This is a genomic window from Streptomyces sp. NPDC048664 (assembly GCF_040650555.1).
Classification (GTDB): domain Bacteria; phylum Actinomycetota; class Actinomycetes; order Streptomycetales; family Streptomycetaceae; genus Streptomyces.
In genome coordinates this window covers 1-57,671 of the sequence record NZ_JBEZHK010000038.1, presented here as the reverse complement: position 1 = coordinate 57,671, position 57,671 = coordinate 1, and the positions used below count along the sequence as shown (strand labels likewise).

General features: G+C 71.5%; 46 protein-coding genes, 10 tRNA genes, 1 other RNA gene and 1 riboswitch (1 of these 58 running past the window's edge). Of the genes, 25 read left to right on the top strand and 32 right to left on the bottom strand.

Features of this window, described 5'->3' with window-relative positions:
- From AB0C59_RS30765 to AB0C59_RS30750, 4 genes are all read left to right on the top strand, one after another.
- On the top strand, nucleotides 1-819 hold the 3' portion of the coding sequence (locus AB0C59_RS30765; RefSeq protein ID WP_363010390.1) for an MFS transporter. It extends 606 nt beyond the left edge of the window; only the last 819 of its 1,425 coding nucleotides appear in the window; its start codon lies beyond the left edge, outside the window; the stop codon is at nucleotides 817-819.
- Between the two features lie 134 nt (nucleotides 820-953).
- A complete protein-coding gene (gene lhgO / locus AB0C59_RS30760) occupies nucleotides 954-2,171 on the top strand; it encodes an L-2-hydroxyglutarate oxidase (protein WP_363010411.1) in 1,218 nt (405 codons plus the stop codon).
- A 113-nt stretch (nucleotides 2,172-2,284) separates the two neighbouring features.
- Nucleotides 2,285-3,103, top strand: a complete 819-nt coding sequence (trmB, locus tag AB0C59_RS30755; protein WP_363010409.1) for a tRNA (guanosine(46)-N7)-methyltransferase TrmB — start codon at nucleotides 2,285-2,287, stop codon at nucleotides 3,101-3,103.
- Nucleotides 3,104-3,311: 208 nt separating this feature from the next.
- Nucleotides 3,312-4,733, top strand: coding sequence for a PrsW family glutamic-type intramembrane protease (locus tag AB0C59_RS30750; protein ID WP_363010407.1), 1,422 nt, complete (start codon nucleotides 3,312-3,314; stop codon nucleotides 4,731-4,733).
- Nucleotides 4,734-4,816: 83 nt separating this feature from the next.
- Here AB0C59_RS30750 and AB0C59_RS30745 read toward each other — a convergent pair whose 3' ends face one another.
- The 5 genes from AB0C59_RS30745 to AB0C59_RS30725 form a co-directional block, all read right to left on the bottom strand.
- Nucleotides 4,817-5,761, bottom strand: a complete 945-nt coding sequence (locus tag AB0C59_RS30745; RefSeq protein ID WP_363010388.1) for an aldo/keto reductase — start codon at nucleotides 5,759-5,761, stop codon at nucleotides 4,817-4,819.
- Between the two features lie 132 nt (nucleotides 5,762-5,893).
- Nucleotides 5,894-6,907 (bottom strand): M23 family metallopeptidase, encoded by a 1,014-nt coding sequence (locus AB0C59_RS30740; RefSeq protein ID WP_363010386.1) that lies wholly within the window; start codon nucleotides 6,905-6,907, stop codon nucleotides 5,894-5,896.
- Nucleotides 6,908-6,918: 11 nt separating this feature from the next.
- Nucleotides 6,919-7,078, bottom strand: a riboswitch (cyclic di-AMP (ydaO/yuaA leader).
- A gap of 233 nt (nucleotides 7,079-7,311) precedes the next feature.
- On the bottom strand, nucleotides 7,312-8,703 hold the full coding sequence (locus tag AB0C59_RS30735; protein WP_363010384.1) for a PP2C family protein-serine/threonine phosphatase: 1,392 nt from the start codon (nucleotides 8,701-8,703) through the stop codon (nucleotides 7,312-7,314).
- 149 nt (nucleotides 8,704-8,852) lie between these two features.
- Nucleotides 8,853-8,926, bottom strand: a tRNA-Met gene (locus AB0C59_RS30730).
- A 119-nt stretch (nucleotides 8,927-9,045) separates the two neighbouring features.
- The gene (locus AB0C59_RS30725) at nucleotides 9,046-10,194 is read right to left on the bottom strand and encodes a dihydrofolate reductase family protein (protein WP_363010382.1); all 1,149 of its coding nucleotides are present in this window, start codon (nucleotides 10,192-10,194) and stop codon (nucleotides 9,046-9,048) included.
- Between the two features lie 58 nt (nucleotides 10,195-10,252).
- Here AB0C59_RS30725 and AB0C59_RS30720 point away from each other — a divergent pair, with 58 nt between their 5' ends.
- Nucleotides 10,253-10,765 carry a MarR family transcriptional regulator gene (locus AB0C59_RS30720; protein ID WP_363010380.1) on the top strand — a complete coding sequence of 171 codons (513 nt, stop codon included), beginning with the start codon at nucleotides 10,253-10,255 and terminating at the stop codon, nucleotides 10,763-10,765.
- 104 nt (nucleotides 10,766-10,869) lie between these two features.
- On the top strand, nucleotides 10,870-11,565 hold the full coding sequence (ribA, locus tag AB0C59_RS30715; protein ID WP_363010378.1) for a GTP cyclohydrolase II: 696 nt from the start codon (nucleotides 10,870-10,872) through the stop codon (nucleotides 11,563-11,565).
- A gap of 70 nt (nucleotides 11,566-11,635) precedes the next feature.
- Here ribA and AB0C59_RS30710 read toward each other — a convergent pair whose 3' ends face one another.
- Together AB0C59_RS30710 and AB0C59_RS30705 are read right to left on the bottom strand one after the other, a co-directional pair.
- Nucleotides 11,636-13,153 carry an FAD-binding oxidoreductase gene (locus tag AB0C59_RS30710; RefSeq protein WP_363010376.1) on the bottom strand — a complete coding sequence of 506 codons (1,518 nt, stop codon included), beginning with the start codon at nucleotides 13,151-13,153 and terminating at the stop codon, nucleotides 11,636-11,638.
- 204 nt (nucleotides 13,154-13,357) lie between these two features.
- Complete coding sequence (locus tag AB0C59_RS30705; RefSeq protein WP_363010374.1) at nucleotides 13,358-13,501, bottom strand: hypothetical protein; 144 nt, start codon at nucleotides 13,499-13,501, stop codon at nucleotides 13,358-13,360.
- A 241-nt stretch (nucleotides 13,502-13,742) separates the two neighbouring features.
- Between AB0C59_RS30705 and AB0C59_RS30700 the strand changes: the two genes are divergently transcribed.
- Nucleotides 13,743-14,183, top strand: coding sequence for a hypothetical protein (locus tag AB0C59_RS30700; RefSeq protein WP_363010372.1), 441 nt, complete (start codon nucleotides 13,743-13,745; stop codon nucleotides 14,181-14,183).
- Between the two features lie 62 nt (nucleotides 14,184-14,245).
- On the opposite strand, the gene AB0C59_RS30695 is transcribed toward AB0C59_RS30700, so the two are convergent.
- The 3 genes from AB0C59_RS30695 to AB0C59_RS30685 all read right to left on the bottom strand — a co-directional run bounded on the left by AB0C59_RS30695 (nucleotide 14,246) and on the right by AB0C59_RS30685 (nucleotide 15,849).
- The gene (locus AB0C59_RS30695; RefSeq protein WP_363010370.1) at nucleotides 14,246-14,899 is read right to left on the bottom strand and encodes a class I SAM-dependent methyltransferase; all 654 of its coding nucleotides are present in this window, start codon (nucleotides 14,897-14,899) and stop codon (nucleotides 14,246-14,248) included.
- 81 nt (nucleotides 14,900-14,980) lie between these two features.
- Nucleotides 14,981-15,481 (bottom strand): hypothetical protein, encoded by a 501-nt coding sequence (locus tag AB0C59_RS30690; protein ID WP_363010368.1) that lies wholly within the window; start codon nucleotides 15,479-15,481, stop codon nucleotides 14,981-14,983.
- Nucleotides 15,478-15,849, bottom strand: a complete 372-nt coding sequence (locus AB0C59_RS30685) for a hypothetical protein (protein ID WP_363010366.1) — start codon at nucleotides 15,847-15,849, stop codon at nucleotides 15,478-15,480. Before AB0C59_RS30685 ends, AB0C59_RS30690 begins: the two co-directional genes overlap by 4 nt.
- A 198-nt stretch (nucleotides 15,850-16,047) precedes the next feature.
- Between AB0C59_RS30685 and AB0C59_RS30680 the strand changes: the two genes are divergently transcribed.
- The gene (locus AB0C59_RS30680; protein WP_363010364.1) at nucleotides 16,048-16,554 is read left to right on the top strand and encodes a hypothetical protein; all 507 of its coding nucleotides are present in this window, start codon (nucleotides 16,048-16,050) and stop codon (nucleotides 16,552-16,554) included.
- Nucleotides 16,555-16,750: 196 nt separating this feature from the next.
- On the opposite strand, the gene AB0C59_RS30675 is transcribed toward AB0C59_RS30680, so the two are convergent.
- From AB0C59_RS30675 to AB0C59_RS30645, 7 genes are all read right to left on the bottom strand, one after another.
- Nucleotides 16,751-18,979 carry an NACHT domain-containing protein gene (locus AB0C59_RS30675; protein WP_363010362.1) on the bottom strand — a complete coding sequence of 743 codons (2,229 nt, stop codon included), beginning with the start codon at nucleotides 18,977-18,979 and terminating at the stop codon, nucleotides 16,751-16,753.
- An 8-nt stretch (nucleotides 18,980-18,987) separates the two neighbouring features.
- Nucleotides 18,988-19,635 (bottom strand): hypothetical protein, encoded by a 648-nt coding sequence (locus AB0C59_RS30670; RefSeq protein WP_363010360.1) that lies wholly within the window; start codon nucleotides 19,633-19,635, stop codon nucleotides 18,988-18,990.
- Nucleotides 19,636-19,966: 331 nt separating this feature from the next.
- Nucleotides 19,967-20,039: transfer RNA gene (locus AB0C59_RS30665), tRNA-Lys, on the bottom strand.
- Between the two features lie 109 nt (nucleotides 20,040-20,148).
- Complete coding sequence (locus tag AB0C59_RS30660) at nucleotides 20,149-21,684, bottom strand: amino acid permease (RefSeq protein ID WP_363010358.1); 1,536 nt, start codon at nucleotides 21,682-21,684, stop codon at nucleotides 20,149-20,151.
- A 155-nt stretch (nucleotides 21,685-21,839) separates the two neighbouring features.
- Nucleotides 21,840-24,056 carry a DEAD/DEAH box helicase gene (locus AB0C59_RS30655; RefSeq protein ID WP_363010356.1) on the bottom strand — a complete coding sequence of 739 codons (2,217 nt, stop codon included), beginning with the start codon at nucleotides 24,054-24,056 and terminating at the stop codon, nucleotides 21,840-21,842.
- 229 nt (nucleotides 24,057-24,285) lie between these two features.
- Nucleotides 24,286-24,822, bottom strand: a complete 537-nt coding sequence (locus tag AB0C59_RS30650; RefSeq protein WP_363010354.1) for a hypothetical protein — start codon at nucleotides 24,820-24,822, stop codon at nucleotides 24,286-24,288.
- A gap of 290 nt (nucleotides 24,823-25,112) precedes the next feature.
- Nucleotides 25,113-25,463: a metallopeptidase family protein gene (locus tag AB0C59_RS30645; RefSeq protein WP_363010352.1), complete on the bottom strand. Its 351-nt coding sequence runs from the start codon at nucleotides 25,461-25,463 to the stop codon at nucleotides 25,113-25,115.
- Nucleotides 25,464-25,590: 127 nt separating this feature from the next.
- On the opposite strand from AB0C59_RS30645, the gene AB0C59_RS30640 reads away from it, so the two are divergent.
- The 8 genes from AB0C59_RS30640 to AB0C59_RS30605 all read left to right on the top strand — a co-directional run bounded on the left by AB0C59_RS30640 (nucleotide 25,591) and on the right by AB0C59_RS30605 (nucleotide 32,775).
- Entirely contained in the window at nucleotides 25,591-27,231 is a 1,641-nt protein-coding gene (locus tag AB0C59_RS30640) for a metallophosphoesterase (RefSeq protein WP_363010350.1), read from the top strand.
- An 80-nt stretch (nucleotides 27,232-27,311) separates the two neighbouring features.
- Nucleotides 27,312-27,384, top strand: a tRNA-Glu gene (locus AB0C59_RS30635).
- 36 nt (nucleotides 27,385-27,420) lie between these two features.
- Nucleotides 27,421-27,498, top strand: a tRNA-Asp gene (locus tag AB0C59_RS30630).
- Nucleotides 27,499-27,520: 22 nt separating this feature from the next.
- Nucleotides 27,521-27,594 (top strand) — tRNA-Phe (locus AB0C59_RS30625).
- A 187-nt stretch (nucleotides 27,595-27,781) separates the two neighbouring features.
- Entirely contained in the window at nucleotides 27,782-28,087 is a 306-nt protein-coding gene (locus tag AB0C59_RS30620; protein ID WP_363010348.1) for a hypothetical protein, read from the top strand.
- Between the two features lie 174 nt (nucleotides 28,088-28,261).
- Nucleotides 28,262-32,206 carry an ATP-dependent RNA helicase HrpA gene (hrpA, locus tag AB0C59_RS30615; RefSeq protein WP_363010346.1) on the top strand — a complete coding sequence of 1,315 codons (3,945 nt, stop codon included), beginning with the start codon at nucleotides 28,262-28,264 and terminating at the stop codon, nucleotides 32,204-32,206.
- A gap of 120 nt (nucleotides 32,207-32,326) precedes the next feature.
- A tRNA-Asp gene (locus AB0C59_RS30610) sits at nucleotides 32,327-32,401 on the top strand.
- A 176-nt stretch (nucleotides 32,402-32,577) separates the two neighbouring features.
- Nucleotides 32,578-32,775, top strand: coding sequence for a DUF6274 family protein (locus AB0C59_RS30605; protein WP_363010344.1), 198 nt, complete (start codon nucleotides 32,578-32,580; stop codon nucleotides 32,773-32,775).
- Between the two features lie 519 nt (nucleotides 32,776-33,294).
- Here the strand turns inward: AB0C59_RS30605 and bldC are convergent.
- Both bldC and AB0C59_RS30595 read right to left on the bottom strand, forming a co-directional pair.
- The gene (gene bldC / locus AB0C59_RS30600; protein ID WP_003949541.1) at nucleotides 33,295-33,501 is read right to left on the bottom strand and encodes a developmental transcriptional regulator BldC; all 207 of its coding nucleotides are present in this window, start codon (nucleotides 33,499-33,501) and stop codon (nucleotides 33,295-33,297) included.
- A gap of 631 nt (nucleotides 33,502-34,132) precedes the next feature.
- Nucleotides 34,133-34,975, bottom strand: coding sequence for a hypothetical protein (locus AB0C59_RS30595; RefSeq protein WP_363010342.1), 843 nt, complete (start codon nucleotides 34,973-34,975; stop codon nucleotides 34,133-34,135).
- Between the two features lie 283 nt (nucleotides 34,976-35,258).
- Between AB0C59_RS30595 and AB0C59_RS30590 the strand changes: the two genes are divergently transcribed.
- A complete protein-coding gene (locus AB0C59_RS30590; protein WP_363010340.1) occupies nucleotides 35,259-36,368 on the top strand; it encodes a Glu/Leu/Phe/Val dehydrogenase dimerization domain-containing protein in 1,110 nt (369 codons plus the stop codon).
- A 404-nt stretch (nucleotides 36,369-36,772) separates the two neighbouring features.
- Entirely contained in the window at nucleotides 36,773-37,027 is a 255-nt protein-coding gene (locus AB0C59_RS30585) for a DUF3073 domain-containing protein (RefSeq protein ID WP_363010338.1), read from the top strand.
- Between the two features lie 108 nt (nucleotides 37,028-37,135).
- On the opposite strand, the gene purM is transcribed toward AB0C59_RS30585, so the two are convergent.
- From purM to purS, 6 genes are all read right to left on the bottom strand, one after another.
- The gene (purM, locus tag AB0C59_RS30580; protein ID WP_363010336.1) at nucleotides 37,136-38,227 is read right to left on the bottom strand and encodes a phosphoribosylformylglycinamidine cyclo-ligase; all 1,092 of its coding nucleotides are present in this window, start codon (nucleotides 38,225-38,227) and stop codon (nucleotides 37,136-37,138) included.
- A 31-nt stretch (nucleotides 38,228-38,258) separates the two neighbouring features.
- Nucleotides 38,259-39,785, bottom strand: a complete 1,527-nt coding sequence (purF, locus tag AB0C59_RS30575) for an amidophosphoribosyltransferase (RefSeq protein ID WP_363010334.1) — start codon at nucleotides 39,783-39,785, stop codon at nucleotides 38,259-38,261.
- A gap of 289 nt (nucleotides 39,786-40,074) precedes the next feature.
- Nucleotides 40,075-40,872 (bottom strand): sterol carrier family protein, encoded by a 798-nt coding sequence (locus tag AB0C59_RS30570; RefSeq protein WP_363010332.1) that lies wholly within the window; start codon nucleotides 40,870-40,872, stop codon nucleotides 40,075-40,077.
- A gap of 370 nt (nucleotides 40,873-41,242) precedes the next feature.
- Complete coding sequence (purL, locus tag AB0C59_RS30565) at nucleotides 41,243-43,501, bottom strand: phosphoribosylformylglycinamidine synthase subunit PurL (protein WP_363010330.1); 2,259 nt, start codon at nucleotides 43,499-43,501, stop codon at nucleotides 41,243-41,245.
- A complete protein-coding gene (gene purQ / locus AB0C59_RS30560; protein WP_363010328.1) occupies nucleotides 43,498-44,199 on the bottom strand; it encodes a phosphoribosylformylglycinamidine synthase subunit PurQ in 702 nt (233 codons plus the stop codon). Before purQ ends, purL begins: the two co-directional genes overlap by 4 nt.
- Entirely contained in the window at nucleotides 44,196-44,459 is a 264-nt protein-coding gene (gene purS / locus AB0C59_RS30555) for a phosphoribosylformylglycinamidine synthase subunit PurS (protein WP_363010326.1), read from the bottom strand. Before purS ends, purQ begins: the two co-directional genes overlap by 4 nt.
- Before the next feature lie 361 nt (nucleotides 44,460-44,820).
- On the opposite strand from purS, the gene AB0C59_RS30550 reads away from it, so the two are divergent.
- From AB0C59_RS30550 to AB0C59_RS30535, 4 genes are all read left to right on the top strand, one after another.
- Complete coding sequence (locus AB0C59_RS30550) at nucleotides 44,821-45,138, top strand: Lsr2 family protein (RefSeq protein ID WP_363010324.1); 318 nt, start codon at nucleotides 44,821-44,823, stop codon at nucleotides 45,136-45,138.
- Between the two features lie 157 nt (nucleotides 45,139-45,295).
- Nucleotides 45,296-45,367: transfer RNA gene (locus AB0C59_RS30545), tRNA-Gly, on the top strand.
- Between the two features lie 79 nt (nucleotides 45,368-45,446).
- Nucleotides 45,447-45,522 (top strand) — tRNA-Gly (locus tag AB0C59_RS30540).
- Between the two features lie 196 nt (nucleotides 45,523-45,718).
- Nucleotides 45,719-45,794 (top strand) — tRNA-Gly (locus tag AB0C59_RS30535).
- 69 nt (nucleotides 45,795-45,863) lie between these two features.
- Here the strand turns inward: AB0C59_RS30535 and AB0C59_RS30530 are convergent.
- The 6 genes from AB0C59_RS30530 to ffs all read right to left on the bottom strand — a co-directional run bounded on the left by AB0C59_RS30530 (nucleotide 45,864) and on the right by ffs (nucleotide 55,052).
- Nucleotides 45,864-46,763, bottom strand: a complete 900-nt coding sequence (locus tag AB0C59_RS30530; protein ID WP_363010322.1) for a phosphoribosylaminoimidazolesuccinocarboxamide synthase — start codon at nucleotides 46,761-46,763, stop codon at nucleotides 45,864-45,866.
- Between the two features lie 160 nt (nucleotides 46,764-46,923).
- Complete coding sequence (locus AB0C59_RS30525; RefSeq protein ID WP_363010405.1) at nucleotides 46,924-48,426, bottom strand: N,N-dimethylformamidase beta subunit family domain-containing protein; 1,503 nt, start codon at nucleotides 48,424-48,426, stop codon at nucleotides 46,924-46,926.
- Between the two features lie 305 nt (nucleotides 48,427-48,731).
- Nucleotides 48,732-50,672, bottom strand: a complete 1,941-nt coding sequence (locus AB0C59_RS30520; protein ID WP_363010403.1) for a hypothetical protein — start codon at nucleotides 50,670-50,672, stop codon at nucleotides 48,732-48,734.
- Between the two features lie 426 nt (nucleotides 50,673-51,098).
- Entirely contained in the window at nucleotides 51,099-52,367 is a 1,269-nt protein-coding gene (purD, locus tag AB0C59_RS30515) for a phosphoribosylamine--glycine ligase (protein WP_363010320.1), read from the bottom strand.
- Nucleotides 52,368-52,535: 168 nt separating this feature from the next.
- Entirely contained in the window at nucleotides 52,536-54,863 is a 2,328-nt protein-coding gene (locus AB0C59_RS30510) for a DNA polymerase III subunit gamma and tau (RefSeq protein WP_363010318.1), read from the bottom strand.
- A 92-nt stretch (nucleotides 54,864-54,955) separates the two neighbouring features.
- Nucleotides 54,956-55,052, bottom strand: an RNA gene (gene ffs, locus AB0C59_RS30505) — signal recognition particle sRNA small type.
- Between the two features lie 73 nt (nucleotides 55,053-55,125).
- Between ffs and AB0C59_RS30500 the strand changes: the two genes are divergently transcribed.
- Nucleotides 55,126-55,213: transfer RNA gene (locus AB0C59_RS30500), tRNA-Ser, on the top strand.
- Between the two features lie 224 nt (nucleotides 55,214-55,437).
- A complete protein-coding gene (locus AB0C59_RS30495; RefSeq protein ID WP_363010317.1) occupies nucleotides 55,438-55,722 on the top strand; it encodes a hypothetical protein in 285 nt (94 codons plus the stop codon).
- Between the two features lie 82 nt (nucleotides 55,723-55,804).
- Here AB0C59_RS30495 and AB0C59_RS30490 read toward each other — a convergent pair whose 3' ends face one another.
- Nucleotides 55,805-55,993 (bottom strand): hypothetical protein, encoded by a 189-nt coding sequence (locus AB0C59_RS30490; RefSeq protein ID WP_363010315.1) that lies wholly within the window; start codon nucleotides 55,991-55,993, stop codon nucleotides 55,805-55,807.
- 282 nt (nucleotides 55,994-56,275) lie between these two features.
- On the opposite strand from AB0C59_RS30490, the gene AB0C59_RS30485 reads away from it, so the two are divergent.
- Nucleotides 56,276-57,289, top strand: coding sequence for a L,D-transpeptidase (locus tag AB0C59_RS30485; RefSeq protein ID WP_363010313.1), 1,014 nt, complete (start codon nucleotides 56,276-56,278; stop codon nucleotides 57,287-57,289).
- Nucleotides 57,290-57,671 lie beyond the last annotated feature (382 nt).

The window sequence follows — 57,671 nt, the reverse complement described above, 5'->3', positions numbered from 1 at the left end:
ATGGTGCCCGAATGCCTGCGGGTGGAGGCGGCCCCGCTGCTGCTCGGCTCGTACTCGGACGAGGTGGGCCGGGCGCTGTTCGGGGCGAGCGCCGAACTGACGCGCCTCGCCGGCTGGATGGCCTTCGACACGGGCCAGCAGGAGGCCGCCCAGCGCTACTACATCCAGGCGCTGCGCCTGGCGCGCGCCGCCGCAGACGTCCCCCTCGGCGGCTACGTCCTGGCGTCCATGTCGCTCCAGGCCACCTACCGCGGCTTCGGCGACGAGGGCGTCGACCTCGCCCAGGCCGCCCTGGAGCGCAACCGCGGCCTGGCGACCGCCCGCACCATGAGCTTCTTCCGGCTGGTCGAGGCGCGCGCGCACGCGCGCGCCGGCGACGCCCAGGCGGCGGGCACGGCCCTGAAGTCCGCGGAGGGCTGGCTGGAGCGCGCCCGCGACGGCGACCAGGACCCCAGCTGGCTGGGCTTCTACTCGTACGACCGCTTCGCGGCCGACGCCGCCGAGTGCTACCGCGACCTCAAGGCCCCGCGCCAGGTCCGCCGGTTCACCGAGCAGGCCCTGTCCCGGCCCACGGAGGAGTTCGTGCGCTCGCACGGGCTGCGCCTGGTCGTGTCGGCGGTCGCCGAGCTGGAGTCGGGCAACCTGGACGCGGCGTGCGAGCAGGGGGTGCGGGCGGTGGAGGTCGCGGGCCGCATATCGTCGGCGCGCACCACCGAGTACGTCCGTGACCTGCTGCACCGGCTGGAGCCCTACGGCGACGAGCCGCGCGTGGTGGAGCTGCGGGAGCGGGCCCGCCCGCTGCTGATGACGCCCGCCTGAGCGCGTCGTCCGCGGGAGCCTTCGGCGCCCACCGGGCCGGCGGACCCGACGGGGCCGTGCGACCTGCGCGATCTTCCGCGCGTCCCGGGTTTGAGGGCATTGTCGGTGGCGCAGTGCACTATCGGAACCGGGAGGTGGAACAGGTGCGGGAGATCGGCCACGACTGTGACGTGCTGGTGATCGGCGGCGGGATCGTCGGCCTGTCGACGGCGTACGCCCTCACGCGCGCCGCGCCCGGTACGAGGGTGATCGTCCTGGAGAAGGAGCCGGGCCCGGCCCGGCATCAGACGGGGCGCAACAGCGGGGTCATCCACAGCGGGATCTACTACCGCCCCGGCTCCCTCAAGGCGCGGTACGCGGTGCGCGGCGCCGCCGAGATGGTCAAGTTCTGCGCGGAGTACGGCATCGCCCACGCCGTCACGGGCAAGCTGATCGTCGCCACGGAGCGGGAGGAGCTGCCGCGCCTGCACGCCCTGGTCCAGCGCGGCCGGGAGAACGGCATCGCGGTGCGGGAGCTGGGTCAGACCCAGATCGCGGAGTACGAGCCCGAGGTCCGGGGCCTGGCCGCCATCCATGTGGGCACCACCGGGATCTGCGACTACGGGGCGGTGGCCCGGCAGCTGGGCGAGGCCTCCGGCGCCGAGATCCGGTACGGCGCGCGGGTGGTCCGGATCGACCGGCGCCCCGCGCTGGGCGTCGCCGTGCGCACGGCGGACGGGACGGTCCTGCGCGCCCGGGCGCTGGTGAACTGCGCGGGCCTGCAGTGCGACGAGGTGGCCCGGCTGACCGGCGACGACCCGGGGATGCGGATCGTGCCGTTCCGGGGGGAGTACTACGAGCTGGCGCGGCCGGAGCTGGTGCACGGGCTGGTGTACCCGGTGCCCGACCCGGCGTTCCCGTTCCTCGGGGTGCATCTGACCCGGGGCATCGACGGCGGGGTCCACGTGGGCCCGAACGCGGTGCCGGCCCTGGCCCGCGAGGGGTACGACTGGACGGTCGTACGCCCCCGGGAGCTGGGCGGGACGGTGGCCTGGCCCGGCTCGTGGCGGATAGCGCGGCGGCACTGGCGGTACGGGGCCGGCGAGCTGCGCCGGTCGGTGTCGAAGACGGCGTTCACCGAGGCGGTGCGCCGGCTGCTGCCGGGCATCGAGGCGGACGACCTGGTGCCGGCGCCCGCGGGGGTGCGGGCACAGGCGGTACTGCGGGACGGGACGCTGGTGGACGACTTCCTGATCCGGGAGGCCCCGCGGACGGTGCACGTGCTGAACGCCCCGTCCCCCGCGGCCACCGCCTCCCTCCCCATCGGCAGGGAGATCGCCCGCAAGGCCCTGGCCGCGCTGAACCGGGCCTGAACCCCGTGCCGGGTCGGCGAGGACGCGCACCCCGGGGGCACCGCGCGGCGCCCCTTACCATGGAGGGCACTGTGTCTGAGTCCCTCGCATCCGTTCCCCAAGACCACGCGACCGTGCCCGGTGGCGCCCCCGGCGCGCGCGACCTCGACGCGGCCGTCCGGCACCCCCGTGCCAAGGGCGAGCCGCGCTTTCCCGACGGCCCCCAGGCCGACCCGGCGGGATCGCACTTCGAGCGCCGTATCCGCAGCTTCCAGCCGCGCCGCAGCCGGGTCACCGCCGGACAGGCGGAGGCGATCCAGCGGCTGTGGCCCCTGTGGGGTCTCGACATCGACGGGCAGCGGCGGGTCGACCTCGCGGAGCTGTTCGGGAACACCCGTCCCGTCGTGCTGGAGATCGGCTTCGGCATGGGCGAGGCGACCGCCCGCATGGCCGCGCAGGACCCGGACACCAACATCCTCGCCGTCGACGTCCACACCCCCGGGCAGGGCCATCTGCTCAACCTCGCCGACCGGAGCGCGCTGGCCAACGTCCGCGTCGCGAACGGCGACGCGATCATCCTGCTCCGCGAGATGCTCACCCCGGACTCCCTCGCCGGCCTGCGCGTGTACTTCCCCGACCCCTGGCCCAAGAAGCGCCACCACAAGCGGCGCCTGATCCAGCCCGAGTTCCTCAGCCTCGCCGCCACCCGCCTGGCTCCGGGCGCCCTGGTGCACTGCGCGACGGACTGGGAGCCGTACGCCGAGCAGATGCTCGACGTGCTCACGGCGCACCCGGACTTCGAGAACACCGAGCCGGGCGGCGCCTTCACGCCGCGCCCCGACTTCCGGCCACTGACCCGTTTCGAGGGACAGGGACTGGAAAAGGGACATGTCGTGAACGATCTGCTGTTCCAGCGCGTACCGCACCAGGACCGCTCCTTGGCCGGCGACTGAGCGCCACGGGCCCACCACCAGGCACCGTCGCGGACGGCGCCCCTGTCTCGTTAGGGTCGATGCCGTGGCCACCGTTCCCCCGTATCCGACGCGCCCCGCCGGTGCACCCGGTGGGCCGCCGCCCGGAGACCCGTACACAGCCCCGTACACCACGGCCCCGTATCCGACGGCCCCGTACGGACCCCCGTCCGGGCAGGCGTACGGCCCGGTGGACGGCCCCGTGCACTGGTGGCAGAAGCGCAGGGTGGGCTACGCCGCGCTGATCACCCTGCTCGCGCTGTGCGGTCTCGTCATCCTCGCCCTCGTACGGCAGCAGACCGGCACCGAGGGCTTTCTGGTGGGGCTCGGACTCGCGGTCCTGCCCGTGCCGCTGCTGGTGGCCGCGTTCCGCTGGCTGGACCGGGTCGAACCGGGCCCCTGGCGCGACCTCGTCTTCACCTTCGCCTGGGGGGCGTGCGCGGCGGCGCTCATCGCGATCGTCGCGAACAGCTTCGCGACGAGGTGGATAGCGACCGCCACGGCCGACCCGGCAGGCGCGAACACGCTGGGGGCGACCCTCGTCGCCCCCGTGGTCGAGGAGTCCGCGAAGGCGGCGGCCGTGCTGCTGGTCTTCCTCTTCCGCAGACGCGACTTCACCGGGATCGTGGACGGGGTCGTGATAGCCGGGGTCACCGCGACCGGCTTCGCCTTCACCGAGAACATCCTGTACCTGGGCATGGCGTTCGGCACGGACCGGATGACCGGCGGCGGGGGGATCACCTCCGCGACGGCCGGGACCTTCTTCGTCCGGGTGGTGATGTCCCCCTTCGCGCACCCCCTGTTCACCGTGTTCACCGGGATCGGCTTCGGTGCCGCGGCGCTGTCCGCGCGGCGCCGGCGGGTACGCCGGGTGCTGCTGCCGGCGGTCGGGCTGCTGCTCGCGATGGGCATGCACGCCCTGTGGAACGGGTCCTCGTCGTTCGGGGACTACGGCTTCCTCGCGGTCTACCTCTCGTTCATGGCCCCCGCGTTCGGACTGCTGACCTGGCTGGCCGTCTGGACCAGGCAGCGGGAGCTGAGGACCGTGCGCGAGGAGCTTCCGGCGTACGCGGCGGCCGGGTGGCTGGGGCCGGTGGAGCCCTTCACCCTGGGCTCGATGCGGGCCCGGCGGCTCGCCCGCCAGTGGGCCGGACGGCACGGCGGCAGGGCGGCGGCCCGCGCGGTCGCGCAGTACGAGGCCTGCGCGACGTCGCTGGCGTTCCTGCGCGGGCGCGGCCGCCGGGGCAGGGCGGACGCCGACTTCGTCACGCGGGAGCGGGAGCTGCTCACCGAACTGTGGGCGCGACGGGAGGTGGCCCGGCCGGCGCTCGCACAGGCCGCGCGGGCCATGACACCGGTGGCGCCCCTGGTCGTGCCGCCACCGGCCGGGGCGATGTACGGCTACGCGCCCGCCCACTGGGCACCGCCGCACGGCCCGGTGGCGGTGCCCCACCAGCCGCCGTACCCCGCGCACACCGTCCCCACGGCGCAGCCCGGCCACATCCCGTACCTCGGCTACATCCCGCAGCCCGGCCACGCCTGGCGCCCCGGCCAGAGCCCGGGAACCGACCCGGTCCCGCAGCCGGTCCAGAACAACCCGTATCGCGGCTGAGCGCGGCGAGGACGCCGCGTCACGGCCGGGCGGCAAGGTGGAGCGGGGCGTCGGGGCGGGTGGGGTGCGTCAGGCGAGGCGGGTCAGGCGGAGGCCGCCGTCAGTTTCTCCGTCTCCTCCTCCGTCAGGGCGAGATCGGCCAGCGCCAGCAGGGCCGGCAGTTGCTCCGGCGTCCGCGCGGAGGCGATCGGGGCCGCCACCGTCGGCCGGCCGGCCAGCCACGCCAGGGCCACCGTCGCGACCTCCACCTCCCGCTCCGTCGCGATCTGGTCGAGAACCGCCAGGACCCGCTGGCCGCGTTCGGTCTCCAGGTGCTTGCCCGCGCCCTGCGCCCGCTGGGAGTCCACCGTGACGCCCGGCCGGTACTTGCCCGTGAGGAAGCCGGACGCCAGCGCGTAGTACGGCATCGCCGCGAGGCCCGCCCGGGAGGCGACGTCCTGGAGCGCGCCCTCGTACGTGTCGCGGGAGACCAGGTTGTAGTGCGGCTGGAGTGCCACGTACCGCGCCAGGTTCTCGCGGTCGGAGAGGTCGAGGGACTCCCGCAGCCGCTCGGCGGAGATGTTGGAGGCGCCGATGGCGCGCACCTTGCCCGCCCTCACCAGCTGGTCGAGCGCGCCGATGATCTCCTCGACGGGGACCTCGGGCTCGTCGAAGTGCGTGTAGTAGAGGTCGATGTAGTCGGTGCCCAGCCGACTGAGCGAGGCGTCGGCCGCGGCCCTGATGTTGGCGGCGGACAGACCCATGTGCTCGGGGTGCCGGGCGACCTTCGTGGCGACGACGACGTCCGCGCGGTTGCCCCGCGCCTTGAGCCAGTTGCCGATGACGGTCTCGGACTCGCCGCCCCGGTGGCCGGGGACCCACGCCGAGTACGCGTCGGCCGTGTCCACGAAGTTGCCGCCGGCGGCGGTGTAGGCGTCGAGGACGGCGAAGGACCGCGTCTCGTCGGCGGTCCAGCCGAAGACGTTGCCGCCGAGCGAGAGCGGGAAGACCTCGAGGTCGGAGGAGCCCAGTTTGCGGAGAGAAGTCATGCTCTACGACAACGCGCGAACCGGTGAGAAGTTGTGCGGGGCGGCAGCAAAGATCACGCAAACAAACGGATCGTCACGTTCCGCCCCCGTGGGCGCCCGCCGGGGCGAGGGCACGGGGGCGGAAGGAGCGTGTCAGGGGTTGAGGCCCCGGCCCTGCAGCCAGGCCAGCGGGTCGATCGCGGCGCCGCCGTTCGGGTGCACCTCCAGGTGCAGGTGTGGACCCGTCACGTTGCCGGTCGCACCCACCCGCCCGATGACGTCGCCCGTGGTCACCTTCTGCCCGACGCTGACGTTGATCGAGGACTGGTGGCAGAACCACAGCTCCGTGCCGTCGTCCAGGGTCAGGATCGTCCGGTAGCCGTACGAACCGGCCCAGCCCGCCTCGGTGATGGTGCCGCCGTGGATCGCCTTGATGAGCGTCCCGGTGGGCGCGGCGAAGTCGAGGCCGGTGTGGTAGCCGGAGGACCACATGGAGCCCGCGTCGCCGAAGTGCGAGGTCAGGGTGTAGGAGGAGGTCGGCAGCGTGTACTGCTTGGCGAGATCGGCCAACTTCTTGGCCTCGGCCGCCTTCTTGGCCTCCGCCTCCTTCTTGGCCGCGTCGGCCTTGGCCACGGCCGTGTCCTGCGCCTTGGCCGCCTCGGCGGCGGCCTGCTTCACGGCGGCGTCCTGCGCCACCCGCGCGGCGACGGCGGCGGCCTGGTTCTGCCGGGCCTCGGCCTGCTGCATGATGCGGGCGCGCAGCGCCTCGGCCGCGCCACCGGAGGAGTCCGAGGCTGCGTCGTCGGCCGTCGCGGTCGCGGAGTGCCCGGCGGTGCCGGCGTCCTCGCTGATGAGTTCCTTGGCCGAGTGCGTGAGCGAGGACAGGTCCGGCATGGAGAGGGAGACCGGCGCCTTGCCGGTCTGGGCGCTGGCCATGCCGCCCGCGCCGACGGCCGCTATGACGCCGACGCCGAGGACGGTGGAGCTGCGCGCGAGCCCGCCGCCACGCTGCTTGCTGACGCGGTGCCGGCCGCGCACGGGACGGAGGGAGTCCTCGGTGGGGTTCCACTCCTCCCAGGGGCCCTCGTCCGCGCCGGGCGCGAAGCCGAACGTCTGGGGGTCGTTCGGAGCGAACGAGGTGCTCTGGGCAGGCCGGTTGGACGCCACGTGGGCGCACTCCTTTCCTTCCGTCTCGCCTACCGGGTTAGCTGACGGGTTCGGAGAGGAAGGTCTCCTACGCGCGTATACCGGCCGTGTTGCGCACACGGCGATACCCGCTCGATTCACCCCAAGGTGGTGGTTCCCCGGTTCCCTCGCGGGATTCGGCACACGCGCACGGAGCCGTCTCTTGTGACGGCTGGGACAACCGCGCTGCGTTATCGAACGTTAATAGACTCGGGGCCCTGATTCCAAGCGGTTCCGAGAGATCCTTAACGCCGTTGGCCAGGACTTTCAGGCCACGACCTACCCAAAAAGGGCGAGTTACCCCCGCCCGGTAAACCTCCGGCGGGATGACGGTTCGTCAATCGTTACGCGGAGAGCCTCCGGGTCCGCGCCCGTCGTGATAACGATCAAGAACGCGCGGACGCCCCCGAAGCGACCTCGGAGGTCCCGGAGGCTTCCGCCGTCCCGGAGGCCTCGGACGCCTCGGGGCGGCGTACGGCGAGCAGGGCCATGTCGTCCGTCGCGCGGCCCTTGGTGTGCCGGGCGACGTCCTCCACCACGGCGGACAGGAGGGCGCCGGGTCCGGCGGTGGCCCGGCCGGCCAGCCGGACCGCGGGGTCGTAGAACTCGCCGCGCGCGTCCCGCGCCTCGGAGACGCCGTCCGTGTGCAGGAGCAGCGTCGCCCCGGGCGGGAACTCCCGCTCCTCGGCCCGGTCGGGCCAGACCCCGAGGTCCCCCATGCCGAGCGGCAGCGCGCTCTCCCCCGCCTCCAGCACGCGCAGGGTGCCGTCCGGCGACAGGAGCAGGGGGGAGGGGTGGCCGCGGTTGACGATGCGGACGGCCCCGCCGCCGTGCGGGATCTCCACGAGCACCGCGGTGGTGAAGCCCTCGAACGCGTCGAGCCCCTCCCGCCGGGCGCCCTCGCGCGACAGCGCCCGCTCCAGGCGCTGGGCGACGGCCTCCAGCGTCGTCTCCTGCTCGGCCGCCTCCCGGAAGGCGCCGAGCAGCACGGCGACCGCGGCCACGGCCCCCATCCCCTTGCCCCGCACGTCCCCGACGATCAGCCGCACACCGTGCGGGGAGTCCTGCACGGCGTACAGGTCGCCGCCGATGAAGGCACCCGCGTGCGCCGCCTCGTAGCGGGCGGCGATGTCCAGTCCGCCGATCCGGGCGGCCGGCTCGGGCAGCACGGCGCGCTGGACGGCGCCGGCGATCTCGCGGGCGGAGGCGAGCCGCTCGTTCTTGCGGCGTACGAGCACGTTGAGCAGGACGGCCAGGACGGCGACGGTGACGATGGTGACCGTCTCGGTGACCGACCCGGCGTGCCCGGCGGAACCGACCCCGAGGCGGGCCCCGAGACGTGTCCCGAGCACGGCGAGGATCGCGGCCACCCCGATCAGGACGGTGCCGCGCAACGTGTACAGGGGCGCGGCGACCAGCGGTGCGGCCGTGAAGAGGGGGCCCGCCGTGACGTCGGAGGGCGTCAGGCAGTCGTAGCCGGCGCCCACGGCGATCAGCAGCGCGGGCAGGGCGGACAGGAACGCCCGCGCGCACCGGACGCGACGCGCCTCGCCGCCGCCGGCACCCGCGCCACCCGCACGGCCTGGAGTGTCGCGGCCGTCCCGCCTGTCGGCGCCCGGGGAGCCGTCGGGCCCGGGGGAACCGTCCGGCCCGGGATCGCCGGACGGCCGGCCGCCGTCCGCCGGCCGGTCCGGTCGATCTCGTCGGTCTTCTCGGCCCTGTCGGCCCTGTCGGTCGTGGAACGTCTCGACGTACCGCGCACCTGCTTGCTGCACCACCCGTACAGGTTTTCCGGAAGGTGGGCGGAAGGCGACCGCTGTGGGCCGGCCGGAGTACGGGCGGCCGGAGCGGGGACGACGGCCCCCGGAAACGGTCCCCGGAAACACGAAGGGCCGGAGCCCTTTCGGACTCCGGCCTTCGCGTTCAGTAGCGGGGACAGGATTTGAACCTGCGACCTCTGGGTTATGAGCCCAGCGAGCTACCGAGCTGCTCCACCCCGCGTCGGTGAAACCAGTGTACGTCATCCGCGGGGGCCGACGCACACTCGTTTCCCACGCACCGTCCCCGACCAGCGGATCGCGGCGCCCGAGGGGGCCGCGGCCCGGGTGGGGGCGGGGTGGTCAGGGGTGGGCAGGCGGGGCGAGCAGATGGGCGTTCGGGGCCTGGGCGAGCGCCTCGTACTCCGGCAGCAGCACCACGTCGGCGCCCCGCGCCGCCAGGACGGCGTTCCCGTCGGCCGCCGCAACGAACGTGTCCGGTTCGCACCAGGCCGTGACCACGCGCCGTACTCCCGCGTCCAGGATCAGCCGGGAGCACGGCGCCGGGCGGGAGGCGCGGCGGGCGCAGGGTTCCAGGCTGCTGTACACCGTGGCGCCGGCCAGCCGGGGATCGCCGGCGGCCAGCTTCGCGAGGGCCGCCTCCTCGGCGTGGACGACGGGGTCGCCGCCCTCGCGGGAGTGCGCCCGCGCCAGTTCCGTGCCGTCGGCGGCGACGATCACGGCGCCCACGCTGAAGGCCGTCCGGGAGGGCGGGCACTGCGCCGCGAGCGCGCAGGCCTCCTCCAGCCACCGCCGGTCGGCCGCGGTGGCGAGCGGTCCGGTGCCGGGGGCCGTGGGGACGTAGCGCATCAGGACGACGTCCCCGACCTGCCGGGTCTCCACGAGCCGCATCCGCCCCGGCGGGTACGCCCCCGGCCCGAACATGCGCGGCGCGGCCGTGTCCCCGACGAACAGGGGCGCGAGGGCGAGCTGAAGCTCGTCCGCGAGGCCCTGGCGCAGCAACTGGGTGTGGACCAGGCCGCCGCCCTCGACCATCAGCCGCCGTACGCCCCGCCGCTCCCCCAGGTGGGCGAGGACCGCCCGCCATTCCACCTCGGGGCCGAGCGCGACCACCTCGATGTCGGCGGGCAGCCGGCCGCGCAGCCGCCGCGCGCCCTCGTCGGTCGTGCAGACGGCCTTCTCCCCGCCGGTGTGCCAGAAGGCGGCGGCGGGATCGAGGTCGCCGGAGGCGCTGACGGTGACCTTGAGGGGGTACTCCGGCAGGCCGGCGGCGACACGGGCCGCGCGTCGCTCAGCCGAGTTGACCAGCAACCGCGGGTTGTCGGTGCGCAGTGTGCCCGCGCCGACGAGGATCGCGTCGCTGCCCGCCCGCACCTCGTCGACCCGGTCGAAGTCCTCCGGCCCGGACAGCAGGAGCCGCTCGGGTCCGGTGTCGTCCAGGTAGCCGTCGAGGGAGACGGCGGCGGACAACAGGACGTAGGGCTGGGTCATGGGGCGCTCTCCAAGGACAACTATGGTTCAACTTTTAAACAATAACTACACTGGCGGCATGACGACGACCCGCTGGCTCACCCCCGAGGAACAGCGCGCCTGGCGCTCGTACCTGGCGGCATCGTGGCTCCTGGAGGACACGGTCGACCGGCAGCTCCAGCAGGAGGCCGGCATGCCGCACCTGTACTACTCGGTCCTGGCCAACCTCTCGGACGCACCCGGACACCGGATGAGGATGACCGACCTCGCCGAGACACTCAAGATCACGCGCAGCCGGCTCACCTACGCCGTCACGCGCCTGGAGAGGGACGGCGCGGTGCGCAGGGAGGGCTGCGCGAGCGACGGGCGCGGCAGCGAGGCGGTGCTGACGGACGAGGGCATGGCCCTGCTGGAGCGTACGGCGCCCGGCCATGTCGAGACGGTCCGCGCGTCGGTCTTCGACCACCTCACCACGGAGCAGGTGGCGCAACTGGAGGCGATCTGCGGGCAGATCACGCGGGCCCTGCAGCAGGACGAGGAGCGCTCGGCGTGCGGCGGGGTGCCGTGGCGCCGGCGCTCCACCGCGACGTGACCGCCCGGAAAAGCATTGCTTGAAACTTAAAGCATGAGTTAGAGTCTCCGACGGACGGTGTGCTTCAAATCTGAAGCATGTGGATCGGGAGAAGAGACGGGCGCATGCGCGACGAACGTGGGGCCAACACGACCAGCGACAGCGGTATTCCGACCGGCACCGGTGGGCCGACCGGCCTTCCCGCCGCCTCGGTCCGCACCCGTGTGACCGTCCCGCTCCGCTTCGGCGACGGCTACACGGTCACCGCCGACCTCGTCACCTTCCACGGCCTCGCCGACGGCCAGGAGCACCTGGCCGTGATCCTGGGCGAGCCCCCCGCCGACCGGCCCCCGCTGGTGCGACTGCACTCCGAATGCCTGACCGGCGACGTCTTCGGCTCGGCCCGCTGCGACTGCGGCCCCCAGCTGCGCGAGGCGGTGGAGCGCATCGCCGACAGGGGCGGTGTGCTGCTCTACCTCCGCCAGGAGGGCCGGGGCATCGGCCTCTACAACAAGCTCGACGCCTACGCCCTCCAGGACCAGGGCCTCGACACCTACGAGGCGAACGCCGCGCTGGGCCTGCCCGAGGACGCCCGCGACTACACGGCCGCGGCCCAGATGCTCCACGCCCTGGGCATCGGCGCCCTGGACCTGCTCTCCAACAACCCGGACAAGGCGGCCCAACTGCGCGGCCTGGGCCTGACGGTGGCCCAGCACGTCCCCACGGGCGTCTTCACCACGGCCCACAACGTCCACTACCTGCGCGCGAAGGTGGTCCACACCCAGCACACCCTGCCCCTCACGGAACTGACCGCGGGTTGAGAGCCCCGCGCCCCGGTCCGAGGGGGCGCGGGTCGGACGGCGCAGGGACGGGCGGCGCAGGAACGGCGGGTCAGCCGCGCCCGTGCTGCGTGGACGCCGGGCAGACGCTCTGCTCGTACTGGAAGACGTTGCCCGGGTCGTACTTCGACTTGATCTGGCGCAGCCGGTCGTAGTTGTCGGCCCAGTAGGCCGTCTCCCACTCCTGCATACCGATGTTCGGCACGTTGACGTACGCGCCGTGCACGTACGGGCGCATGGCCTGGCTGAACTCGGCGATCCATGCCTGGGCCTGCGGGGTGAGCGGGTCGCAGACACCCGGCTGGGTGCCGCGGGTGCCCCACCCGGCGCCGGGCTCCGAGTAGAAGAGCGCGTCGCGGTGCGGGAACGAGGTGCCGCCGCGGGGACTCCTCCTGACCGCCCCGCCGAACGCCTGGGTGAAGAAGTTGCTGTCGTCGGTCGGGGCCGTCGCCATGAACGAGGCGATCACGTCGATCGCCGCGCTCGGGAACGGCTTCCTGGTGAACTGCGAGAAGAACTTCCAGTTCGCCGGCTCGTCCTCGGTCGGCACCTGGAATCCCGCGTAGACGTCGCCCCACCTGCCCACCTGCGTCGTGACCGTCGGGCTGCCGACCGACAGGACCGGGGCGAGCATCTGCTGCGCCTGCGCCGGGGTCCCCTCGGCGAGCACCGCGAAGAGCAGGATCTGGTTCTTGTGGATCTCCAGCTGGGTGCCGAGCCGGTCGTCCGCCGTCGGTCCCGTGCGCTGCCAGGCGTCGAAGACCCCGTGCAGGTCCCCGATGCCCGTCCACGTCGCCTGGAGATAGGTGACGCTCTTCAGCGGCGCCGCCTTGTAGGTGAGCGACGTGACGATCCCGAAGTTGCCGTTGCCCGCGCCGCGCAGCGCCCACAGGAGGTCCGGGTGACTGCGGGCGTCCACCTGGAGCACCTTGGCGCACTGGTCACCCGAGGGGACGACGATCTCGGCGCCGACCAGCCCGTCGCAGGCCATGCCCAGCCAGCGGGTGAAGAAGCCCAGGCCGCCGCCCAGCGTCGCACCGGCCAGACCGACGCTGCCCTCCGTCCCGGTCGTCACCGCGAGGTTCTCGGCGGAGAGCGCCGTCACCGCCTCCAACTGGTTGAGGCCCGCGCCGACCTTCGCGATCCCCGTGCGGGTGTCGATGTCGACCGACTTCAGCTCGCTGATGTCGATCACGATGCCGTTGTCGACGTTCGACCAGCCCTCAAGGCTGTGGCGACCGCTGCGCACCCGCAACGCGACGTTGTTCTGCCGCGCCCACGTCAGGGCGTTGACCACGTCCTGGGTGTTCTGCGCGAAGACGATGACCAGCGGATAGTGGCTGAACAGCTCGTCCCACCCGAGGCTCGCCTGCGTGTAGTCGGAGTCGGCGGGCCGCACGACACGGCCGGTCAGCTGCGCCGGAGCGCAGTGCTCACCGCCGTGCCCGCCACCGCCGCCGTGTCCGCCACTCGCGGCGGCGGCGTCCACGGCGGTCGCCCCCGGGACAACCGCCGCACCCGCGCCGGCCGCGGTCGCTCTGAGCAGGCCGCGACGAGAAAAGTCATGCATGTTCTTTGTCCTCTCGACCGGCTCAGCCGGTTGGCGCGTGGGAAATTGCGTGGGGATTTCCGCGACGCGCAGAGTAACAAGGGGGATCATGACGATTCCGCCGACACGCAAGGGAATTGGCCCGGCCATTTCGAAAGGACCGGCCGACTTCTTATATCACCGCGCGTCTGAAACTGAACGGGAATACGCCGACGGACGAACGCCCTACTCGTCGCCGTCGACCTCGTGGCTGACGAGGAACAGGCCGGTGATCAGGTCGTTGTCATCTGGGCCGCGAAAAAGGCCCGGTTGACGAAGTTGTACTGCCTCGGGGGAAAGGCTCCCGGACCCGCGCGAGCTGCCGATCATCACACTCCAGCCAACCCCGGATATCGACGAGAACCCCCACGACGCCCCCCTCCGCTCACCGGCACGGCAGACGCGGCCGACGCCGACTGCGAGCGAGTTCCGGATTGCGGGGCGCTGTGAGTGGCGCGGCTGCGGCCACCGGGGCACCAGCTCCATTGTCACGGTGCGGCAACATCCGTACGCACTGCGTACAGGGCTGCCACTGTGGCTCACGCAACCACAGCACTGCCAAGGGGGGACCTTGCGCCGCTTCATCCTGCCTGTCGCCGCCATCGCGCTGACCGCCGCATGCACGAGTGGGAACACCACGCACGCCGCGCCGGCCTCCTCGGGGGCCCCGACCCGGACGCTTGTCGAGAGCCACAGCTCGACGGCCGAGCCAGGTCCCGTGCACCGTACGGCGAAGCCGAAGTCGTCCACCACGGATGATCCTTGCCTGCCCACGCGGGACGTCATCCTGTGGATGAAAGTGCCCGGCATCCCGGACAGTGCACAGGTGGTGGGGGAGTACGACCTGACGCACTGTGAGCCGACCTTCCAGAACATCACCCACACGTCGCCGACCGAGCCCGGGTATTGCACCGAGGCGGCATGGGCGAGCGACAATCCGGGCTACGACGCCGATGCCAGACCAGCAAAGCACCTCAAGAAGGTGCAGGTGACCGTAGGCCCTGCCTGTTGATGTCCAGCCTGTTGCGCTGTTCCGTCGTCGACGGTTGTCCGGGACTGCCGGGTTCACCGACCTCAAGGTTCAGCGCGTACCAGCAGCGTGCCGATGTGCCCGGGCTTTGCAGCGTCGATGACGCGGGCCTCGGCCGAGGCGAAGCCCGCGCGGGTCAGCAGGCGCTCCCAGACGGCAGGCCGGTAGCTGTACCGGTAGGTGTACATGGCCTTGCCCGCGAAGCCGCCCTTGTACATACCCTGCGGGCCGTACGCGCCGGGGATGGCCGGCGGCTGGGAGAACACGAACGTGCCACCTGGGACAAGGCGCTCGTGGACGAGCGGGAACAGCTGGGACGGGTCGGTGAACCAGGCCGCGCCGAAGATGGAGTACACCGCGTCGTATCGGCTCCCCTCCGCGGCGAGCCAGCGGAGCACCTCGCCCTGCTCGATCCTCACACCGAGGGCCGCCCACTTCTCAGTCGCACGTCGCACCATGCGCGGCGAAAGATCGACACCGGTGGCCCTGACGCCCTGCTGAGCGAGGTGAGCGAGGGCGCGGCCGGTGCCGCAGCCGATCTCCAGTACGGATTCCGGATTGCCGAGGAGCTCGGTGCCAGGACCGTGGCCGGAGTACTGAGTCCAGCAGAACGACGGATCGAGGTTGTCCTTGAAGGCCGACTCGGCGTAGGTGTCCCACAGTTCGGTCTCGGCAGCGATGTCGTGCGGTACGGGCACAGCGCGTTCCTCCGGGTCGTCCGGGATGCGGGAGCCCCCGCCCTCGGGGGTGCCGTGAGGGCGGGGGCGACTGTAGCGGGGTCAGTGGCTGTCGGGGACCTTGTTGTCGCACGGCGAGCAGTTGGCGCTGTCGATGGCCCACAGTTCCTCGTCGATGGCGAAGCCGATCGAGTTCGGGAAGTCGGCGGTGCGCAGGCACAGGCCGTCACGGCGGCGTTCGACGAACGGAGCGGGGTGCTTGTAGGCGCCGCCGTTGTACAGACGGCAGATGCCGAACCAGACGGGCGTGTCGAGAATCAGCTGATGGACGCCAAGGTCGACCAGCTTGCCGACTCCGAGGTGTACTTCGGGGTGCTCGATGCAGCCGACGGTGTACATGACGGCGTTGCCGAGGATCCGTTCGGCCATGTCGCGGACCATGGTGTGGTCGCGGAGCAGGAGGGCGATCTCCCGATCCCACAGGTTCATGCCGGAGTCGAAGACGTTGATGGTCAGCTCCGTGATGTGCGGAGCGACAGCGTTGAGGAGTTCTTGCGGGTCCCGCGTACGGGTACCTGTGGGCTGATCGAGGGTGACGGTCATTGACCTTCCCTTCTGGGGTGTCGTGCCGTATTGAAGACCCGCTCCGTCGAGGGTCCCCGGTGCCCCGGCCGGCGGCGCGTCTCCAGCCTCCACGCGGAGTGCTTGAGCTTGGCGAACATGTGGCCGGAGTCCTCGAAGCGGATGAATTGCGACACGTGCGCGGGCTCCTTCGGGCCGAAGTTGGCGAGCAGCTCGCGTGGCACGGTCACGGCTGCCTCGCCGGCCGCGAGGTCGAGCTGCGCAAGGTCGGCAGGATCAGTGATCGGGTCGCCCTGCACGACGTAGGTGTCGGTACCGGGCTCGGTGTAGAGGGTGGGGCATCCGTCGTTGCCCGAGTTCGTGCCGACTTTCCACAGGTGCCTGGTCATTACGGGCCCCTTCGCCGGTCGGGGTGGGCTGATCTGCCGCGCACCGTAGTGGCCGCGGGTTCGCTGGCAACAGGGCACCCGGTGCTGCGCTCCGTACCGTGGGGCTGACTTCACGTCACGAAAAGGACACAACGTACGCACGCAGCGCTGCAGCGGAGCAGCATCCCTCATCTGGCTCATCTATCCTTGGGGGAATCCATGCGTGCCAGAACTGCGGTTGCTGCGACGAGCGTCGCTCTTGCCCTCATGTTCACGGGCTGCGGCGGCCAGAACGCCACCTCCAAGCAGCAGTCGGCGCCGACAACCGCGTCCCCAAGCCCGACCCTCGACCTCGCGGCCAAGGTCCGCGCCTGGGCAGAGGAGGGGGGCACCGACACCCTGAACACTCTCGCGAAGCGCCTGGGCAAGGTCGACAAGGACTCGCACCCGGTCAACCTCGTGGGACTTCAGGACAGCTGCGCGCAACTCACCGCGGATGTCGAGACGGCGCAAGGGGAAGCCCCGATGCCGGATGTAACGCTCGACAAGCGCTGGAAGCTCGCCCTCTACCACCTCGGCAAGTCCGCGTCGGCGTGCACGGTGGGCGCGGCCAGCGGAGACCAGGCATCGTTCGATCTGATGTCCGCTGAGATGTCCATCGGCAACGAGCACCTGAACGCCGTGGCGAAGCGGATCAACGAGATCACCGTGGGCAGCGCCAGCTAGCAGATGCCTGCGACGTGGGTGCGGCGCCAGGCGTTGATTCATCCGCCGAGGCCGCAACCGGTCTGTAAGTCACGGACACATCCGCCTCACGCGCGGACCTGAAAACGAAGCAGCGCCCGAGCCAGCCGAAACCGGCCCGGGCGCTGCGTAGCAGGTCAAAACTGTTTCCCTCACCTGCGAACCCGTCGAAGCAGCCTTAGGCAGCCTCGGTCAGGCGGCTCCAGAAGTCGGAGACGGCATGCGGCACCGGGGCATCCTCGACGAGGCCAGCCAGCAGCGTCTCGGGCAGGACCATCCGTCGGTAGAAGGTCTTGGGGCGACCAGATGTCGCCCGTGGCTCCCGGCGCACCACACCGGACTCCTCGGCCGCGTGGATCACCCGTCGCCAGACGGGGGTATCGATGACAGAGCCGATGGCGCCGTCGTCGGTGCAGAGCATGTTAGAGCGCGAGTAGTGCCGAGCTAGCTTCTCGACCGCTGCCACTACATCGGCGGCGACGTCGCGCGTCCTCACCTCGTCGAGGTCAGCTCCGAGGCCACAATCCTGGAGTCGCCGCAAAATCGACGACGCAACGAAGTCCTGCTCGACGCCCTGCCTGCTAGCCACCCGCAGTCCAACGAAGTCCGCGGGGGTGACGCCGGTGACGTCGAGCAGGGTGGTCTCTGGGTCAATCACCACCAGGTGCCATGTCACGCCCTGCGCGACGCACGACTCAAACTGGGTGTTGCGCAGGTCGGAGCGCTCGAATCGGATATTTACCAAGGACGCTCCGCGGACCGCGAGGCCCGATGTGTCAGCATCCGCGAACGTCACGTTTTGCACCATCAGGTCGGGCTCGGCCGTCCCGCGCAGTCGCAGGACCTCCGCCGCGAGGGTGCCTGCGTTGCGGCCCACCACCTCCGCGAAGGAGTCGTTCGGGTCGGCAACCAGAGCGAGCACAGAGAGAATGGCCTGGCCGCTAGTGCCGGCCTCAACGATGCCGGTGACCGCCGCGCGGGCGGCTTCCACGGGGAGGTTGGCGCGGCGCAAGATAGAGGCGGCCTCCTGGCTGCCCCGGGCCAGGGCCTCCTCGACCGGCTTGGCTAGGAAGAAGCCGAAGAACAGGTCGTGTTCGAAGGCGACAGTGCCGGGCTTGGTGCCCAGCATGAGCATGGCGCGGCTTGGCGCGGCATCGATGAGGTTCTGCTGGGCCTCAGTGGGCAAATCGTGGACCTGGGCAAAGATCGACACCAGGTCGTGGAGGGTGGATCGGTTGAGTTCGCGGGTCTTCTGGCGCCACATTTCGATGGCGATCTCCTTGAGCAGTTCGACGTACTGCTCACCACTGAGGTACTGACCGTGCTGACCGACCAGTTTGCTGCTGACCTCACGCTGGACGTAGGCGTCCACGAGCTGCACGAGGAGCGGGCGGCCAGTCTCGATGGACTGGTTCTCCGCCTCCATCAACTCGCAGGTCCGTGCCAGGAACAGCGGCTTGTCCAGCAGCGTGCCCTCCGCATCGGGGCTGTCGCGCAGGGAGCGCACCCGGTCTCGGACCGCTGGGGAGAAGTGCTGGAGGTATGCCTCGACCTCGACCGTACCCCACAGCCGCATCTCCACCGGGACAAGCGACCAGAGTAGGGAGCCGAGTTCCGAGCTGCTGTTGGTTCTGGCAAGGAACTCTTGCTCGTAGTAGACACTGCGGGCAGCAGCGATCACCGAACCGCGACCGTCCAGTTCCTCTATGAAGCCAGCAAGAGAGCCAAACGCCTCCTCGTAGCTGCCCTGTCCGCCGATCAGTTCGTCAAACCCGTCGACAATGAGCCGCAGTCGGCCGTGCCGTACCAGACGGGCCACCGAGTGGTACGTCATCCTGGCCCGCACGTCCTGAAGTTCGGTCGCCAGGGCCTCATTGAGTCGCGCTAGCCCGCGGCCCTGAGCGCTGACATTGAGGTATAGGTAGTCGCTCTCGCCCCGCAGATAGCGGACCGCAGCCTCGTAGGTTAGCTCCGACAGCATCCGCGATTTGCCAGCGCCGGCGTCACCGGTGACAAAAACGATTTTCGTTGCTTCGGCATCGGGCACTGAGGAACGTTCAACAAGCGTCGCAGCGTCCTCGTCCACACCTCCGGAGAGGTGGGCGCGACCCGGGACGTAGCGGTCTCCGCGACGGCGGCCCAGGACCTGAACGATGTTCTTGGCCAGGGCTCGCAGGTCGGCCAGATCCGGTCCGGCAACGAAGGCCGCATAGTCAACGCGCTTGCCATCGTGCTCAACGACCCATTGCTCACGGGCACGGTCCCAGGTGACCGATGCCTCGCATTCATCGAAGTCGTGCGACCAGCGGACGAGAAGGCCGCCACCCCGAGTCGTGATCTCCGGTTCCGTTCCCGGGTCCACAAAGGTCAGCAGGTCCGCGCGCAGTTCATCGGCGAACGCGGTCACATCGGCACTTACCATGTTGGCCATCCTGGTGCGTGACAAATCTCGATGTTCGAATGGCTCGTAAGCCACTGGTCGTTGCAGGACTGGCCCGGGGCGCGCTTGCGGAGCCAAATCATCCTGCGGGTAGGGCGCGCGGCGGCGGCCAGTAGGCCGGGCAACACGTCGTCGTCGTCGCTGACGAGGACGGTCGGCTTGCCCTCCAGGCTGTAGCGCAGTGAGTCGGCAACGATCAGGCCGTCGACCATCTTCTGCGCAGCCTTGGGGGGACGGCCAGGATCGGCCTCGCGGGCGGCGCGGAAAGTACCCAGTATGCGGGTGCCCGGGTTCCAGGCCGAGGAATGGGCCAGCTCCGGCTCGACTCGCAGACCGTCGCGTCGAGTGTGAAAGTCGGCGAGGTGCGGCAGCGCCCACTCCCACTGCCGGGTCGCCCGTCCGTCGCGGAAAAGCCATCCCCCGTATAGGCGCAGCTGCAGGTCAGAGACTCGCGGCCAGTGCTGCTTCACGGCTTGACGCACCACGCGATCTACCGCGTGCAGTCCGTCGTACACGTCTGCGTCCGAGCGTGGCGCAGGGCACAGATTATTGAAGTCGACGACGGCAACCGCGGCGGACACCTCGTCCTGCCCTGGGGCGGCGGCTACGGCGCTGCTTGTCAAAGTCCAGTCTCCCCCCTGCACACCCGCCGCGGCGGGCTCGGGCCGGGGACACAGCAGCACGCCCGGCGGTCGGGTGGCAGGATAGCGTTCCACGTATGTCCGGGCTTTGACAGGTCGGAGGCGGCCCAGAGCACGCACTGGCCGCCATCGGCGTACAGCCACGCACACCACCAATCAGACGCCCTACGGACGCCGCCTGGCGTGCAAGCTCGAACATCCGCTCACGCATCGCTCACGCAAAACCCCGAAAACGCCACAGCGCCCGAGTCGACCGAAGCCAACCCGAGCGCTGCGTAGCAGGTCAGAGGGATTACCCCCCACCTGCGAACCGTAGGCCCTGTGGGACTCGAACCCACAACCAATGGATTAAAAGTCCACTGCTCTGCCAATTGAGCTAAGGGCCCGGGCGTTGTTGCCTACCCGAGCATAGCCGCAGGGAGCCGGGACTCCGATCGGGTATCGGGGTCTCGGCCACCCCAACGGGCGAGACGCGCCCTCGGCAGGGGGTGTGGGCTACGGGTCCAGCGGTTCCACCGCGGCGGCGCGTGCCGTCTCCCGGGCCCGGGTGCGGGCGTGGTCGGGGTTCAGGAACCAGTGGCGGGCGGAGGCCAGCCACCAGGTCGCCGCGAAGCCCAGCACCACCAGGACCGCGACCGGCGCGTAGTTGAAGGTCTCCCAGGTCACGGGCGAGAGCTGGGGCAGCATGAACAGGACCGTGATCACGCCGACCCACGCCACCGACACGATCCCGATCAGCCGTGACCAGCGGCCCAGGTGCCAGGGCCCGCGTTCGAACGAGTCGCCCTTGCGTACGCGCAGCAGCGTCGGGATGACGTACGCGACGTAGAGCCCGATGACCGCGATCGACGTCACCGCCGCGTAGGCCGTGTAGTTGATCAGGTACGGCAGCCCCAGCGCCAGGGCGCCCATCGCGGCCAGCCACACCGCCGCCACCGGCGTGCGGGTCCGCGGGCTGACCGTGTGCCACACCCGCGAGAACGGCAGCGCGCCGTCGCGTGAAAAGGCGTAGATCATGCGGCTGTTGGCGGTCACCGACGCCATCCCGCAGAACAGCTGGGCCCCGATCACGACGAGCAGCAGCAGTTTGCCGGCGCTCGCGCCCAGCGCGTCGAGCAGGATCTGGGCGGGCGGGGCTCCCGTCGGCGAGGCGAGCTCCTTGTCGTACGACTGGATGGCGAAGGTGAAGCCGAGCAGCAGGACGAACCCGGCCACCCAGGAGGTCCAGATGGACCGGACGATCCCCTTCGGCCCGGCCGTCGACGCGTCGTGCGTCTCCTCCGTCATGTGCGCGGAGGCGTCGTACCCGGTGAAGGTGTACTGCGCCATCAGCAGCCCGATGAGCGCGACGTACAGCCCGCTGCCCCACCCCGTGTGGTCGACGAACTTCGTGAACACGAACGACGCCGACTGGTGGTGGTCCGGTACGAGGGCGAGCGCGCCGACGATGACCAGGACACCCAGCACGTGCCACCACACGCTGATGTTGTTCAGGAGGCCGACGATCCGGACGCCGAAGGTGTTGAGCAGCCCGTGCAGCACCAGGATCCCGGCGAAGAGCAGCATCGTCCGGCCCGGCGTCACCTCGAAGCCGAACTGGAGGTTCAGGTACGCGCCCAGGAACGACGCCGCGCCGAAGTCGATGCCGGCGGTCACGGCGACCTGGCCGAGGACGTTGAACCATCCGGTGAACCAGGCCCAGGCCGCCGCGCTCGACGGCGGGGCCAGCCGGTGCGCCCAGAAGTACAGGCCCGCCGAGGTCGGATACGCCGAACAGATCTCGGCCATGGACAGTCCGACGAACAGGGTCATCAGCCCGACCGCGACCCAGCCCCAGGTGATCAGGGCGGGGCCGCCGGTGTTCATCCCGAAGAGATAGAGGGTCAGACAGCCCGACAGCACCGAGATGATCGTGAACGACACGGCGTAGTTGGAGAACGCCGACATGCGGCGGGCGAGGACCTGGGTGTAGCCGAGCTGGGCGAGCCGTTCCTCGTCCGACAGCCCGCTGGGCGTGGCGTCATGTGTCATGCACCCAGCGATTCCCTCGGCGCCGGCGTGATATGCGCCACACGGTAGATGCTGTGGCCAAGGGCTGGGGCCGCGAAAACGCCGCGCCCCCGGCCCGGGATCGGGGCGGGGGCGCGGCGTTCACGCGTCCTGCTCGTCGGCGTTACCCGCCGATGTCAGCCGTTGCGCTTCCAGCGCGGCTTGTCCTCGCGGCGGCCGACGGAGCCGGAGCCCCGGTGGTCGTCGCGGCGGCCGAACGGGCGGTCGTGGCCGCCGGAACGGAAGCCGGGGCGGTCGCCCTGCCGGTCGCGGTTGTAGGGGCGGTCGCTGCCACGGTGGCCGCCGCGCTCGTCACGACGCTCGAACGAACGGCCGCCACGGTCACCACCGCGGTCATCACGACGGAAGCCACCACGGTCGCCACCGCGGTCGTCACGACGCTCGAACGAACGGCCGCCACGGTCACCACCGCGGTCATCACGACGGTCGCGGTCGAAGGGGCGACGGTCACGGTCGCGGTTGAACCCACCGCGGTCGTCACGGCGCTCGAACGAACGGCCGCCACGGTCGTCACGACGGTCGCGGTCGCCGTCACGGCGGAAGCCGCCACGGTCGTCACGGCGCTCGAAGGAACGGCCGCCACGCTCGCCGCCGCGCTCGTCCCGGCGGAAGCCACCACGGTCGCCACCGCGGTCGTCACGACGCTCGAACGAACGGCCGCCACGGTCACCACCGCGGTCGTCACGGCGGAAGCCGCCACGGTCGTCACGACGGTCACGGTCGAAGCCCCGGTCGCGGTTGAACCCGCCCCGCTCCTCACGCGGGGCGCGCTCCACGTCCTGCGCGGTCGGCTGCTCCGGGACGGACACCTCCGCCACCGGCGCCTGCTCGGCCTGTGCCGACGCGGCGGCCGCGACAGCGGTCTCCGGGTCCTCGCCCCGCTCCCGGGCGGCCCGCGCCACCAGGCGGTCGGCCTCCTCGCGCAGTTCGGAGGCGCGCCGCGTGGCGCGCTCCAGCTGCTTGGTGAGCTGGGAGACGTCGCGCTCGGCCTGCTGCGCGGCGTTCCCGGCGGACTCGGCCTGGACCTCGGTCATGGACCGGGCACCGGTGATGTCGGCGACCTCGGGGTCGAACGCGGCGCCGCCCTGGATGATGTGGCGCGAGGCGTCGACGCCCGCGTCCTCCATCAGGCGGAAGATCTGGCGCCGCTGGTGCGGCAGCGAGAGGGAGACGACCGTGCCGGTGCGGCCGGCACGCGCCGTACGACCGGCGCGGTGCAGGTAGTCCTTGTGGTCGCCGGCCGGGTCGACGTTGAGGACGAGGTCGATGCCGTCGACGTGGATGCCGCGCGCCGCGACGTCCGTGGCGACGAGCACGTTCACGTACCCGTCCTTGAAGTCGGCGAGGGTGCGGGTCCGCGCGCCCTGGGTCATGCCGCCGTGCAGCGCGTCCGCCTTGGCGCCGGCGTCCCGCAGCTGCTCGGCGACGCGGTCGGCGCCCAGCTGGGTGCGCACGAAGATGATCGTCCGGCCCTTGCGGGAGGCGATGGCGGCCGTGACCGGGGCCTTGTCCTTCGGCTTCACGATCAGGATGTGGTGGGACATGGTCGTCACGGCGCCCTGCGCGGCGTCGACCTCGTGGCTCACCGGCTTGTTCAGGTAGCGGTCGACGAGCGTCCGGATCTCGTTCTCCATGGTCGCGGAGAAGAGCATGCGCTGACCGTCCGACGGGACCTGGTCGAGCAGCTCCGTGACCTCGGGCAGGAAGCCCAGGTCGGACATCTGGTCCGCCTCGTCCAGCACCGCGATGCGCACGTCCTCGAGCGAGCACGCGCCGCGGTTGATGAGGTCGCGCAGTCGGCCCGGCGTGGCGACCAGGACGTCCACGCCGCGCTCCAGGGCGTAGATCTGGTTGCCCATCGAGGTGCCGCCGCAGACGACCTTCATCTTCAGGCCGAGCACGTCACCGTAGGGCTGGAGCGCGTCCGCGACCTGCATGGCCAGCTCGCGGGTCGGCGTGAGGATCACCGCGCGGGGGCGCTTCTTCTCGGTGCGGCCGCCGGCCAGGGTGGCCAGGGTCGGCAGACCGAAGGACAGCGTCTTGCCCGAGCCCGTGCGGCCGCGGCCGAGGATGTCCTTGCCGGCCAGGGCGTCCGGGATGGTCGCCGCCTGGATCGGGAACGGGACGGTGACGCCGTTCTGCGCGAGCTTGCGGACGATGCCCTCGGGCAGGCCGAGATCGGCGAACGTGGTCTCGGGGGCCGCCTCGCCGTCCTGCTCGGTCGCGGTGGTGTCGACGTTCTCGACGTCCGTGGCGTTCTCGACGGCCACGTCGTTGTCGTCGCTCACACCGTTCTCGGGCAGGACGATGTGCTCAGTACTGGAAACAGACATGCGAAATGCGAACCTTCCGGAGTTCACGGCACGCGCCCATAACTCCGTGAAGTCGCAAACGACCGCCTCGATGCGGTCCGGCCACGGCAAGGGAGAGTACGCGCCACACGGCGCGTCTTATTGGCGCCGGGCAAATGGGATCAAACGATCTACCACCATACGCACCCACACCCGTCGAGCGCAAACCGATTCCCGCCCGCCGCGTGTGAGGCTCACCACACGCCCCCCACTACATCACGGGAGCCCCCGCCCGGGGTGCCGGTTCCCGCCGGAACTCCCGGGTGGCCTGCTCGTGCGCCGAGGACGAGGGCTCGGCCGTCGTCGGCGTCGGCGACGGCGGGTCCGGCGGGCTCGTCGGCGACGGGTCCGCGGTCGTCGGGCTGGGACTACCGGCCCCACCGCTCGTCGGGGCGGGCGGCACCGGGCCGTCACCGCCCGTGCCGCCGCTGGAGGCGCCGCCGGACGGCGCGGAGCCGCCCTTGCCCCCGGAGCCGTGCCGGGACGCGGACGCGGAGGGCGAGGCGGAGGCACCGGACGCGGAGGCCTGCGGCCCGGACGGACCGCCCCTGACCGCGACACCGCCCCGGCCCCCGCCACCGCCCGCCCCCGCCACGGGCCCCGCGCCGGGGGCGGCGCCCCCGTGCCGCCCCGAGGAATGCGCCGGCAGGGGACTGCCCGCGTCGTCCCCCACGCTCACGCAGCCGGCGGCAGTGGCGGTGACGAGCACCGCGGCGGCCAGACGGACGGGTACGTACCAGGCGCGCACGGGCACCCACCTCCGATAGGCGTCTCCCCTGCGTCCGGCCCCTCCGCCGGCGGGCGAGCCCGGCGGCGGAGGACCATCCGGGAACCGGGAAGGTTCGAGGAGTCCCCCTGTCCAACTCCCCCCGGGCGCCCGAGGACACGCGCCACGCCGGGACAAGACCGCGCACCGCACGCATTCGGCCGACTGTCGGCCGAATGCGACCGCCTACGCCCGAGCGCGGCCGTCCCGGCCGACACGACCTGACCGGACGTCACCCGCGCACGCCCCGGCCCGTGCCGACCGGGCCGCCCTCACCCGTACCCGAGCTCGTGCAGTCGCGCGTCGTCGATGCCGAAGTGATGCGCGATCTCGTGCACCACGGTCACCTCGGCCTCCGCCACCACGTCGTCCCGGGTCTCGCAGATCCGCAGGGTGGGCCCCCGGTAGATGGTGATCCGGTCCGGCAGCACGCCCGCGTACCACTCCCCGCGATCCGTCAGCGGGGTCCCCTCGTACAGCCCGAGCAGGTCCGGGTCGTCCGCGGCCGGCTCGTCCTCCACGAAGACGGCCACGTTGTCCATCAACCGCGTCAGCTCGGGCGGAATCCGGTCGAGCGCCTGAGCGACCAGTTCCTCGAAGTCCTCGCGCGTCATCTCCAGCACAGGGCCATTGTCCGGCACACCGCGCCCCCGCGGGAGTCGCGACCCAGCCCGAACGGCACGCGGGCACGCGCCGGCGGCCCGACCGGGGATCCGCATACCGCCCGGGCCGCTTGGGCATACGGCACCAATGGTCCGCGTCCTCGCCGCAGCCTCGCACCGCCTCCGCACCGCGCCCCGCGCCATCGGCAGCCGCTTCGGTTCCCGCTCCCGCCCCACCACCGCCCCTGCTCCCGCCCCCGCGCTCGCACCGCGGCGGCGGCCCTGGCTCCGCGCGCTGGGCACGGCCGCCGTCGCCCTCGTCGGCGCCTGGCTCGGACTGCTGGTCGTGGGCTCCGCCCGCGTCCCGGTCGGCCCCGTGAACACCACCATGACGTTGCGGCCCTCCCTCTTCGGCGGCACGAAGATCAACGTCTCGCCCCTCGGCAGCCTCGAACTGAGCAGCCACCAGGCCCCCGTGCGCCTCGACGTGAACGTGGACCAACTCGATCCCGTACGCGCCCAGGCCCTGGTCGACCACCCCGAGCGGATCTCGGGCCTCCAGCAGGAGATAGCCCGCGACGTCGAACACGGCACCCTGGACCTCGCCGTCCGCTCCGCCGTCGCGGTCGTCACCGGAGCCACCGCCCTGGGACTCGCCGTCCACCGCCGCCCGCGCCGCGCCCTGGCGGCCGGCGGCCTCGCGTTCACCCTGCTCACGGCCTCGGGCGTGAGCGCGTACGCCACCTGGAACCCGGAGTCGGTCCTCGAACCGAAGTTCTCCGGCCTGCTCTCCTCCGCTCCCGCCGTGGTGGGCAACGCGCGCAGCATCGTCACCGAGTTCGACGTCTACCAGAAGGAGTTGGCGCGCCTGGTGACCAACGTGACGAAGCTGTACGACGTCACCTCGACCCTCCCGGCCTACGAACCCGATCCGACGACCGTCCGCGTGCTGCACGTCTCCGACATCCATCTCAACCCGGCGAGCTGGAAGATCATCGCCTCGCTGGTGGAGCAGTACAGGATCGACGCGGTGGTCGACTCGGGCGACACCATGGACCACGGCACGGCGGCCGAGAACGGCTTCCTCGACCCCGCCGCGAGCCTCGGCGCGCCGTACGTCTGGGTCCGCGGCAACCACGACTCCCGCACGACCCAGCGCTATCTGGAGCACATGAGGAACGTGCACGTCCTGGACGACGGGCGGGCGGTCACCGTGGCCGGAGTCCGCTTCGCGGGCATCGGCGACCCGCAGTTCACCCCCGACCGCTCGGTCGCGCCCGGCGGCGACCGGGCCGAGGTCCTGGCCGGGGCGCGCCTGGCCGCCGCGCTGAACGACCAGAGGGCCGCCGGGACCCCGGTGGACGTGGCCGTCGCCCATGAACCCACGGCCGCGCGGGAGACGGACGGCGACGTGCCCCTCGTCCTGGCGGGCCATCTCCACCACGAGGGCACGGAGATCATGAAGTACGGCACCCGGTTGCGGATCGAGGGATCCACGGGCGGCAGCGGACTGCGGGCCGTCGAACACGAGTACCCGGCGCCCATCGAGGCCTCGGTCCTCTACCTCGACCGCCGCACCCGCCGGCTCCAGGCGTGGGACGAGATCAGGCTCGGCGGCCTGGGCGAGACCACGGCCGAAGTGACCCGCCACCTCGCCGAGGAGAACCGGCCGGGGGCGCGTCCCTCGCCCGGGACCACGCGCCCGACGGCCGCCACCGCGGGGCCCACGGGACCCCGGGAGCCGCGGCCGACCGCCCCGGGAACGGCCCTCGCGCGGACCGCCCCGTAAACCGTTTTGGCGAACCCTCCCCGCATCCCATATGCTTCTCACGTCCCCGACGCGCTGCGAAGCGCTCAGGCGGGCCGATAGCCCTCATCGTCTAGCGGCCTAGGACGCCGCCCTTTCAAGGCGGTAGCACGGGTTCGAATCCCGTTGGGGGCACGCATCACCGTGTGCGACACTGTCGTACACACGCTTGGTCCTGTGGAGCAGTTTGGAGTGCTCGCCACCCTGTCAAGGTGGAGGCCGCGGGTTCAAATCCCGTCAGGACCGCCAAGACCTCTCAAGAGGCCTTGATGGCTGGGTAGCTCAGCTGGTACGAGCGTCCGCCTGAAAAGCGGAAGGTCACCGGTTCGACCCCGGTCCCAGCCACCGCAGCCCTGACCAGGGCATGAGCCCCTCCCCGACATCAACGGGGAGGGGCTTTTCCATGTGCGCCGCGGCGCAACTGCCGTCTTGGCATGTCCCCTTCGAAGGGGTACGTTCTCGCCGGTCGGGCAGTCATAGGCCGTAAGGGACAGGCGGGCGGGGCATCATGAGCCGGGGCGGGGCGAACGGTATGCAGGACGTCGAGCTGGAGAAGGACCGGGCGCGCTTCGGTCTGCTCGCGGTGATCGTCAGCACCCTCGCCATCGCCGGGGTCGCGATCTTCGGCGTGTGGCGGCTGGACGGCGACAAGTCCGTGATCGTGGGCGTGCTCACCGCCGCCTTCACCGCCGTCAGCGGGATGACCACCGCCTATCTGGGCATCAAGGCCGTGTCCAACACCGCGAAGTCCCTGTCCCAGGACCGGGCCGCGCACGCCCACCCGGCGCCCGGGCACCCCGCGCCGCCCCCGGTTCCGCAGCAGCCGGGCGGCCACTGACCTCCCGGGGCGCGACACGCTGGAGCCGCGCGGCCGGCGGGCCCGGCAGCCGGCCCGTTCCCGGGCGCGAGCAGGCCGGACGTCCCGCGCGGCCCGGGGCGCCGGGCGCGCCGCGCACCGCCGACGGCAAATCGTTAGCCACGGATTTCGCCGAGGTGAGATCCTGGACCGCGTATGTCTACGCATCCTGCCCCCACCCTCGGCACCCTGGCCCCCCGCCTGTCGGAGCTGTCCCTGCGCGACGCGCACCGCCTCGGCCGCCGGCTCGAAGGCGCGCGCAAGATCCGCTCGCCCGAGGCGCGGGCCGCCGTGCTCGCCGAGATCGACGCCGAGGTCTCCACGGCCGAGGGCAGGATCGCCGAACGCGGTGCCCGGCTGCCCGCGATCACGTATCCCGAACAGCTGCCGGTCAGCCAGAAGAAGGACGCGATCGCCGAGGCCATACGTGACCACCAGGTCGTGATCGTCGCCGGTGAGACCGGTTCCGGCAAGACCACGCAGATCCCCAAGATCTGCCTTGAGCTCGGACGCGGCGTCCGCGGCATGATCGGGCACACCCAGCCCCGCCGTATCGCGGCCCGCACGGTCGCCGAGCGCGTGGCCGAGGAACTGGACACGCCCCTGGGCGAGGCCGTGGGCTGGAAGGTGCGGTTCACCGACCAGGTGAACCCCGACGCCACCTTCGTCAAGCTGATGACCGACGGCATCCTGCTCGCCGAGATCCAGACGGACCGCGAGCTGCGCGCGTACGACACGATCATCATCGACGAGGCCCACGAGCGGTCCCTCAACATCGACTTCCTGCTGGGCTACCTGGCGCAGCTGCTGCCGAAGCGGCCCGACCTGAAGGTCGTGATCACCTCCGCGACCATCGACCCCGAGCGCTTCTCCCGGCACTTCGGCGACGCGCCGATCGTCGAGGTCAGCGGGCGGACGTATCCGGTGGAGGTGCGCTACCGGCCGCTCCTGGAGGAGGACTCCGAGGACGCCGACCGGGACCAGATCACCGCGATCACCGACGCCGTCGAGGAGCTGATGGGCGAGGGCCGGGGCGACATCCTGGTCTTCCTCTCCGGCGAGCGGGAGATCCGCGACACCGCGGACGCCCTGACCAGGAAGCAGTACCGGTTCACCGAGATCCTCCCGCTGTACGCGCGGCTCTCCCACGCCGAGCAGCACCGGGTGTTCCAGCCGCACTCGGGCCGGCGCATCGTGCTGGCCACGAACGTCGCGGAGACCTCGCTGACGGTTCCGGGCATCAAGTACGTGATCGACCCCGGCTTCGCCCGCATCTCGCGCTACAGCCACCGCACCAAGGTGCAGCGGCTGCCCATCGAGGCGGTCTCCCAGGCCAGCGCCAACCAGCGCAAGGGCCGGTGCGGCCGTACCTCGGACGGCATCTGCGTCCGGCTGTACAGCGAGGAGGACTTCGAGGCGCGGCCGGAGTTCACCGACGCCGAGATCCTGCGCACGAACCTCGCCTCCGTCATCCTCCAGATGACCGCCGCCGGTCTCGGCGACATCGAGAAGTTCCCCTTCATCGACCCGCCGGACCACCGCAACATCCGCGACGGCGTCCAGCTGCTGCAGGAACTGGGCGCGCTCGACCCCGCGCAGAAGGACCCGCGCAAGCGCCTCACCGACACCGGCCGCAAGCTCGCCCAGCTGCCGGTCGATCCGCGCCTGGCCCGAATGGTCCTGGAGGCGGACCGCAACGACTGCGTCCGCGAGGTCATGGTGATCGCCGCCGCGCTGTCCATCCAGGACCCGCGCGAACGCCCGGCCGACAAGCAGGCGCAGGCCGACCAGCAGCACGCCCGGTTCAAGGACGAGACCAGCGACTTCCTCGCCTACCTCAACCTGTGGCGCTATCTGCGCGAGCAGCAGAAGGAACGGGGCTCGTCCGCGTTCCGGCGCATGTGCAAGCAGGAGTACCTGAACTTCCTGCGCATCCGCGAGTGGCAGGACATCTACTCGCAGCTGCGCACGGTCGCCAAGCAGATGGGCATCCACCTCAGCGAGCAGGACGCCCCCGACGAGCGGGTCCATGTCTCGCTGCTGGCCGGCCTGCTGTCGCACATCGGCATGAAGGACGTGAAGGACGGCGCGAAGAACGAGTACCTGGGGGCACGGAACGCCAAGTTCGCGATCTTCCCGGGCTCCTCGCTCTTCAAGAAGACCCCGCGTTTCGTGATGTCGGCGGAGCTGGTCGAGACGAGCCGGCTGTGGGCGCGGGTCAACGCGAAGATCGAGCCGGAGTGGGTGGAGCCGCTCGCCGGCCATCTGCTCAAGCGCACCTACAGCGAGCCGCACTGGGAGAAGGACCAGGCGGCCGTGATGGCGTACGAGAAGGTCACGCTGTACGGCGTGCCGATCGTCGCCCAGCGGAAGGTGAACTTCGGCCGCATCGACCCCGAGGCGAGCCGGGAGCTGTTCATCCGCAACGCCCTGGTCGAAGGCGACTGGCGTACGCACCACAAGTTCTTCGCCGACAACCGCAAGCTGCTGACCGAGGTCGAGGAGCTGGAGCACCGGGCCCGGCGCCGGGACATCGTCGTCGACGACGAGACGCTCTTCGACTTCTACGAGCAGCGGATCCCCGACCACGTCGTCTCCGGCGCGCACTTCGACTCCTGGTGGAAGCGCAAGCGGCACGAGCAGCCCGACTTCCTGGACTTCGAGCGGGAGATGCTCATCCGGGAGTCGGCCCAGGCGGTCACCAAGGCGGACTACCCCGACTCCTGGCGGCAGGGGCAGCTGAAGTTCCGGGTGACGTACCAGTTCGAGCCGGGCGCGGACGCGGACGGCGTGACGGTGCACATTCCGCTCCAGGTCCTCAACCAGGTGACCGACGAGGGCTTCGACTGGCAGATCCCGGGTCTGCGCGAGGAACTGGTCACGGAGCTGATCCGCTCCCTGCCCAAGCCGATCCGCCGCCACTACGTGCCCGCGCCGAACGTCGCCAAGGCCTTCCTCCAGGAGGCGGCGCCGCACGAGGAGCCGCTCGCGGCCGCCATGACGCGCGTGCTGAGACGCAGGGTGGGCGTGCCGTTCGAGGCCGACGACTTCGACTGGGCGAAGGTGCCCGAGCACCTCAAGATCACGTTCCGGGTCGTGGACGAGCGGCGCCGCAAGCTCGACGAGGACAAGGACCTGGCGGCGCTGAGGCTGAGGCTGAAGCCGAAGGCGCGCAAGGCCCTCTCACAGGCCGCGGCGGCCACGGCCGAGCGGCAGGGCGGGGAGTCCCTGGAGCGTACGGGCCTCGCGGACTGGACCATCGGCACGCTGCCCCGCGTCTTCGAGACCCGGCGCGCCGGGCAACCGGTGAAGGCCTATCCGGCGCTGGTGGACGACGGGGACACCGTCTCCGTGCGCCTCTTCGACACCGAGGAGGAGCAGGCGGAGGCGATGTGGCAGGGCACGCGCCGCCTGATCCTGCGGAACATCCCGGTGAACCCGGCGAAGTTCGCCTCCGAGAAGCTCACCAACGCCCAGAAGCTCGCGCTGTCGGCCAACCCGCACGGTTCGATCCAGGCCCTGTTCGACGACTGCGCCATGGCGGCGGCCGACAAGTTGATCGGCGACCTCGGGGGCCCGGCGTGGGACGAGGAGTCGTACGGGAAGCTGTACGACAAGGTGCGCGCGGAGATCGTGGACGCGACCGTGCGCACCGTGGGGCAGGTGCAGCAGGTGCTGGCCGCCTGGCAGGCGTGTGAGCGCCGGCTGAAGGGCGTCCGCAGTCCGGCGCTGCTGCCCAATCTGGCGGACGTACGGGCGCAGCTGGACGCCCTGGTGAAGCCCGGCTTCGTCACGGCGACCGGGACGCGGCGCCTGCCGGACCTGATGCGCTATCTGGTCGCCGCGGACCGCCGGCTCCAGCAGATGGCGACCAACGTCCAGCGGGACACGACCCGCATGGACAAGGTGCGCGAGATGCAGGACGAGTACGCCTGGCTGCTGGAGCAGTTGCCGCGGGGACGTCCCGTGGCCGCCTCGGTACGGGACATCCGCTGGATGATCGAGGAGCTGCGCGTCAGCTACTTCGCGCACGCGTTGGGCACGGCGTACCCCGTCTCGGACAAGCGCATCGTGAAGGCGATCGACGCGGCCGCACCGTGACCTGCTGCTCACGGAGGGTGAGTTCGACCAAGGGCTCACCCTCCTGTACAGTCTCTTCTCGCAGCGCAACGCGCGGAGAGAACCGGGAGACCGGATCACCGAACAAGCGCCGCGACTCCTGGTCCTGTGGAGCAGTTTGGAGTGCTCGCCACCCTGTCAAGGTGGAGGCCGCGGGTTCAAATCCCGTCAGGACCGCATCGATCGATCGAGGCCCGCATCCGGAAACGGATGCGGGCCTCGATCGTTTTCCCGGCCGCCGGCGAGGGCCGCGTGCGATATGCCGGTCGGGCCGTCTTGACGGCGTCACATTCCACCGGTACTTCAGAATCCGGGGACCTCGACCGCCCTGGGGTTCCCGGGGGAGGTGGCGCATGGCGACATCCGTACGGCACGAGACCCGCGCGCTCCTGCGCGCCCACCTGTCCGCCGCTTCGGGGCACCGGCACCGGACGCGGCACTGCCCGGTCTGCCATCGACTGCTGCGTCTGGCGATGGAGCAGCCCGGCCCGTACGGCGACGAGGGGCCCGAGGCGGCCACCACGGAGGCCGAGGACCCCTCCAGGGCGTAGAGCGGGGCCCCTGGAGGCCGACCGGGGCGCACGGGCGCCCGCAGCGGCGGCACCGGCGCGCGACCGCCGCGCCGGGCCGCGTACCGGCGCGCCCTCCCAACACCCGCTCCCCCCGGCCGGGTTCTCTTAGCAAAGCCACCGGGGAACCAACAAGGAGCCCGTCATGTGACGGGTGTCACCCCATGAGTTTCGAGGAGCGTGGAACTTACCCCTCTCATACAAAGGGTCAATTTTATATGTGCAATTGCACTCCATGGGAGGTCGTCCCGGGCCATATCCGACACCCCTCCCCAGACTCCGACAAGGACGCCCACGGGCCCGCTTCACGGACGACGACCGGGCACAAAAAAGATCGCGCCGGACCCTGTGGGGTCCAGCGCGATCGACGACGCACCCGTGTCGTGCCACTACCGAGGTGGGGCGAGGGTTCCGTTGGGGCGGCACCCGCGTCGTATGGAGCTGTGGTACAGACGTCGCGGCAGGTTGGGGGACCTGCCGGTATGTCCGTTATGCAGTTGTTCAGGCCTCGCTGCGCTGCTGCGGGATGCCCGCCAGCAGCGCACGGACCTCGGCTTCGCGGTAGCGGCGATGCCCGCCGAGCGTACGGATCGACGTGAGCTTGCCGGCCTTCGCCCACCGCGTGACCGTCTTGGGGTCGACACGGAACATGGTGGCGACCTCAGCCGGGGTCAGCAGCGGCTCGGCATCAGGGGTGCGAGCGGTCATGAGCGGCCTCCTCGGGAGAACCGAACCTTCTCGGTTCTTTCCTCTAAATTCTGCACCTTGACCCGCGTTGCCCGAAATGGTGGACGCGGGTCGAGTCGGTTATAGGACGAACGGCTTGTCCTCGGCACTACAACTACACCATCTGTCCAGCCGCGTCGGCCAAACCGATGGAATTGCCCTCCCAGGTGTTCATCAGCGACGGAAGCCGATGGACCATGCCATAGCGGACAGTCACGCCCTTGTGACGATCAGTCACAGAGAGATCAGTGGTCACCAAACCCCCCAAAGTGTGCAATGCGGAGTTCCTGTCCATAGGTGGGCAGAGGGAGCCTCCCCCGGGCTCCTTGTCCTATTTTGGCATGAGGAGGGCGGCATGACGCAAGGTCCACGTAAGTGCGCTCCGTCACGCTTGACGGCATACGCCCGGAACGGGTACCTACGTCCCCACGTTCCCGGGCGCGGTACGTCAACCATGGGCCAATGGTTGCGACTTCACCATGTCTCGCAGGTCACAATTCGTGCACCGGTGTCGCTGGTGCACCGGAGTCACTGAATTCATCTGCGTCGTCGGACTCATCCGTGTCACAGCGGGCCCCGACCGGCTCCGTCCGGGGCCGGGCCCCGCCGGCGTTCAGTTCGCCGAGCGGCGCTCCCGCACGCTCCGCCAGCGCTCGACCAGCCGGGCGTACGCCTCCCCGGCCGCGGCCCCGTCCCCCAGCCGCAACGCCTCGACGCCCTCGGCGACGTCCGCCGCCGAGTGGTCCCCGTCCAGGTCCGCCGCCGGCAGCACATGGACGAGCCCGCCGTAGTCCAGCTCGACCAGGGACCGGGGGTGGAACTCCTCCAGCCACCGCCCCACGTCCATCAGCCCGTCCAGGAGCGGCCCCTCGTCGAGCGTGTCCCTGAGCGTGCGCAGGGCCCGCGCGGTGCGCCGCCTGGCCTGCACCATGGGCGTGCGGTAGCGCAGCATCGGGGGCACCTCGGCCGCCCCCTTCTCGTAGCGGCGCTCCCCGTCGGAGACCAGCACGAACCAGTGCAGGGGGACCTGCCAGACCGAGGTGCGGATCCACGGCCGGGCGTCCGGGTTGCGGGCCAGCCAGCGCTCGTAGTCCTGGGCTGCCTGGCGGCGCACGACGGGCGGCAGCACCGCGTCGAGGACCGGCGCGGGCAGTTCCTCGGCCAGCTCCCCGAGCGCCTGCCAGCCGCGCAGCCGGGTGCGCCACGGGCAGACGCACACCGCCCCGTCCACCTCGGCGACGAAGGCGTCACCGCTCTCGTGCACCGGCACCGGGACGGGTGGGGTGGGCAGCAGGTCGGCCAGGGAGCGGCGCAGTTCGTCCTGGTACGAGGGGCGGTCGGGGCGCCGGGCGTAGCGCTCCCAGTGGGCGCGCTCCGGCTCGGGGAAGGCGGCCAGCGGCTCGTACACGCGCAGGTAGGACGTGTACGGGACGATCACCGAGGACACCTTGGGCACGCCTGCTCCCTCCCCATCGGGTCCGACACGAAACCAGGCCGGGCGACACCCGGCCCCGGACACCGTCCGATGTCCTGGCCGGGCCGGAGTCCGGGTGGAAAATCCAGGTGGAAAACCACAGCAAATCGTCCCACGAACCCGTCCTGGCGTACCCCGGGGAAAGGTGATCCGCGACACTGGGCGCCCTGTGGCCGGTTTCACGCTCTACCCTCATCCCCAACGGGGCCCGCCACCCGTACGGGACCCGACCCCAACCGCCGCTACACCCTCGGGAGTCACCACCGTGACCGACGTAACCGACGGCGTCCTGCACACCCTGTTCCGTTCGGATCAGGGAGGTCATGAGCAGGTCGTGCTCTGCCAGGACCGGGCCACCGGACTCAAGGCCGTCATCGCGATCCACTCCACCGCTCTGGGCCCCGCCCTCGGTGGGACCCGCTTCTACCCGTACGCGAGCGAGGAGGAGGCCGTCGCCGACGCGCTGAACCTCGCACGCGGGATGTCGTACAAGAACGCCATGGCCGGTCTCGACCACGGCGGCGGCAAGGCCGTGATCATCGGCGACCCCGAGCGGATCAAGACGGAGGACCTGCTGCTGGCGTACGGCCGCGCCGTGGCCTCGCTCGGCGGCCGGTACGTCACCGCCTGCGACGTGGGCACCTATGTGGCCGACATGGACGTGGTGGCCCGGGAGTGCCCCTGGACCACCGGGCGTTCACCGCACAACGGCGGCGCGGGCGACTCCTCGGTGCTCACCGCGTACGGCGTCTTCCAGGGCATGCGGGCCTCGGCCCAGCACCTGTGGGGAGACCCCACCCTGCGCGGGCGCAAGGTGGGTGTCGCGGGCGTCGGCAAGGTCGGGCACCACCTGGTCGAGCACCTCCTCGACGACGGTGCCGAGGTCGTGATCACCGATGTGCGGCCGGACGCGGTGCGCCGGATCACCGACGCGCACCCCGAGGTCGCCGTGGCCGCCGACACCGAGGCCCTGATCCGTGTCGAGGGGCTCGACATCTACGCCCCGTGCGCCCTCGGCGGCGCGCTGGACGACGACTCCGTGCCGGTGCTGACGGCGACGGTGGTGTGCGGCGCGGCCAACAACCAGCTGGCGCACCCGGGCGTGGAGAAGGACCTCGCGGACCGCGGGATCCTGTACGCGCCGGACTACGTGGTCAACGCCGGTGGCGTCATCCAGGTCGCCGACGAGCTGCACGGCTTCGACTTCGACCGCTGCAAGGCGAAGGCGTCGAAGATCTTCGACACCACGCTGGCCATATTCGCACGTGCGAAGGCGGACGGTATTCCGCCGGCCGCGGCGGCCGACCGGATCGCCGAGCAGCGCATGGCCGAGGCGCGCGCCGTCGTCCTCCCCGGAGAGGCGGCGCGGGCCTGAGCCCCGGCCGCGGACGCCCGACCCGGTGTCCGCGGCCCCTCCGCCGGGCGGCCACCGCGGACACGTGAGATGTACGGCGGTGGTCGAACGGTGCCCACCGGTGCTCCGGCGGCGCTCGCGGAGGGCCCTGGCGGTACCCGTCGGCGGCAGGTTGGAGAGAACTCTCACTCTTATCGGCGGGTCGCCCGCCAATAAGTGGTTAAAATCGGCCGTGACCAGCGAGGAAGGGGCGTCTCGTGGGTCATGGGCACACGCCCGCCCTGCGGGCGACGTACCGTATGGGCGTGGGCTCAGGTACCGTGGAAGCCCTACGGACCGGTCTCTCTGCGGAGAGCCCGTTCCGGATCATGAACGCGTGTCAAGACTCTGGGGCCGTCGAGCCCCGTCACCGAGGGGGTCGAGCCATGGGGCGCGGCCGGGCCAAGGCCAAGCAGACGAAGGTCGCCCGCCAGCTGAAGTACAACAGCGGCGGGACTGATCTGTCACGGCTTGCCAATGAACTGGGCGCATCGACTTCGAGCCAGCCGCCGAACAGCGAGCCGTTCGAGGACGACGAGGACGACGAGGACCCGTACGCACAGTACGCGGATCTGTACAACGACGACGATGAGGACGAGGACGACCAGTCCGGTCCCGCGTCGCAGCGTCGCGGCGCTTGACGTAGCGCGGAGCGCGCTGCGCGGTTCCCATAGCTGCTGCACCTCACCCGGTCCGGGGCCTCAGTGCCGGACCGGGTTTCGTGCTGCCTGCCGGGCCAGGCGCCTCGCTCAGGCGTAGTCGCCGACCATCCGGGCACCGGTCTCCTCGTCGCCCCGGCTCATGATCTCGCCGGCGACCCATGCCTCGACCCCGCGGTCGGCGAAGGTGGCGAGCGCGACGTCCACCGACTGCTCGGGAACGATCGCCATCATGCCCACGCCCATGTTCAGGGTCTTCTCCAGCTCCAGGCGCTCGACGTCACCGGTCCTGCCGACCAGCTCGAACACCGGCGCGGGCGTCCAGGTGGAGCGGTCGACCACGGCGTGCAGACCGTCCGGGATCACCCGGGCCAGGTTGGCCGCGAGGCCGCCGCCGGTGATGTGACTGAACGCGTGCACCTCGGCGGTGCGGGTGAGCGCCAGGCAGTCCAGCGAGTAGATCTTCGTGGGTTCGAGCAGCTCCTCGCCGAGGGTGCGCCCGAGATCGTCGATGTGCTGGTCGAGGCCGAGCTTCGCCCGGTCGAGCAGCACATGCCGGACGAGCGAGTACCCGTTGGAGTGAAGTCCGGAGGCGGCCATGGCGATCACGGCGTCGCCTTCGCGAATCCGCTCGGGGCCCAGCAGCTGGTCGGCCTCGACCACGCCGGTGCCGGCGCCCGCCACGTCGAAGTCGTCGGGGCCGAGCAGGCCGGGGTGCTCGGCCGTCTCGCCGCCGACGAGCGCGCAGCCCGCGAGGACACAGCCCTCGGCGATGCCCTTCACGATCGCGGCGACGCGCTCCGGGTGGACCTTGCCGACGCAGATGTAGTCGGTCATGAACAGCGGCTCGGCACCGCACACCACGATGTCGTCCATGACCATGGCGACCAGGTCGTGGCCGATGGTGTCGTAGACGCCCATCCGGCGCGCGACGTCGACCTTCGTGCCGACACCGTCGGTGGCCGAGGCGAGCAGCGGACGCTCGTAGCGCTTGAGGGCGGAGGCGTCGAAGAGGCCGGCGAAGCCGCCGAGGCCGCCGAGGACCTCGGGCCGCCGCGTCTTCTTCACCCACTCCTTCATGAGCTCCACGGCGCGATCGCCCGCCTCGATGTCGACGCCCGCAGCCGCGTAGGAGGCACCGGAGGTTCCCGTCGACGGGGTCGACTGGTCGAACACAGACATTGCCTGGGATCTTTCGGTTGGTGGAACGGGCTCAGGGGCGACGGATGGCGTCGGCCGCGGCCGTGGCGGCGGGACCGGCCGCCAGCTCGGTCTCCAGCAGCTGCTTGCCCAGCAGCTCCGGGTCGGGAAGCTCCATCGGGTACTCGCCGTCGAAGCAGGCGCGGCACAGGTTCGGCTTGGCGATGGTCGTCGCCTCGATCATGCCGTCGATGGAGATGTACGACAGCGAGTCGGCGCCCAGCGACCGGCCGATCTCGTCCACGGACATGCCGTTGGCGATCAGCTCGGCGCGGGTGGCGAAGTCGATGCCGAAGAAGCAGGGCCACTTCACGGGCGGCGAGGAGATCCGGATGTGGACCTCGGCCGCGCCCGCCTCACGCAGCATGCGCACCAGCGCCCGCTGCGTGTTGCCGCGCACGATGGAGTCGTCCACGACGACCAGGCGCTTGCCCTTGATGACTTCCTTGAGGGGGTTCAGCTTCAGCCGGATGCCGAGCTGGCGGATCGTCTGCGAGGGCTGGATGAACGTCCGGCCGACGTAGGCGTTCTTCACCAGGCCGGCGCCGAACGGGATGCCGGACGCCTCCGCGTACCCGATCGCGGCGGGCGTGCCGGACTCGGGCGTCGCTATGACCAGGTCGGCCTCGGCGGGCGCCTCCTTGGCGAGGCGGCGGCCCATCTCGACCCGGGAGAGGTAGACGTTGCGTCCCGCGATGTCGGTGTCCGGACGGGCCAGGTACACGTACTCGAAGACACAGCCGCGAGGCTTCGCTTCGGCGAATCGGGAGGTGCGCAGACCGTTCTCGTCGATCGCGATGAACTCACCCGGCTCGATCTCGCGGACGAAGCTGGCGCTCGTGATGTCGAGCGCGGCCGTCTCGGAGGCCACGACCCAGCCGCGCTCCAGACGGCCGAGGACCAGCGGGCGGATGCCCTGCGGGTCACGCGCCGCGTAGAGAGTGCCCTCGTCCATGAAGACCAGCGAGAAGGCGCCCATGACCTGGGGAAGGACCTTGGCGGCCGACTCCTCCACGGTCAGCGGCTTGCCGTCGTCGTCCACCTGGCCCGCGAGGAGGGCGGTGACGAGGTCGGTGTCGTTCGTCGCGGCGACCTGGGTGGCGCGGCCGTTCTCCTTGGGGAGGGCGGCGACCATCTCGGCGAGCTGCGCCGTGTTGACCAGGTTGCCGTTGTGACCGAGCGCGATGGAACCGTTGGCGGTGGCGCGGAACGTCGGCTGGGCGTTCTCCCAGACGGAGGCGCCGGTGGTCGAGTAGCGGGCGTGTCCGACCGCGATATGACCTTGGAGCGAACCGAGCGAAGTCTCGTCGAAGACCTGGGAGACAAGGCCCATGTCCTTGAAGACGAGGATCTGGGAGCCGTTGCTGACCGCGATACCCGCGGATTCCTGACCCCGGTGCTGGAGGGCGTAGAGCCCGAAGTACGTCAGTTTTGCGACCTCTTCACCCGGGGCCCAGACACCGAAGACGCCGCACGCGTCCTGGGGGCCTTTCTCACCGGGGAGCAGATCGTGATTGAGTCGACCGTCACCACGTGGCACGGCACCGAGTGTAAGCGAGATCGCGCACTGGTCCGAATCCGGCCGACGGGATCATGGACGCTCCCGACCCGCCCGACGACTGCCCCCAGACCCCTGCGATCACCTCGCCACGACCCCTGTTCTCGCTGGTCAGCGGAGTCTTCACGAGGGCGGTCCGAGGCCGGGGCGACCGGCTGGGCGGCGCGCCCCGGCGGGTTCTCCGCCCTGATGAGTGAGGCGTCGCACATCATGCGGGTTCGCGGCTCTCCGGGTGCCGTCCGTGACGCCCGGTGCCCCTCGGTGACAAGGCTCAGGTCATGAGCGGCAGCAGGTCGCCCAGGTCGGCTCGTTCGCCGCTCGCCAGGACCATGGCACCGGTCAGCGCGGTGGACCAGTCGAGGCGTCCTGTCGCCAGCCTGATCCAGGTCAGCGGGTCGGCCTCGACCACGTTGGGCGGGGTGCCGCGGGTGTGGCGGGGGCCCTCGACGCACTGCACGACGGCGAACGGCGGGACGCGCACCTCGGTCGAGGCGCCGGGCGCCTTCGCGGCGAGCGCGTCGGCCAGGAGGCGGGTGGCGGCGGCGAGCGCCTGGCGGTCGTACAGGATGTCGAGGCCCGGGACCGCGGCGTTCAGGTCGTCGGTGTGGACGACCAGTTCGACGGCGCTGGTGACGAGGTGGTCGGCCAGCGGAAGGGCGCCCGCGTCCGTGGCGAGCAGCCGGGCCGGGGGCTGTTCGGCGAGGACCCGCGTCAGGCGCTCCTCGACGTCGGCGAGGTGGGCGACGGGGTCGGGATGCCGCCGGGACGCCTCCCGGGCGGCGTCCGCGCCGGCCGCGCGGTGCCCGGAGGCGGCGGACGGCCACTCCGGGAGCGGGAGGTCCTGCCGGGCGGGCTCCGGCGCCGCGACGAACCGGTCGACGGCGGCGAGGGCCTCGCCGAGGTGCGCGACCAGTTCGGCGACGGTCCAGTCCCCGAGCCGGGTGGGCCGCGCGAGGTCGTCCACCGTGAGCGCGCCCACGGCCGCGCGCACGTTCCCGATCTGGGCGAGCACCGCTGTGCGGGTCCTCACGGGGTCGTAGGTCCGGGTGCGCTTCCTGGCGGGGGGCATGAGGGCGAGCCTATGCCGCCGGTACGGGCCCTGAGGCGCCGCCGGCCGATCCCACGAGCCGCTGCGGACGCACCACCGGATGCCGCCGGGGCGCACGGCACGCGGGGCGGCCGCCACCGCCATCACCGCCGTGCCCCGGCCCCGACGCCTCACCGTCGGCACCGGCGACCGCTACGCCACGGAGGCCGGTGGCGGTCGAACGCCGCGCCGGGCACGACTCACCGTCCTGACCGTCGGCGGCCCGGCCGGAAGTGAGGGGCACGCACACCCGGGCGGGGCCGCCCGGGTGTGCGCCGGGCGCGCGGCACACGACGAAGGCCCTGACCGGTTGCGGGGCCGGTCAGGGCCTTCGGTGGCGTGCGCCGCGGCCCTACGCCAGCAGTGCCGGGATGGTGCGCTCGTGCGCCTCACGCAGCTCGGTCAGCGGCAGGGCGAACTCGCCCTGCACGTCGACCGCGTCCCCGTCGACCACACCGATACGGGTGGCCGGCAGACCGCGTGCCCCGCACATGTCGGTGAAACGCAGCTCCTCGGAGCGCGGCACCGCGACGACCGCACGGCCCGCCGACTCGGAGAAGAGGAAGGTGAACGCGTCCAGACCGTCGGGGACGATCAGCCGGGCACCCTTGCCGCCGAGCAGCGCCGACTCCACCACGGCCTGGATCAGACCGCCGTCGGACAGGTCGTGCGCCGCGTCGACCATGCCGTCCCGGGAGGCGGAGATGAGGATCTCGCCGAGCAGCCGCTCCCGCTCCAGGTCGACCTGCGGGGGCAGCCCGCCCAGGTGGTCGTGGACGACCTGCGACCAGGCCGAGCCGCCGAACTCCTCGTGGGTGTCGCCGAGGAGGTAGAGCAGCTGGCCCTCCTCCTGGAAGGCGACCGGCGTACGGCGCGTCACATCGTCGATGACGCCCAGCACCGCCACCACCGGGGTGGGGTGGATGGCCGCCTCGCCCGTCTGGTTGTAGAGCGAGACGTTGCCGCCGGTCACCGGGGTGCCGAGCTGCAGGCAGGCGTCCGCGAGTCCGCGTACGGCCTCCGCGAACTGCCACATGACGGCCGGGTCCTCGGGCGAGCCGAAGTTCAGGCAGTCGGAGACGGCCAGCGGCTTGGCACCGGTGGTCGCCACGTTGCGGTACGCCTCGGCGAGGGCGAGCTGGGCGCCCGCGTACGGGTCCAGCTTCGCGTAGCGGCCGTTTCCGTCGGTCGCGATGGCGACGCCGAGCCCGGACTCCTCGTCGATGCGGATCATGCCCGAGTCCTCGGGCTGCGCGAGCACCGTGTTGCCCTGCACGAAGTGGTCGTACTGGGAGGTGACCCACTGCTTGGAGGCCTGGTTCGGGGACGACACCAGCCTCAGGACCTGGTCCCTCAGCTCCTCGGAGCTCGTGGGCCGGGGCAGCTTGTTCGCGTCGTCGGCCTGGAGGGCGTCCTGCCAGTCGGGGCGCGTGTAGGGACGCTCGTAGACGGGGCCCTCGTGCGCGACCGTCCGCGGGTCGACGTCCACGATCTTCCCGCCGTGCCAGTAGATCTCCAGCCGGTCGCCGTCGGTCACCTCACCGATGACGGTGGCGATGACGTCCCACTTCTCGCAGATCTCCAGGAACCGCTCGACCTTGTCCGGCTCGACCACCGCGCACATGCGCTCCTGCGACTCGCTCATGAGGATCTCCTCGGGCGAGAGCGTGGAGTCGCGCAGCGGCACGTCGTCCAGGGTGACGCGCATCCCGCCGGAGCCGTTGGAGGCGAGCTCGGAGGTGGCGCAGGACAGGCCGGCCGCGCCCAGGTCCTGGATGCCGACGACCAGCTTCTCCCGGAACGCCTCCAGGGTGCACTCGATGAGCAGCTTCTCCTGGAAGGGGTCGCCGACCTGGACGGCCGGGCGCTTGGAGGGCTTGGCGTCGTCGAAGGTCTCGGAGGCGAGGATCGAGGCGCCGCCGATGCCGTCACCGCCGGTGCGGGCCCCGTAGAGCACGACCTTGTTGCCCGCGCCGGACGCCTTCGCGAGGTGGATGTCCTCGTGCCGCATCACACCGATGGCACCCGCGTTGACCAGCGGGTTGCCCTGGTAGCAGGCGTCGAAGACGACCTCGCCGCCGATGTTGGGCAGGCCCAGGCAGTTGCCGTAGCCGCCGATGCCGGCCACGACGCCCGGCAGGACGCGCTTGGTGTCGGGGTGGTCGGCCGCGCCGAAGCGCAGCGGGTCCACGACGGCCACCGGCCGCGCGCCCATCGCGATGATGTCGCGCACGATGCCGCCGACACCGGTGGCGGCACCCTGGTAGGGCTCGACGTACGACGGGTGGTTGTGCGACTCGACCTTGAACGTGACCGCGTAGCCCTGGCCGACGTCCACGACGCCCGCGTTCTCGCCGATGCCCACGAGCAGGGCGTCGGACTGCGGGGCCTTCTCGCCGAACTGCCGCAGATGGACCTTGCTGCTCTTGTAGGAGCAGTGCTCGGACCACATCACCGAGTACATGGCGAGCTCGGCACCCGTGGGGCGGCGGCCCAGGATCTCCACGACCCGCTCGTACTCGTCCTTCTTCAGGCCGAGTTCGGCCCAGGGCAGCTCGACGTCGGGGGTCGCGGCCGCGTGCTCGACCGTGTCCAGAGGCGTCCTGCTCATGCGCCCACCAGCTTCTTGATGATCGAGGTGAAGAACGGCAGCCCGTCGGTACGGCCCGAACCGATCAGCGGTTCGACGGCGTGCTCGGGGTGCGGCATGAGGCCCACGACGTTCCCGGCCTCGTTGGTGACACCGGCGATGTCCCTGAGGGATCCGTTGGGGTTGCCGTGTCCCGGGGCGTCGCCGCCGGTGACGTAGCGGAAGACGACCCGCCCCTCGGCCTCCAGCCGGTCGAGCGTGTACGCGTCGGCGACGTACCGGCCGTCCATGTTCTTCAGGGGAATGTGGATCTCCTGGCCCGCGGTGTAGTCGGCGGTCCAGGCGGTCTCCGTGTTCTCCACCCGCAGCTTCTGGTCACGGCAGATGAAGTGGAGGTGGTCGTTGCCGAGCATGGCGCCCGGGAGGAGATGGGCCTCGGTCAGGATCTGGAAGCCGTTGCAGATGCCGAGGACCGGAAGGCCGGCCTTCGCCTGCTCGATGACGGCCTCCATCACCGGGGAGAAACGGGAGATGGCGCCGGCCCGCAGATAGTCGCCGTAGGAGAATCCGCCGGGAAGCACCACGGCGTCCACCTGGCCCAGATTCCTGTCCTTGTGCCACAGGGCGACCGGCTCGGCTCCGGCGAGGCGGATCGCGCGCTGCGTGTCCCGGTCGTCCAGGCTGCCGGGGAAGGTGACGACGCCGATACGAGCGGTCACTTGGCGGCCTCCGCCACGTCCTCCACCTTGACGGTGAAGTCCTCGATCACGGTGTTGGCGAGGAAGGATTCCGCGAGCTCGTGGATGCGGGCGAGAGCGGCGTCATCGACCGGCCCGTCCACCTCGAGTTCGAATCGCTTTCCCTGACGTACGTCGGAGATGCCCTCGAAACCGAGCCGCGGCAGGGCGCGGTGCACCGCCTGGCCCTGGGGGTCGAGAATCTCCGGCTTGAGCATGACGTCGACTACGACGCGTGCCACTGGCACTCCCGGTGTGTGGTGCTGAGCAGGTTCCTTCAGACTACCCGCACAAAATTTCTACTCGCGTAGATTCGTAGTATCCTACGTGACGGCCGTCACGATCCGGCGGTGATGACGGTGATCGCGCGGAAAATCCTGGGAAAAACCGCAGAAGGACGCCGGGGGGACATTGCACGCGGACACGCGGACGTATTCAGTCGGTCTTCACAATGCAATGCCGCGCACTGTACAAAGGAATTGGCAATAGCCGATACTTCGCTCAATTACTGCCGGACAGTCGACATCTCCCCGACATCCGCCGGACGTCCGCGCACGTCATGGTGGCCTCTCGCGGAGGTGCCGCACGAAGGGACCGATATTCGTGGCGCAGCGTGTCGTGGTCACTCTCTTTGACGACATCGACGGCTCAGAAGCGGCGGAGACGATCGCCTTCGGACTGGACGGCAGGTCGTACGAGATCGACCTCAATCAAGCCAATGCCAAGAAACTGCGCAAGGTCCTGGCGCCCTACGTCGAGGCAGGCCGCAAGAAGGCGAAGTCGGGCAAGGCGTACACCCACACGGCCGTGACACCCGATCCGGCCGCCGTCCGCGCCTGGGCGCGTTCGAACAAGCTCGACGTTCCGCCGCGCGGTCGCATCCCCAAGAAGGTGTACGAGGCGTTCGCCGAGGCCAACTGACGCCGACGCGGGTCGGGCGGGGGCCGGCCGGGACCTCCCCTCGGGGGCCGGCACCGAACCCCGCCCGCAACCGACTTGCGCTGCACCCCTGGTGATCAGCTAGAGTCTGGAACACGCCGAGGGGCGAGGCCGAAAAGCCGAAGTCCCAAGGAGTCATGCGGGTGTAGTTCAGTAGTAGAACACCCCCTTTCCAAGGGGGAGGCGCAGTGTGCGATCCCTGTCACCCGCTCTACGCATCGGTCAGACCATCCTTGTGGATCAGGTAGGCTGGTGCTCGCACCGATCGGTGAAAGCCGGTCGGGAGCCATGCGGACGTAGCTCAGTTGGTAGAGCGCAACCTTGCCAAGGTTGAGGTCGCGAGTTCGAGCCTCGTCGTCCGCTCCACGAAGAAGAGCCCCGGTCACCGACCGGGGCTCTTCTCGTATGCGGCTCGCATGCGGCGCCACGGGACCGACCCTCTCCCGGCGATGTGCGGTGTGAGGGTCACCACATCCTCGCGGACGAAGCCGTGTGGCACGCGGCGGTGCGGCTCGGACGCGCCGCGAGGTTGGGTATAGTTGCTCTCGCGCAGCAGCGCAGTGCGGACGTAGCTCAGTTGGTAGAGCGCAACCTTGCCAAGGTTGAGGTCGCGAGTTCGAGCCTCGTCGTCCGCTCCACGAAGAAGAGCCCCGGTCACCGACCGGGGCTCTTCTCGTATGCGACGCCACGGCGCCGTCAGACAGGCTCTAGGACCAACTGAGCCCTGTCAGACGCTCGTACGCCTCCACGTACTTCGCCCGGGTCGCCGCCACGATCTCCTGCGACAGCGGCGGCGGAGGCTGCTCGCTCGCGCGGTCCCAGCCCGACGCGGCAGAGGTGAGCCAGTTCCGTACGAACTGCTTGTCGAACGACGGCTGCGCCCGTCCCGGCTCCCACAGGTCGGCCGGCCAGAAGCGCGAGGAGTCCGGCGTGAGCACCTCGTCGGCGAGGACCAGGTCCTCACCGTCGTAACCGAACTCGAACTTGGTGTCCGCGAGGATGATCCCGCGATCCCGCGCGATGTCACGGGCGCGGCCGTAGACGGCCAGGGTCGTCTGGCGCAGCTCCGCGGCGGTCTCGGCGCCGACCTGGCGCGCGACCTCCTCGTAGGAGACGTTCTCGTCGTGCTCGCCGACCGCCGCCTTGGTGGCAGGGGTGAAGATCGGCGCGGGCAGCTCCGAACCGTCCACCAGCCCCTCGGGCAGGGCCAGGCCGCAGACCGTGCGGGACTCGCCGTACTCCACGAGCCCCGAGCCGGTGAGGTAGCCGCGCGCCACGCACTCCACGGGCACCATCCGCAGGGACTTGCACACCAGGGTGCGGCCCGCCCAGTCGGCGGGGGCGCCGGGCGGCAGTTCCGTGCTCAGGACATGGTTCGGCACCAGGTCGGCGAGCTGCTCGAACCACCACAGCGACAGCTGGGTGAGGATCCGGCCCTTGTCCGGGATCTCGGTCGGCAGCACCCAGTCGAACGCGGACGTACGGTCGCTGGCGACCATCACGAGGTCGCCCGCCTCGTTCCGGTACAGCTCGCGCACCTTTCCGGTGTGCAGATGCACCAGGCCCGGCACCTGGACGGGCTCGGGCTTTTCCACGAATCCGGACACGGTTCCTCCCCGTGGTTATCTCCAACTGGCTCGATTGTCCCGTACGCCGACGCGGAGGCGGTGGTCGGGGGTGCGGGTCGAGCCGGTCCGCGGTGTCCGCGGGGGTGCGGGCGGAGCGGACGCGCGGTGCCCTCCGGCGCCCCGCCCGCGGCGCAGGCGGTCAGTCCCGTTTGCAGATGCGGTCGAGGAGGTTGGCGGTCGCCTGCTGCACCCGGGTGTCGACATGGCCCGGCCGGTCCAGCGCGGGAGACCAGGCGAACGTCCCCGACGCGAAGACCAGAGCCCCGGACGGGGCGCGGTAGAGCGAGGTCTCCTGGTGGCGCAGCACGCCGTCGCCGTCCCGGTACGGGGAATGGGCCAGCAGAATGCGGCCCTGGTGCTCGGGCAGCGGGGCCCGCGGGAAGTAGCGGTCCGCCTCGCCGGCCACCATCCCCGCCAGTTCGTCGCCCTCCCCGGCGTCGGTCGCCTCCCACAGCCAGTGCTCCGCGTTGCGCACGACGAGGGGGTGGGGTTCGGGCACCCGGCCCGCGTACTGGATGCCGATCGTCTCCTGCTCGGGACGGTCGATCTCCCGCCACAGCGTGGCCTTCCCCGGGCCGCGGCGCTTGCGGCAGGTGAGCAGGCGGTCCGGGACACCGGACGGGGACGGGCTCAACTCCACCTGCCAGTACATGGTGTTGGCGGAGAGGAAGACGAGCGAGGTGCCGTTCTCCCGGGCCAGGTCCACGGTGCGGCGCATCGGGGCCGACCAGTACTCGTCGTGCCCCGGGAAGACGAGGCCGCGGTAGCGGGTGGGGTCGATCCGGCCGGCGTGCAGATCGCGGGCGTCGGCGTAGGAGAGGTCGTAGTGGTAGCGCTCGGCCCAGCGGATGAAGTCGTAGGCGTGGCCGACGTGCAGCGGCAGGCCCGCGCCCGCGTACGGCCGGTCGAAGGAGACCGTGGTCGCGGCGTCCGCCTCGCCGAGCAGCCGGCCCTGCTCGTCCCACGCGTGATAGAGGCTGGCGCCGGTGTGGCCGTCCTCCGGATAGAGGTTGTACGCCTGCCAGGTGACGTCGGGGAGCAGCAGCAGGAGGTCCGCCGGGCGGCTGTCGCGCACGGTGAAGGGGACGTGCGAGCGGTAGCCGTCGACCGTGGTGAGGACGGCGACGTACGCTCCGATGCTCCAGTACGACGGGACCTGGAGCCGCCACGACAGCCACCAGTGGTGGCAGGAGACCGTGCGGTCGACCCTGAGCGGGGGCGGCTGGACGATGCCGGAGAGCCGGGGGCTCGTGGTGATCTTGCTGGCGCCGTCGCCGCCGTAGTGCCCGATCCGGTACACGTCGACGGCGAACTCCTGGGGCGGGTCCACCGTGATGTGGAAGTCGATGGCCTCGCCGGGGGCGACCGCGCCCGAGGAGGCGAACCCCTTGATCTGGCGGTGCACGTCGTCGGCCGAGCGGGGGCCGCCGCCCGTGCGCGGGGCCGGGATGCGGGCGCCCCGGTGGTTCCTGGACGGGACGTAGATCGGCGCCGGATCCACGTACCAGGGCACCACATGGCCCGTGTCGTCGAAGTACGTCTCGCTTCCGCGCAGCCAGGGGACGGGACCCTGACCGAAAGGATCCGTCACGGCGTGCGCGAGAGCGCCCGACTCCCAGCGGCGGATGTGTTCCGACCCCACCATGCTGTCCCCTCCCTCGTCCCCCGTGAGCCGTCCGATGGCCTTGCCGAGGCCTTGCGATTCCTACGCGATCGGTCCCAGCACATCACATTACGCACGCGGACCGTCACCGTTCGTCGCGAATTGACGTGAACGGAATGGGATTCTCCGGCCAGGGGTCGGGGTTGCGGATCCGGCGTGCGGGGTGTTCTCGCAGGTGGCAGGGCACCGGGGCGCCTGGAGCCCCGGAGGCGCCTGGGGTGCCTGTGACGCCTGGGCCCCGGTGCCGTGCGCTCTCGTATCCCTCACGCCACCTCGCCTGCCCCTCACACCAGGCGGACCGGCTTCTCGGGCCGTACGCCCAGCTGACGGAGCCAGGCGCGCAGCGGATCCGGGTCCCCCTCCTCGACCAGGGTGCGGACACGGGGGGCGAGATCCACCGCACGCGAGCCCCTGACCAGCAGGGACGGCCCGTCCAGCCAGTCGAGTCCGGGCGCCGCGCCAGCCGTGTCCATGGCGGAGCAGCACACCATAGCGATGACATGGTCGATCAGCAGTTCGCGGCCGGTGCGGGGCGGCTGGAGCGGGAACAGCGGCAGCAGGGCGTCGTCCCACAGCGCGTGGTCCGGCCCGGACGGCTGCCCGGCGGCGGCGCCGGGCAGCGGCCGCGCGAGAGCCGCCTCCTCCCGCGTCACCTCGGCGCTGAGCCCGGCGCCGAGGGCCGTGGTCCGCACACCGGCGAGCACGTCGCCCTCGTCGTCCATGTCGTTCTGGGCGCCCATGTCGTTCTCGTCGGCCGCATCGGTCTCGTCGTTCTCGTCGCCTTCGGTGGGCGTCGCGCCGCCGCCGTGTGCCGCGCCGGCCCGGTCGGGGTGGGAGTGGCGGTCGGGGCGGTCGGGTGCGAGTGCGGGCTCTGGTTCCTGACCAGGGGCGGTGCCTGCGGCGGTCTCGGTGGCGGTCTCGGTGCCGGAGGACGCCCCGACCGTCAGATAGCGCAGCACACGCTCCAGCGTCGGGCCGCCCGCGTCGCGCGCGGTCGGCCGTACCGTGTGCCGCGGCCCCAGGGTGTCCAGCACGCGGTGCAGGCGGGCCGCGTCGGTGCGCCACGTGCGGTCGACGACCTCCTCCGGATACTCCTGCCAGGCCACCGGGGCCCAGTCCGGGCCCGATTCCGCCGGACCGCCGTGGAAGAGGCGGGCCGCCAGCAGCGACGCGGCCTCGTCCACCGTGCCGGGCTCCTCCAGCAGATCGCAGGCCGGGCGTTCGCCCAGGCGCGAGGCGAAGCCCTCGGCCAGCCGGTCCCTGCGGGACAGCTCGGTGAGCGCCGCGACCACGCCCGCGTCCAGACGGGACGGCCAGCGACCCATCCGCCAGGCCGGCAGCGCGACCCGGGTCAGCAGCCGGTCCCAGCCGGCGTACGCCAGACCGACCTGCTCCTGGGCGACGATCCGCAGCCCGTAGTCCACCGCCTGCGCCCGCTCGGCGGCGGCCGACGCCACCCCCCGCTCCATCTCCTCCGCGTGCGTCCGGCAGCTCCGCAGCAGCAGTCTGGCCAGCCGTCCGGCGCAGGCCAGCACCGGCCGCGCCAACGGCCCGCGCGCGGCCGTCGACGTCACGGCGACGGCGGCGTCCAGCCCTCGCACGAAGCGCCGCGCCGCGGCTATGTCGGGGTGGGCCGAGGGGCCCGTACCGGCGACGACCGGGGCGAGCACCGCGCGCAGTTCGGCCACCCGCATCCACCACAGGAACGGCGAGCCGATGACGAGCACCGGCGCGGTCGTGGCGCGATGCCGGCGGGCGGCGACCAGGGCCCGCGGGCCCCAGGCGCCGGATATCCGGTCACCGCGGCGGCGCGGCGGGTCGTGGGCGGGGTGGGTGCGGTCCTCCAGCCAGCTGTCGCAGTCCGGGGTGAGCGCTATGGCGGAGGGCGCGGGGACCTCCAGGCGCTCGGCCAGGTCCCGGACCATGCGGTACAGGTCGGGCGCCCCGTCCTGGGTGATCGCGACCGTCGGGCTCAGGGCCGGGCGGGCCCGGGTGACAAGCAGGGCGATACCGGCGGCGGCGAGCAGGACGGCCACCGCCACACCGGTCACGACCCAGCGGACGATCCCCCAGGGACCACCGGTGAGGTGCCCGGTGGAGCGGCCCACGAGAAGCACCACGGCGACGGCGGCGGGCAGCAGGGCGGCGGCCAGCGCCCTACTGCGGATCCGCAGCACGGCGAGGGCCCTGGAACGCGCTGCCTGCGCGCCCACCTCCACACCCATTCCGGTCACGACCGGACGTCACCCCCTTTGACCCGCCTCTGTCCCGTGCGGCGGCGGGTGCGACGGCCTGCGTCGCCTCTGTCGCCACCGCCGGATATCGGTGCGTTGCTCACTCCCCCACTGTGACACCCGCCACTGACATCGCAATGCCGGTGGGCCAAGTGCCGGAACGCCTGCGCCGCACCCTAGTTGGGGCTCCGGCCCACGTCAGCCGGATGGGGCACCGCTCACTCGATGGAATGGCTTTGGGGAAAGGTGGATGACGCGGCGCGGGCATCGGTCCCGCGCTCCCCCATGGCGCGGGCCCCGGATCCTGAGACGGATCCGGGGCCCGCGGGGTGGTGCTGTGCTCGACCGGGTGGCCCGTCGTGGGGTGCGGCCCCTGGGCTCGGCCTCAGGTACGGCCCTCGGGCTCGGCCCGTGCGCTCAGGAGCCGCTGCCGGCCGCGTCGCGTGCCGCCCGCTCCGCGATGTCCGTACGGTGCTGGGAGCCCTCGAGTCCGATGCGGTCCACCGCCGCGTACGCCCGCCGGCGCGCCTGCGCGAGGTCGGCGCCGGTCGCGGTGACGGACAGCACGCGCCCGCCCGCGCTCACCACGCTCTCCCCCTCGCTGCGGGTGCCGGCGTGCAGGACGTAGGCGTGCGGGGCGTCCTGCTCCGCCACGGCGTCCAGCCCGGTGATGGGGTCGCCGGTGCGCGGGGTGCCGGGGTAGTTGTGCGAGGCCACGACCACGGTGACGGCGGCGTCCTCGCTCCAGCGCAGGGGCTCCAGATCGCCCAGGGTGCCCGTCGCCGCGGCCAGCAGCACCCCGGCGAGCGGGGTCCTGAGCCGGGCGAGGACGACCTGGGTCTCCGGGTCGCCGAACCGGGCGTTGAACTCGATGACCCGTACCCCGCGCGAGGTGATCGCGAGGCCCGCGTACAGCAGCCCGGAGAACGGGGTGCCCCGGCGGCGCATCTCGTCGACCGTCGGCTGCAGAACGGTCCGCCGCACCTCCTCGACCAGCTTCGGGTCGGCCCAGGGAAGGGGTGAGTAGGCGCCCATGCCGCCGGTGTTGGGGCCCTCGTCGCCGTCCAGGGCGCGCTTGAAGTCCTGGGCGGGCTGGAGCGGGACCACCGTCTCCCCGTCGGTGACGGCGAACAGGGAGACCTCGGGGCCGTCGAGGAACTCCTCGATGACCACGCGCTCGCAGTGCGCCGCGTGCTCCGTGGCCGCCGCCAGGTCCTCGGTGACCACGACGCCCTTCCCGGCGGCGAGGCCGTCGTCCTTCACCACGTACGGGGCGCCGAAGGCGTCGAGCGCCTCCGCCACCTCGTCGGCGTTCGTGCAGACGTACGAACGCGCGGTGGGGACGCCCGCGGCGGCCATCACGTCCTTCGCGAAGGCCTTGGAGCCCTCGATGCGCGCGGCCTCGGCGGAGGGCCCGAAGACGGGGATGCCCGCCTCGCGCACCGCGTCGGCGACGCCCGCGACGAGCGGCGCCTCCGGGCCCACGATCACCAGCCCGGCGCCCAGTTCGGTGGCCAGCGCGGCCACGGCCGCTCCGTCGAGGGCGGCGACCTGGTGCAGCTGGGCCACCTCGGCGATGCCCGCGTTGCCGGGGGCGCAGTGCAGCTCGGTGACGTCGGGGTCGAGGGAGAGGGAGTGGCACAGGGCGTGTTCGCGGGCGCCGTTTCCGATGACGAGGACCTTCACGGGGGTCAGCCTAACCGGGCGGGGGAGTCCGGCCTTGTGGGGGCCACCGAAGAGGCGGGGCGTGAGGGTTTGTACGTTCCTCCCATCGACCCCACCACCGGGCACCGCCCGCGTCGGCCGCGTCGGCTGGGTCCGCCGCTCGGTGGTCGCGTGCCGGCCCCGGGGTGGTCACTCGTTGGGGATCTCGTCCACCACCGTCGCCCCCAGCTCCCTGATGATCAGTTCGTGGCCCGAGAGGGCCGACTCGTCGAGATCGGGGTCGTCGTCCTCCGGCATGTCGTCCTCGGGGGCGACCATGTGCCGCTCCGGCGCGGGAGGCGTGGAGCCGGCGCCGCGGTCGGGTGCCGAGGGCGCCGGGGCGGGGGCGGGCGTCGCGGCCGGTCGCGGCGCGGGGGCCTGCGGCTGGGCCGCGGGGCGGGAGGCGGCCGGGGCGCCGCCGTACCCACCGCTCGCGGCGGGCGAGGGGCCGCCGCCGAACCCGGAGCCCGGGGTGGCGGGTGGTGCCGAGCCGCCGCCCGACGGGTCGACGATCGCCTCGATCTTCCACTGCACGCTGAACTGCTCCGCCAGCGCCTGGCGCAGCACGTCCTCACTGCCGCTGCTCAGGAAGTTGTCCCGGGCCCCCGCGTTCACGAAGCCGAGCTGCAGGGTGGTGCCGTCGAAGCCGGCCACCTGGGCGTTCTGGCTCAGCAGGATCCAGGTGAAGCGGCGGCGGTTCTTCACCACCTCCAGGATGTTCGGCCAGAGCATGCGCGGGTCGAGGCCACCGGTCGGGGCGGCCCCGGCCGGAGCGGACTCGGCGGGCGAGGCCGGCGGGGCGGCGGGGGTCGCGGCGGCGGGAGTAGCGGGCCGGGTGGGCGGGGTCGCGGACGCCGCGGCGGGCGGCTGACCCGCGGAGGCCGCCGTGGGCCAGCCGCCAGGCCTGCGACCACTGCCCGCGGAGGCCGCGGTGGGCCAGGCGCCGGCGGGCGGGGCGGCGGGAGCCTGCGGTGGCTGCTCCGCGGGCGGGGTCTCGCGCGGCGCGGGGGCGGGCGCTGGGGCGGGGGCCGGGGGTGCGGTGTCGCGCGGGGCGGGAGCGGGCGTCGCCCCGGTGTCCGGGGCAGCCGGGCGGGGCGCACCGCCGGACGCGGCGGCTGGCGCGCCCGCGGCTCGTGCCGCGGCGCGGGCCGCGGCCACGCCACCGCCGGGCGGAACGGGGGCCGCGCCCTGCGCGGCGGCCTCGTCGGCCGCTCCCGCTCCACCGGTCCCGCCGTGCGCCTCGGGCCCGGGCACGTACCCCATGGCGGGCCCCGCTCCCATGGCGGGCCCAGCCGCGGGCAGCGCTCCGCCGCCGGTGGCGGCTCCTCGCTCCAACCGGTCGAGCCGCGCCATGACCGACCGCTGGTCCCCGTACGCGGCGGGCAGCAGCACCCGGGCGCAGATCAGCTCGAGCTGGAGCCGGGGCGAGTTGGCCCCGCGCATCTCGGTGAGGCCCTCGTTGACCAGGTCGGCGGCCCGGCTGAGCTCGGCCGGGCCGAACACTCCCGCCTGCGCCTGCATCCGCTCCAGCACATCGGCCGGGGCGTCGATGAGCCCCTTGTCCAGGGCGTCGGGGACGGCGGCGAGGATCACCAGATCCCGCAGCCGCTCCAGCAGGTCGGCGACGAAGCGGCGGGGATCGTTGCCCCCCTCGATGATCCGGTCCACGACCTCGAAGGCGGCGGCCCCGTCACCGGAGGCGAACGCCTCCACGACGGAGTCGAGCAGCGACCCGTCCGTGTAACCGAGCAGCGAGGTGGCCATGGCGTACGTCACACCGTCGGTACTCGCGCCCGCGAGCAGCTGGTCCATGACGGACATGGAGTCACGCACCGACCCGGCGCCCGCGCGCACGACGAGCGGCAGAACGCCGTCGTCGACGGGGATCTCCTCCTTCTGGCACACCTCGAAGAGGTAGTCCCGAAGGGTTCCGGGCGGCACCAGCCGGAAGGGGTAGTGATGCGTACGCGACCGGATGGTCCCGATGACCTTCTCGGGCTCGGTGGTCGCGAAGATGAACTTGAGGTGCTCCGGCGGCTCCTCCACGACCTTGAGCAGCGCGTTGAAGCCGGCCGACGTGACCATGTGGGCCTCGTCGATGATGTAGATCTTGTACCGGCTGCTCGCGGGGCCGAAGAACGCCTTCTCGCGCAGGTCACGGGCGTCGTCCACACCACCGTGCGACGCGGCGTCGATCTCGATGACGTCGATGGATCCCGGCCCGTTCCTGGCCAGGTCCTGGCACGACTGGCACTCGCCGCACGGCGTCGGCGTGGGTCCCTGCTCGCAGTTCAGGCACCGGGCCAGGATCCGCGCGCTGGTCGTCTTCCCGCAGCCCCGGGGCCCGCTGAACAGGTACGCGTGATTGACCCGGTTGTTCCGCAGCGCCTGCTGCAGCGGGTCGGTTACATGTTCCTGCCCGATGACCTCGGCGAACGACTCCGGGCGGTAGCGGCGGTACAGAGCGAGAGACGACACACATACGAGGTTATAGGCGCCCGCTGACAACGCGCCCCGCTCCCTGGCCGGGCCCCTGAGCGGCGCTGGACCCCGCTGCCGCCGCGCACCAACGCGAAGACCCCCCACGCACCCGCCAGAGCCAACCTACCCTTGCTGCCTTCCGGCCCTGGGGGAGTTCAGTCAGATAGCGCCGCGTGAGGGGCTGCCCCCCAGCCTACCCGATCCCGAGGGGGCCGAACGAGTTCGCAAGCACTCCCCGGCGTCATGTAATGTCTCCAGCGGAGGATTCGCCTAGAGGCCTAGGGCGCACGCTTGGAAAGCGTGTTGGGGGCAACCCCTCACGAGTTCGAATCTCGTATCCTCCGCCAGTGCCTCACCGGGCACGAAGTCGAAGGGCCCCACTGTTCGCAGTGGGGCCCTTCGACGTTGTCCGTCTCGATCTCCGTCTCAGTGTCGCCGGGCTGAGAGGGACGTGTCGGATGACCCATGCGCCTGTCCGGGCGTCTTCCGGGTGTGCCGCGAACGGGAGGCGCGCGCTGAAGGGTATGTCGTTCCGAGCAAGGTGGTCTTGGGATACGCGAGGAGATCAGCCGTGTACGCAGTGGTTCGGCGGTACGAAGGGGTGACGGATCCTGTCGAGGCCGGACGCCGGGTGAACGAGGGATTCGTCCCCCTCCTCCGTCAAGTCCCCGGCTTCGTGGCCTACTACTGGATCGACGCCGGGGAGGGAGTGATGGTCTCCACCAGCGTCTACGAAGACCGGGCCGGGGCCGACGAGTCGGTCAGGAGGGCGGCGGACTTCGTACGGGACAGCCTCGCGTCGCTGCTTCCCCACCCTCCTCAGGTCACGGCCGGCCAGGTCGTGGCTGCCGGATGACGAACCACGAGGTGACCGTGCTGGTCGCAGACAAGCGACGAGTGGCTGTGACCAGCACGGTCACGACAGGCTTCGAGAGGGTTCAGTCGACCATCTGACCGTCGTACGTACCGCCCCTGCAGAGGTTGGTCGACCAGTCGACCGTTCCGCCGCCCTGCTGGCACTCGCCCGGGGTGGGGCTGGCGGCGGTGGCGGTGACAGCACCTGCAAGGCCGAGTCCTGCGAAGGCTGCCGTGGCGATGACGGCGGCGAGGATTCGTCGAATGCGCATGTGGTTCCCCTTTCACGCATTGCCTCGGTTGGGACACCCCTCAGCTTGGTGTTCATCCATGTGGGCGACACGTCCTACTAGGCCGTTCGGGTGACGCCGCTGTCGGGTGCGACCACCTTCTCGCAGGTCAGAACACCCGTCGCCGACCCGGCGCCCACCACCGGGTCGGCCGCCCTGCTCGCCGTCGGTGACCGCGCTCCCGAAAAAGTCTTCGAAGCCGTGCAACCCGCTCCCCCGCCCGTGCGTATACGTGGCGACACCGCACCTCATTGGGGGGACCACATGACCATGGACCGTTCGGCCGGTCGGACCGCCGGCCGTCTCGGCGCCGCCGTCGCCGCCTGCATCGCCCTGCTCTCGGCCGTCGGCTGCTCGGCGGACGCGGGCACCGGCGTCCGCGACTCCGCCGACGCGGCGGGTGCCCCGGCGTCCGCCGCGGCGCCCGCGCAGGCCACGGGCGGGAGCGAGGGCGGCCGGGGCAAGGCGACCGACGTGTCGGCTCCGTCCATGCCGGAGCCCGCCGTGCTCGCGCAGGCGAAGGTGAACATAGGCGACGGGCAGACGGTCGGGGTGGGCATGCCGATATCCGTCACCTTCCCCCAGCCGATCCCCGCCGACCAGCACAAGGCCGTGGAGAGCTGGCTGCGCGTGCAGACCTCGACCGGTACGACCGGCGCGTGGAGCTGGGTGAAGGACAAGTGGGCCAAGAGCGGGGAGCGGCTCGACTTCCGTCCCCGCACCACCTACTGGCAGCCCGGCACCGAGATCACCCTCCGCCGCGGCTCGCACGGCGTGAGCCGCTTCACCATCGGCCGGTCGCTGGTCGCCACCGTCGACACGAAGACGGACATGATGACCGTCGACACCGACGGGAGGACGACCCGCATCCCGATCACCGCGGGCAGGCCGGGGCTGGACACCTGGAACGGGACGATGGTCGTCATGGACAAGCAGAGCAAGGTGTTCATGGACTCCAGGACCGTGGGTATGGGCCCGAACGACACGTACCACGACTACTACTACTGGGCCCTGCACCTGACGTCGTCCGGGACCTATGTGCACCAGAACCCGCACGCGGACACGGCCGCCGGGCACAAGAACGTCACCCACGGGTGCGTCGGCCTCGCCACCACCACCGCCAGGGGCTTCTACGACCAGGTAAGGATCGGCGACGTCATCAAGGTCACCGGTGCGAACAAGCCCGGCGTCGAGACCGGCAACGGCTACGGCGACTGGAACCTCTCCTGGGAGCAGTGGCTCGAGCACAGCGCCGCCGGGGAGACCCGGACCGCGTGACCCGCCGGTGAGCGAGGAACCCACCCCAGGGAGAGAGCCTGTGTCCGACCAGCCGCCATCGCGTCCGCCGAGCGCGGCGGAACTGTCCGCCCGGCTGCACGGTCTGGCCGCGCGGAGTGCGACGCCGACCCCCGGCACGGGGGCTCAGGTGAGGTGCCGAGCGGTGCGCCGCCGCCGCGCCCGACATGCCCTGTTCTCCACGGGCGCGGCGGCGGCGGTGGCCGCCGTCGTCGTCACCTCGGGCGTCCTCGACTCCCCCACCGGGGCGGGGGGGGGGGCGGGGGGCCCCCCCCCCCCCCCCGCGGGGAAGGGGGGACAGGGTCCCCCCCCCCCCGGCCGGGCCGCCCGCGGGGTAAAACACCGCGCCCGCCCGGCCCAAGAG

Coding starts and splice junctions, on each gene's coding strand:
- AB0C59_RS30725 (WP_363010382.1), bottom strand. CDS start 10,194: ATGACCCAGCCCTACGTCCTGTTGTCCGCCGCCGTCTCCCTCGACGGC.
- hrpA (WP_363010346.1), top strand. CDS start 28,262: ATGTCTACGCATCCTGCCCCCACCCTCGGCACCCTGGCCCCCCGCCTG.
- AB0C59_RS30690 (WP_363010368.1), bottom strand. CDS start 15,481: ATGACCGTCACCCTCGATCAGCCCACAGGTACCCGTACGCGGGACCCG.
- AB0C59_RS30705 (WP_363010374.1), bottom strand. CDS start 13,501: ATGATCGGCAGCTCGCGCGGGTCCGGGAGCCTTTCCCCCGAGGCAGTA.
- purL (WP_363010330.1), bottom strand. CDS start 43,501: ATGAGCAGGACGCCTCTGGACACGGTCGAGCACGCGGCCGCGACCCCC.
- AB0C59_RS30680 (WP_363010364.1), top strand. CDS start 16,048: ATGCGTGCCAGAACTGCGGTTGCTGCGACGAGCGTCGCTCTTGCCCTC.
- AB0C59_RS30655 (WP_363010356.1), bottom strand. CDS start 24,056: ATGTCTGTTTCCAGTACTGAGCACATCGTCCTGCCCGAGAACGGTGTG.
- AB0C59_RS30660 (WP_363010358.1), bottom strand. CDS start 21,684: ATGACACATGACGCCACGCCCAGCGGGCTGTCGGACGAGGAACGGCTC.
- AB0C59_RS30490 (WP_363010315.1), bottom strand. CDS start 55,993: ATGCGCATTCGACGAATCCTCGCCGCCGTCATCGCCACGGCAGCCTTC.
- AB0C59_RS30620 (WP_363010348.1), top strand. CDS start 27,782: ATGCAGGACGTCGAGCTGGAGAAGGACCGGGCGCGCTTCGGTCTGCTC.
- AB0C59_RS30520 (WP_363010403.1), bottom strand. CDS start 50,672: ATGGGTGTGGAGGTGGGCGCGCAGGCAGCGCGTTCCAGGGCCCTCGCC.
- AB0C59_RS30720 (WP_363010380.1), top strand. CDS start 10,253: ATGACGACGACCCGCTGGCTCACCCCCGAGGAACAGCGCGCCTGGCGC.
- ribA (WP_363010378.1), top strand. CDS start 10,870: ATGCGCGACGAACGTGGGGCCAACACGACCAGCGACAGCGGTATTCCG.
- AB0C59_RS30485 (WP_363010313.1), top strand. CDS start 56,276: ATGACCATGGACCGTTCGGCCGGTCGGACCGCCGGCCGTCTCGGCGCC.
- bldC (WP_003949541.1), bottom strand. CDS start 33,501: ATGACCGCTCGCACCCCTGATGCCGAGCCGCTGCTGACCCCGGCTGAG.
- AB0C59_RS30685 (WP_363010366.1), bottom strand. CDS start 15,849: ATGACCAGGCACCTGTGGAAAGTCGGCACGAACTCGGGCAACGACGGA.
- purM (WP_363010336.1), bottom strand. CDS start 38,227: ATGTCTGTGTTCGACCAGTCGACCCCGTCGACGGGAACCTCCGGTGCC.
- AB0C59_RS30745 (WP_363010388.1), bottom strand. CDS start 5,761: ATGACTTCTCTCCGCAAACTGGGCTCCTCCGACCTCGAGGTCTTCCCG.
- AB0C59_RS30640 (WP_363010350.1), top strand. CDS start 25,591: ATGGTCCGCGTCCTCGCCGCAGCCTCGCACCGCCTCCGCACCGCGCCC.
- AB0C59_RS30570 (WP_363010332.1), bottom strand. CDS start 40,872: ATGCCCCCCGCCAGGAAGCGCACCCGGACCTACGACCCCGTGAGGACC.
- AB0C59_RS30585 (WP_363010338.1), top strand. CDS start 36,773: ATGGGGCGCGGCCGGGCCAAGGCCAAGCAGACGAAGGTCGCCCGCCAG.
- AB0C59_RS30605 (WP_363010344.1), top strand. CDS start 32,578: ATGGCGACATCCGTACGGCACGAGACCCGCGCGCTCCTGCGCGCCCAC.
- AB0C59_RS30710 (WP_363010376.1), bottom strand. CDS start 13,153: ATGCATGACTTTTCTCGTCGCGGCCTGCTCAGAGCGACCGCGGCCGGC.